Source organism: Caulobacter sp. Root343 (genome assembly GCF_001425745.1).
Taxonomy (GTDB): domain Bacteria; phylum Pseudomonadota; class Alphaproteobacteria; order Caulobacterales; family Caulobacteraceae; genus Caulobacter.
On record NZ_LMDF01000008.1, the window covers coordinates 168,225 to 225,494 of the forward strand.

The window sequence follows — 57,270 nt, forward strand, 5'->3', positions numbered from 1 at the left end:
AACGGGGCGGCGGCGCGCAGCGGGACCAGCGCCAGCGGGTTCTCCTCGGGCGCGCGCCAGGCGGCGAAGGCCAGCCTGCCGCTTGGCTTCAGGGCGCGCCGCAGATTGGCGAAGGCCGCCACCGGGTCGGGGAAGAACATCACCCCGAACCGCGAGACGATGGCGTCGAACGGCGTCGCGAACACATGGGTCTGGGCGTCGGCTAGTAGGAACTCGACGCCCTCGATACCCTCCTCACCCGCCCGCCGTCGGGCCAGTTCGACCAGGGCCCCCGAGATGTCGACCCCGACGGCGCGGCCCGTGGGTCCCGTCCGCCAGGCCGCGGCGAAGGTGGTCGCGCCCGAGCCGCAGCCGACGTCCAGCACCCGCTCGCCATTGACCGGGCCGGCGGCCTCGACCACCGCCTCGGCGATCGGCGCCATGATCTTGTCGAGCAAGGCCTGGTGCTCGACCCAGACCCGCCCCGCGCGGTCCCAATAGGCGTTCATGTCCCGGTCGGCGGTCGCGTTCATCGTCATCTCCGTCGTTGCGAGGATCACCCTCGCGGCGCATCCTGCAAGTTCAAGCGCACTTGAGGTCAAGCGGTGTTCGACGTCGACATCTCGGAACTGGCGAAACGCTCCGGCGTGCGGGCCTCGACCCTGCGCTTCTACGAGGAAAAGGGACTGATCGCCTCGATCGGCCGGCGGGGTCTCAAGCGCCTGTTCGCCCCCGAGGTCGCCGACCGCCTGTCGCTGATCGCCCTGGGCCGCGCCTCGGGCTTCTCGCTGGGCGAGATCGCGGAGATGCTGGAGGGCTCAAACCTTCATGGCCCAGACATCGACCGCGACCGCCTGCGCGCCAAGGCGGCCGAACTGGACAAGCGGATCGAACAGCTGACCCGCATGCGCGACGGTCTACGCCACGCGGCCGACTGCAAGGTCCCGGTCCTCACCGATTGCCCGCACTTCCTGCGCATCGTGAAGGTGGCGGGCGCGCGGCGGCGGCGGTATCGGGCGGAGGCGGTTTAGGGCGTCACCAGCCCTCCGGTCGCGGCCCACGATCCTCGGCCGGCGGCGGCGCGTAGCGCTCGGGTTCGCGCTGTTCCTCCCAACGCTCGCGGTCCCGCGCCTCCTGTTCCCAGGCCGCGCGTTCGGCCCGGGCTTCCCGCGCCAGTCGATCCGCCTCCCAACGGCGACGCTCGGCCTGCTCCAACTGGTCGCGCCGCGAAGCCTCGCGTTCCCACCGATCGTCATCGGCCTCGGGCGGCGGCTCCTCCGCCTCGTCCGCCTCGGCGATCTGGACGGGCGCGGCGCGCGGCCTGGACGCGGGACGATCGAACAGCGCCTCGCGCCCGTTGGCCATGGCCCGGGCGGCGTCCGACAAGCCGACATCCAGAGGACCGGCGGTCCTGATCGTCGCTTTCGGCGGCTCGACCAGGCGGATGCGCAGGCCGTCGTCGCCGGCCTTTTCCAACGGCGGCTCCGGGCTGACGAGCGCGGGCCACACGATCGTCGCCACGGCGGCCGTCACGATCCCGGCCGTGGCGACGCCAGCGGCCAAGGTCTTACTGTTCTTGGGCAGGTCCACTTGGGCGCTCCGGACAGAGGCCCCTCGATGGGTATCGGAACGGCGGGACCGAGCGCCGGTTCCGCGCCTATCGCGCCGCGATCGCGGTCATCTCGACGGCGTAGTCGGGATGGGCCAGGCGCGCTTCGACCGTGGCCCGAGCCGGCGGATTTTCGGAATCCACCCAGGCGTCCCACGCCTGGTTCATGGCGTCGAACCCGGCGATGTCGGCCAGGTAGATGGTGACGCTGACCAGCTTGGCCTTGCTGGAGCCCGCTTGGGCCAGGGTGTCGTCCAGCTGGGCCAGCACCTCGCGCGTCTGCTCCAGGACGGATCACCCCTTGGTCTCCTCGGCGACGTGACCCGCCAGGAACACCAGGCCGTTGACGACGACGGCGTCGCTCCAGCGCGCGGCCTTGCCGATGCGTTCGATCACGAGAAACTCCCTATCTCAGGCTGGCGTCGCGCAGCCGGCGACGCCGACCACCTAGGGCGTCGGGACGGTTCAGCACCTTGCGGTACTCGTCGCGACGTTCGTGGATCGAGGCGATGACCAGGCCCATCGGCACGCCGATGTCGACCAGCACGGCCTCGGACAGCTGCAGGCTGGCCTCGATGGTCTCGGGCACGGCGTCGGTGGCGCCCAGCTCGTAGAGGCGAGCGGCGTGGCGGGCGTCGCGGGCGCGAACCACGATCGGCACGTCCGGCCGGGCGCCGCGCGCGGCGGCGACCACCGCCTCAGCCCCCTCGGGCGCGTCCATGGTGATGACCACCGCCCGGGCCGTGGCCAGGCCGCAGCGCTCCAGAAGCTCCAGCCGCGAGGCGTCGCCGTAATAGATGCGACCGCCCTCGCGCCGACCCTGCTCGACGAGGCGGGCATCGCGCTCGACGGCGATCCAGGGCAGGTCGTGGCGGTTCAGCATGCCGCTGACCAGCTTGCCGACCCGCCCGTAGCCGACCACCAGCACCTGTCCGGCGGGCTCGGGGCCGACGCGGTCGGGCGCGCCGACCGGGGCCTCCGCCGTCTGGGGCGCCGCGCCCTTGCGGGCGAGATAGGCGCCCAAGGCCGCCAAGCTCGGGATCAGGAACATGGTCAGGGTCGCCGAGACCAGCACGGCCTGGCCGATCGCCGGCGCGACGACCTTGGCGCTCATGGCGTTGTCGAGCAGCACGAAGGCGAACTCGCCGCCGGCCGCCAGGATCAGGGCCGCCTCCAGCGCCGCCTTGCGGCTCAGGCCCATGATCAGCCCGCCGCCGAACACCAGGATCGCCTTGACGACCAGCAGTCCCAGGGCCGTGGTCAGGATCAAGCCCGGCTGGGCGACCAGCAGCGACAGGTCGAGGCGAATGCCCAGCGACACGAAGAACAGGCTGAGCAGCAGGCCCTTGAACGGCTCGATCTTGACCTCGACCTCGTGTCGGTACTCGGTCTCGGCCAGCAGCACGCCGGCGACGAAGGCGCCCAGCGCCATCGACAGGCCCGACAGGGCGCTGACCATGCCCGCGCCGATGATCACCAGCAGGCAGGCGGCCATGAACATCTCTTCGCTCTTGGCCTTGGCGACGGACTTCAGCATCGGCCGCAGCGCCAGACGCCCGACCAGCACGATCGCGCCCAGGCCGATCGCGGCGGGGGCCAGGGCCAGCAGGTCCTTCAGCTGGAACGACCCTTGGCCGCGTCCGAGAATAGCCAGGGTGATCAGGATCGGGGCGACGGCCAGGTCCTGGAACAGCAGCACCGAGAAGGTGGCGCGCCCGCCTTCCGAATGTAGCCTGCGCCGCTCGGCCAGCACCGGTATGGCGATGGCGGTCGAGGACAGGGTCAGGGCCGCGCCGATGGTCAGGGCTGCCACCGGGCTCTGGCCCATCAGCATGGCCCCCGCGCCCAGGGCCAGCGAGCAGCCGATCACCTGCACCGCGCCCAGCCCGAACACCAGCTTGCGCATCAGGCGCAGGCGCTCCCACGACAGTTCCAGCCCGATCATGAACAGCAGGAACACCACCCCGAACTCGGCCAGCTGGGCGATTTCCTCGGGATTGTCGACGGTGACGTAGTCGAGCCACGGGGCGTAATGGATGAACCGACCCAGGCCGAACGGGCCCAGGATCACCCCGGCCAACAGATAGCCCAGGATCGGATTGATCTTCAGACGCTTGAAGATCGGCGCGACGATGCCGGCGGTCGCCAGGAACAGGACCAGGTCCTTGTAGCTCTCTGGGGATACCTCTTGCGCCACGCGCCCTCCTTGTCCGCCAATCCTAGGTCGGCTGTCCTATCCCGGCTGTTTCAGCCGCACGCCCGCGCCCGCTTCACCGGCGCCGATCAGCGCCACGCCGCCTGCCTCGATCGCGTCGATCAGCAGACGCTCGGTGCTGTGGTGCAGGGCGTGACGCTCGGTCTCGAAGTCCTTGACCGTGCTACGCGACACGCCCGCCCGATCGGCGAGCTCGCCCTGCGACCAGTTGATCAGCCCGCGGGCGGCCCGGCATTGCGCCGGGAGAAGGATCTTTGCGTGCGGCATGAAACACACCTAGGCTTTATCGCCCATATTGGTTGAATACCGCCGAAAGAGGTGACAGTCAAGCCGAGCCATGGCCGTACAGGCCACCGCCCGGGCCGCGACGGGGCGGCCCGGGCGGCGCTCGCTATCGCGCCAAGCTCTCCAGGCGGCCGGCGTCCACCGCCCGCACCGCCTGCTTCAGGTCGTCGATATTGTTCGCCGAGCCGTCCGCCTGGACCGAGAAGCGGTCGGCGATCACCACCGAATATTTCCCGGAGTTCGAGGGGCGGTTCCATTCCTCCGAGGTCAGCCGGCCGTCGATGGTGGCGACCTTCTCGTAGCCGTCGGCCGTCTCTTTGGTGGTGTGCGCGCCCATGCCGGAGGCCAGGGCCGCCATGGCGCCCATCGCGCCCAGGTCGGTGACCTCCAGGCGGAACGAATTGCCGTCCTTCTGATACTCGCCGGTGGCCACGACGATCGAGACGTCGCCCGTGCCGCTGGAATTGGTTTCGACGCTGGACCGCGCATAGCCCGCCACGCTCTCCGGCAGCAGGGCCTTGAGCGCGTCGGGCGACACCGCCTTTCGCGGCTGTTTCGACAGGGCCTCGGCCCGCTCGCCGGCCGCCTGCAGCCGGTCCAGGTCGACCTTCTGGCCGTTGAGCTCGACGGTTCCGCCCATCTTGCCGGCGGGCGAAGCGCCGTGGAAGCCGGCCACGCGGCCGATCGCCATCGAGGTCGCGCCGACGACGATGAACATCACGATGGACACCACGATCGCGACCAGGATCGTCACGATGGCATAGCCCGGCGCCTTGTCGGCCGGAGCCTTCATCACTCGCGGCAGGCCCAGATACAGCAGCCAGCAGCCATAGAGGCCGGCCAGTAGAACGATGACCGCCAGCATTGGCAGGATCTGCAGCACGCCGACCACCCAGCCGGCGGTGCCAGAATAGGCCGCGACCTTGAAGGCCTGCACCCGGTTCTTCTCGGCCCCGAAACTGGGCGCCAGGGCGTCGATCACCGAGCCCAGCACGAAGGTCATCACCAGCGCGCCCAGATAGCCGAGCACCGCCGTGATCACCGCCACGCCCAGAGGGGGCTTGATCGAGATCCCGAGCGCCCCGTGGCCGAACAGCTGGCCGCCGATCAGGCCAGCCACCGCCGGGATCGCGGCGAGGATGCACACATAGCCCGTGAACAGCCCGCCAATCGTGGCGGGCTCCTGTTCGATCTTGTCCCATTCGGACGAGGGCGACAGCAGTATGCCCTTGACCCTCGCCACCAGACCGGTCCCCGCCGATCCACCTTCAACTACCGCCATCCCGCGTCGCGCTCCCTCTGTGAGAATCCAGCGCCCGCCCCGATGGCCTATCTACGCATGGTTCTCGCCAAGGTCGAAACACGGTTTTCCGACAAGGGCCGCGAGACGTCTCAGGAGGCCGGAAAGCCTGATCGGCGCATCAGCCGCTCGTAGGTCGAGCGCCGGATCGGACGTTCGTCGCGCAGGCGGACCCAGGTCGTCTCGCTGATGCCCAGCGTACCCTGCAGATGCTCCTTGGTGATCGCCGGCAGCAGGTCGCGTAGCCGTCGCACCCGTTCGGAATCCACGACGATCATGGTCATGGCGTGGTCGCCTCGACGAGGTCCAACCGCGCCTTCAGCGGATCGGCCACGACCTTCGGCCCCTCGGCGGAGAAGTCGAGGATCTGGTCGGACGCGGCCTCGTAGCGCGGCCAGGCCGGGCCGCCGGGCGCGGTCGGGACGCCGGACTTGGCGAAGCCGATCCAGTAGGCGTGGGCCGCCTTGGCCGCCGCCGCGTCGGCCGGGGTCAGGGCCGCGCCGTAGCGGGCGTCGACGGTGTCGAACACGAACGGGATCTCGGTGGCGTGCGGCGCGCCCCACCATTGCCCGCGCTGGCTCTCGGCGACGTACGAGAACCGGAACTGGTAGACCGGCGCGCCCTGGCCGGACATCACCCGCGCCACGGCCCGGGCCGGCTCGATGAACATGCGGTCGCCCGCCGCCTTCCAGCCATAGACCTTGAGCTCGCCGTCGCCCTTGGGGTCGTACAGGGCCTCGGCCTCGGGCCGGCGCACGCCGAACGGGGCGAAGACCTGGTCGCGGGTTCCGCCGAAGAAGAAGCCGTCGGCGCTGGTCGCGCCGACCATCACCGGCATCTTGCTCCACGCCCCGGCCTGATAGGCTTTCAGCGGCGCGTCGGTCACGATCTTGCCGTCCAGCATCGGCCCGCCGGCCCAGGTCGGCGTGCCGGCGGTGGCCATGTTCAGGCCGTCCACCACGGTTTCGGCCGGCAAGGCGCGCAGGGCGTCCAGCGCCGCCGCGTCGGTTCCCGGAACGCCGGCCTTGGCCGCGAAGGCCAGGCCCGCGGTCTCGGCCGAGCGCTGGCCGGCCGGCGCGGTCAGGGGCAGGGTCGGCAGCAGGCGCGGCCGGCCGCCGCCGGACTCGATGATCGCTTTGTGGAACAGGCCCTTGGCCTGGGGCGCTGTCAGCAGGGCGTGCAGCGACACGCCGCCGGCCGACTCGCCGAACACCGTCACATTGTCCGGATCGCCCCCGAAGGCGGCGGCGTTGTCGCGCACCCACCTCAGGGCCGCGATCTGGTCCATCAGGCCGTAATTGCCCAGCATCCCGCCGTCGGCGCTCGCCGCCGTCAGGGCGGGATGGGCGAAGAAGCCGAAGCGGCCGACCCGGTAGTTGAAGCTGACCAGCACCACGCCGTCGCGGGCGAAGCGGTCGCCAGCATAGACGGCCGGCGAGCTGCCGCCGTTCACGAAGCCGCCGCCGTAGATCCAGACCATGACCGGCCGCTTGGACTTGCCCTTGAGCGCCGCTTCCGGCGTCCAGACATTGGCGTAGAGGCAGTCCTCGGCCGGCTTGACGCCCAGGGGCGCGGCGTCGCCGGGGAACGGGTTCTGCATGCAGTCGGCGCCATAGGCCTTGGCGTCGCGCGGCGCGGTCCAGGCCGTCGGCGGCTGCGGCGCGCGCCAGCGCAGGGCCCCCAGCGGGGGCGCGGCGAACGGCACGCCCTTGAACGCGGCGACGCCCTGGACGGTCTCACCAACCACGGGGCCGAAGGTGGTGGCCACGGTCGGATCGGCGGCCACGGCCTGTCCGGCGCCCACGGTCACGGCGGCGACGAGCGAGGCGATACGGATCATCATCGAGTCTCTCCCGTTCACGGCTTCAGCGTCCGCGCCTTGACCTTGGCCGCGCCCTTCAGGGCGAGATCGGCCGAGGAGGCGCCCACGGCGACCTGATAGTCGCCGCCCGTCAAGCTCCAGCGATTGGCCTTGGCGTCGAAGGCGCCCAGCAGGCGCGGGTCGGCGGTGACGGTGACATGGCGGGTCTCGCCGGGCGCCAGCGCGACCTTCTCGAAGCCGATCAGACGCTGCAGGGCCTTGCCGGCCGCGCCGGTCAGATAGACCTGCGGCGCGTCCTTGCCGGCCCGCGCGCCGGTATTGGCCACGTCGAAGCTGACCGTCAGGGTGTCGCCGCCCGTCACCTTCAGGTTCGAATAGGCGAACCGGGTGTAGGAGAGGCCGTAGCCGAACGGAAACAGCGGCTTCTGGCCGTTCGTGGCGAAGCGGCGGTAGCCGACGTCGGCGCCTTCCGAATAGACGACGTCGAAGCGGGTCTTGTCCGGCAGGCCCAGGCCCGGCAGTTCGGCGCGGGGATATTGGTCGATGGCGACCGGGAAGGTCATCGGCAGGCGGCCCGAGGCGTCGACCTCGCCGAACAGCACGTCGGCGATCGCCTCGCCGCCCTTGGCGCCCGAATACCAGGCCTCGACCACCGCGCCGGCCTGGCCAAGCCAGGGCATCGACACTGGACCGCCGGTCTGCAGCACGACGATCGTATTGGGGTTGGCCGCCGTGACGGCGGCGATCAGGGCGTCCTGGCCGTTGGGCAGCGACAGGTCCGGAGCGTCCTCGCCCTCGCCCATCCACTGGTTGCCGAACACCACGACGATGTCGGCGGCCTTGGCGGCGGCGACGGCGGCGGACACGTAGCGGCCGTCGTCGAAGGTCACCTTGGCGCCCGGCGCGACCTTGCGGATCGCGGCCAGCGGCGAGGAGCCGTTGAAATATTGGCTGCGGAACGGCCCCATCATGCCCTCGCCGCCCAGCGGGACGACGCGCTGGGCGCCGCCCGGCGGCACCACCTGGGACGAGCCGCCGCCCGACAGCACGCCGGCGTCGACGTGGCCGCCGATCACGGCGATGGTCTTGGCGGTCTTGGCCAGCGGCAGAAGGCCCTCGCGGTTCTTCAGCAGCACGATGCCCTCGGCCGCCGCGGCGCGGGCGGTCTGCGCCCCGGCGTCGTAGTCGACGGCCCCGCCCGGCGTCACCGGCTTGTCGAACAGGCCGGCGGCGAACATCGAGCGCAGGATGCGGCGGGCGGCGTCCGACAGGCGCGCGACCGGGACCTCGCCCTTCTCGACGGCGGCCTTCAACGGCTCGCCGAACCAGATCTTGGCGTCCAGCTGCTCGCCCGACTGCTGGTCCAGGCCCTTGACGATGTAGTCGGTGGCGTGGACCGCGCCCCAGTCCGACATCACCCAGCCCTTGTAGCCCCAGTCGCGTTTGAGCACGTCGTTCAGCAGATGCGCGTTGCCGCAGCTCCAGTCGCCGTTGACCAGGTTGTAGGCGCACATGACCGAGCCAGGCTGGCCCTTCTCGACGGCGATCTCGAAGGCCAGCAGGTCGCTCTCGCGGTGGGCGGCCTCGTCGATCACCGAATTGGCGAAGTGGCGGTTGGTCTCCTGGCCGTTCAGCGAGAAGTGCTTGATCGTCGAGACGATCCCCTGGTCCTGGATGCCCTTGATCGACGCCCCGGCCAGGGTGCCGGCCAGCCAGGGATCCTCGCCCAGATATTCGAAGTTTCGGCCGTTGCGCGGGTCGCGCGCCAGGTTCACGCCGCCGGCCAACTGGACATTGAAGCCCTTGGCCCGCGCCTCGCGGCCAACCACCGCGCCGCCTTCGTAGGCCAGCTTGACGTTGAAGGTCGCCGCCAGCGCCTGACCCGACGGCAGGGCCGTCGCGCCGTCGCCCGGACGCACGCCCAGCGGGTTGGTCACGCCCAGGCTGGCGTCGCTTTCCTGCAGCGCCGGCACACCCAGGCGCGGGATGCCGGGAATGTAGCCGGCCGAGCCGATGGCGCCCTCGGGCTTCTTGATGCCGAAGATCGGCATCGACATCGGGCCGTGGACCAGGCCGATGCGCTCGTCCAGCGTCAGCTCCTTCTCCAACAGCGCCGCGCGCTGGTCCGGCGAGAGCTTGGCGTTCATCCAGGGACGATCGGCGGGCGCCTGCGCGTGACCGGCGGTGGCGAAGGCGAGGACAGCGAGGCTCGCGGCGATTTTCAGGGTTCTGGGCAAGGCGGTCGTCCTCAGCAGGCTCAGTAGGTCAGGCCGAAATGGATCGGATAGAGGGGGTCTTTGGAGTCGTGCGGCGCGTCCTCGGCCTGGGCCTCGACGGCGGTCATCGACGAGGGCAGCTCGAACGGCAGCTTGCCGCGTGGCGGAGCGGCGCCGGTCAGGGCGTCGAGGAAGGCGTCGTCGCCGGCCCCGAAGTCGCCGATCAGGGCCGAGACCTTGTCGCGGACATTGGTCAGGATCGCGGGACGGTCGAGATAGACCGCGACGATGGTCGGGACCTTGGCGGACGCGGCCTTGATCGCCTCGTAATCGGCCGCGCCGTCCTTGAACGACAGATCGCCCTCGTGTTGCATGCTGCCGAACATGAAGTTCGGATGCAGGGTCTGGAACGGCGCGGCGGTGCGGACGATCGCCAGCTCGGCCTGGGCCAGGTCCTCGACCGGGACCAGGCCGTGGGCGCGGGCGGCGTCGGGCGATAGGCCCTTCAGCCAGACCTTGCGGCCGGCGGCCTTCAGGGGCAGCAGGCCGTTCCTGTTCTCGAGCAGGGTCAGGGCCGCGCTCTGGGCGGCGCGGCCCTCGGCGGCGAAGGCCTTGGAGCCGACCACCGCCTGGGCGGCCTTCGGGTCGACATAGGGATTCTCGAACAGGCCCTGCTGGAACTTGATCGCCAGGATGCGGCGGGCGGCGGCGTCGATCCGGGCGGGCGCTATCTTGCCGGCCTTGACCGCCGCCACCAGCTCGGCCGTGTCCTCGACGCCGCCGAACTGGTCGAGGCCCGCATTGACGCCCTTGGCGTAGCGATCGACCTTGGCAAGGCTCTCGACGCCCCAGGCGGTGGAGAGGCCGGCGAAGCTGGGCTTCACCCCCGTCGGAAAGCCGTTCAGGCAGGTGTCGCCGCAGTCGTTGGTGATGGCCCAGTCCGACAGCACGATGCCCTTGAAGCCGTGCTTGCCGCGCAACAGGTCGGTCAGCAGCTGCTTGGAGAAGCCGGCGCCGACCTGTTCCAGGCCCAGGTCCTTGAGCACCGCATAGGTCGGCATGACGCCGACCACGCCGGCGGCGAACGCCTCGTCGAACGGCTTGACGTGCAGGTCGAACTGGCCGGCCGGGAACACGGCGTAGCGGCCATAGCTGTTGTGGCCGTCGAAACCCTTGGCCGAGGCGCCGTAGCCGACCCAGTGCTTGACCACGGCCGAGACGCCGCCGGGCGCCAGGCTGGTCTCGCCGCCCTGGAAGCCCTGGACATAGGCCTTGACCATCTTGCCGACCAGGTCCGGGTCTTCGCCGAACGTCCCGCTGATCCGCGACCAGCGCGGTTCGGTGGCCAGGTCGGCCATCGGCGACAGCGCCTGGTGGATGCCGACCGCGCGATATTCCTGGCGGGCGATGTCGCCGAAGCGCCGGACCAGGGCCGGGTCGCCGATCGCGGCCAGGCCCGTGGCCTCGGGCCATTGCGAGAAGCCGCCGCTGGAAACGCTGGCCCCAGCGACGAACTGGAAGTGGTGGCGCGGATCGGTGCTGACGGTGACCGGCACGCCGAGGCGGCCCTGCTCGGCGATCGCCTGCACCGCGTTGTTCTGCTCGGCCAGCCAGGCCGGATCGCCCGACAGCCGGGTGATGAAGGTGGTGACGTGGCGGTCCAGGATCAGGGGCTTGAGCTTGGTGAGGTCATAGCCCTGGCCGCGCCCGGGGACCATGCCGCCGACGGCCGGCAGGGTGCCGTGCATCATCTCGCCGGCCTTCTCCTCCAGCGTCATCCGCGAGACGAGGTCGGCGGCGCGCTGTTCGGGCGCCAGGCGCCAGTCCTCGAACGGCGACAGCCTGCCGTCGCGGTCGAGATCGCGGAACCGCAGGCCATCGACGGCGACGACCTTGCCGTCGCGGACGCCGAGTTCGGGCTGGCTGGCGGCGAGCGCCGAGGAGCCGGCCGCGACCGCGACGGCCGTCGAGAGCAGAAGACGTTGAAGACCGCGCACGCCGAACTCCTGAACGCTGAACAAGAAGCGCCCTCGGCGGCGCAGGGACCGCCGAGGGCGAGGGTCACCGGGGTAGTTAGAAGTTCACCCCCAGCCGCAGGCCGAAGGTGCGCGGCGGCGCGTAGAACTCGCCGTTGCCGTTGGTGGACAGGCCCGTGGTCGAGTTCGGCGACGAGGCGGTGCGGACGTCGTCGTTCTCGATGTTGCGGACATAGCCCTGCAGCGACCACCGGTCGTCGGCGCTGGAATAGGTCAGGCTGACGTCGCTCTTGGTGAAGCTGTCCTGCTTGTTCTGGGCGAAGCCGTGGTACTCGAGGTTCTTGCCGCTCTCGTAGTGGGTCTGGACGCGGCCGACGAGCCGAGCCCCGGATTCCATGGCCCAGGTGTGCTGGTAGCCGACGTTCAGGCTCCATTTCGGAGTCCTGGCCATCCGGCAGCCCGAGAAGTCGGTCGAGCGCGGCGCGGCCAGGGTGAAGTTGGCCTTGAAGCAGGCCGGGACCGCGGCGTTGGCGTTGTTATTGGCGAACGCGTCGCCGAGCGGCAGCACGAAGTCGGTATATTCGGCGTGCAGCCAGCCCAGGGTGGCGTCCAGGCGGTCGTTCTCGGTGACCACCAGGCTGCTCTCGAACTCGACGCCATAGACGCGGGCCTTGTCGGCGTTCAGCGTGACCGTGGCGTTCTGGCCGGCGATCACACCCACCGCCGAGACCTGGAAGTCCTTGTAGTCGTAGAGGAAGGCCGTGGCGTTCAGCTGCAGGCGGTTGGCGAAGAAGCGGTTCTTCACCCCCGCCTCGTACGAGGTGATCTTCTCCGGCTCGTAGGTGTTGGCCCCGACGCCGTCGAAATAGCCGCCGGCCTTATAGCCCGTGGCCATGTTGGCGTAGAGCATCGAGCTGTCGGTCAGGTCGAAGTCGGCGCCGATCTTCCAGTTGGTGGCGTTCCACTTGGCGTCGGCCAGGTTCTTGACCACGACCGAGGTGATGGCCCCGGCCGAGTTGGTCAGGAAGGTGCCGCCGTCGCGGGCCTTGTGGTCCTCGGTGTAGCGCAGGCCGCCGGTCACCCGGAAGCGGTCGGTGACCGCATAGGTCCCTTGGCCGAACGCGGCGATCGACTTGGCCGAAACCTCGGGCTGGATGAACGACAGGTACGAATTGGTCGCCAGGAAGACCCGGAAGTCGACGTTGTTGTCCTCGGTGAAGCGATAGAGGCCGACCACCCACTTCAGGTTCCCGGTGTCGCCGCCCAGGCGCAGTTCGTGCGACCAGGTGGTGTCCTTGCCCTTGAAGAAGTTGGGCGCGCCGGTGCTGGCGTTCTCGCCGTTACGGTCGAGGCGCGAGAAGTTGTAGCCGGTCAGATAGGTCAAGGTGCCGAAGCCGAGATCGAGGTCTGCCTGGGCGTGGGCGCCGAAGAACTTGTTGTTGCGATAGAGGTTGGTGGCGCAGTTGCAGGTCCACGGATCGCTGGTGGCCACGGCCGTGCCGTAGGTCTTGTCGCCGCCGCCGGCCCCGCCCTGGTGCAGATAGTCCGCGCCCAGGTGCAGCGTGAAGTCGTCGCTGGGCTTCCACAGCAGCTGGATGCGGGCCGACTTGTCGTCCTGGTCGTAGCGGTCGTTGCCGCCGGTGCCGGGGCCCTTGTTCAGCGCCTTGACGTAACCGTCGTGGCGCGACTGCTGGAACGCCGCGCGGACCGCGATGGTGTCGCTGACCGGCACGTTGACCATGCCCGAGGTGGTGATGGCGCCGTAATTGCCGACGTCCAGCGAGCCATTGCCCTCATAGGCGAACTTCGGCTGCTTGGTGATCACGTTGATCGCGCCCGCCGTGGCGTTCCGGCCGTACAGCGTGCCCTGCGGACCGCGCAGCACCTCGACCCGGTCGACGTCGTAGAACAGCGCCCCGACCGAGGTGGACCGGGCGATGTAGATACCGTCGATGTGGTAGGCCACCGCCGGGTCGCCGACCTCGGTGGTGTTGGTGCTGCCGATCCCCCGAAGGAAGACCACGGCCGCGCCGGAGCCGCTGGAGCTGATCTGCAGCGCCGGCACCTGGGCCGACAGGTCGACGACCGTCTTGATGCCTTGGGATTCCAGCTTGTCGCCGGTGACGGCCGAGACCGTCAGCGGCGTCTTCTGCAGATTCTCGCTACGGCGCTGGGCGGTGACGACGACTTCGTCCAGCTTCACGACATTGGCGTCCTGGGCCATGGCCATGGGCGCGTGGAAGCTCACGACCGCGAGCGCGGCCGACGCGAACAACAGACTACGCATGTCTTTCCCCTTGTCCTGCTTGGACCCCAGGCACGGCGGCGCGAGCCGGACCGTGACGACGTCCAGTCGGCGTCCGGGTGGACGCCTTGGTTGCGATTCCTCCGGGCCCCTTGTTTCGAGGCCTTCCTGACACCGTCGCCGACCGCTCGATGGCGGCTTACGACAACGTTGTCGTAATCAGACAACACGCTACGACAACGTTGTCTATGACGATTTTATTGACACCGCTGTCGGATGAAACCGATTACAGAGACGAGATATGCGTGTGAGCGACGCACGGGGGAAACATCGTTCCCACTCTTCCCGGTCGCCGAAATTCCGTTCCGATGGAAGCGCTTCCGGCCAGTCCGGATCTACTTGGCGATCAGGTCGACGGCGGGGCGGCGGAGTCCCGGTCCACCAGGTGATAGTCCAGCTGGCGGACGGCCACCCGTCCCCGGAACCGCTCGTCGCCGAAGCCCTCGATCAGCATCTCGACGGCCGCCTCGGCCATTTCGGCGGTCGGCTGATGGACGGTGGTCAGGCGCGGCCAGGCCGACTCGGCGGCCGGCGAGTCGTCGAAGCCGACCACGGAAAGGTCTCGCGGGACCGAGAGGCCGTGCTTGGCCGCGGCCGACAGCACCCCGACCGCCATCTCGTCATTGGCCGCGAAGATCGCGGTGGGCCGCTCGGGCAGGCGCAGCAGCGCCTCGGCGGCGTCGAACCCCGATAGGCTCAGGAACTGGCCCTTGGCGATCCACTCGGGGCGAGGCTCGGCGCCGCGCTCGCGCAGGGCCACGACATAGCCCTCCCGGCGGCGCGCGGCCGAGACGTGCTCGTCGGGACCGTCGATGAAGGCGATCCGGCGATGGCCCATGTCCCACAGCCGCAGGGTCTGCTCCCAAGCCGCCCGGCGGTCGTCCATGAACACGTAGGGCGAGCGCTCGAACTCCCGGTGCGGGGCGATGCGGACATAGGGCAGGCCCGCCGCCTCGATCGCGGCCAGCACCTCGGGGTCGTCGCAGGTGGGCGGGGTCAGCACCACCCCGTCGAAGCGGGCGTCGCGCAGCACGTCGGCGAAGGCCTGGACGCCGCCGACCGCCTCCGGCGGCTGCGCCTGCTCGACCACCAGGTGATAGCCGGCCCGCCGGCAGGCGCGCATCGCGCCGACCTGCACCTCGCCGACATAGTGGTAGGCGCCGACCCGCATGAAGATCACGCCGATCAGGTAGCTGCGCCGGCTGGACAGCGACCGGGCCGAGACGTTGGGGCGGTAGCCGAGCTTCTCGACCAGCTCCTGGACTCGCGCCCGGGTCAGCGCCCCGACGCCTTCCTCGCGATTGATCACCCGCGAAACGGTCTTGATCGACACCCCCGCCTGGCGGGCGATGTCGACGATCGTGACCGGGTCGCCGCGTTCATCCTGCTGCATGCAGCGACACCTAGCCGAAAGGCGATCCGCGCGCGAGACCGGTCGAACCCGATGTCCGTTCGAGAAATCGCGACCTTCGAGAAAAATGCGGGCGCGTGTCGGAAGGGCCCCGCCTCGCGCGTCCTCGGGACAACAAGAGCCGAAGGGAGATGAATGTCCCCCTTCCCCACGTCACCTTCACGCATGCCATCCTGACCGACGCCATGCCCTCGACCGGAGCCCCGCCATGAGCCCCACCATCACCGCCTTCAAAGCCTCGCCCGACCGCGGCCAGGGCTTGGCGCGCGACATGCAGGTCCGCTGGGCGCTGGAGGAAGTCGGCCAGCCGTACGACGTGCGCCTGGTCACGTTCCCCGAAATGAAGGCGCCGGCGCATATGGCGATTCATCCGTTCGGGCAGATCCCTACCTATGAGCAGGGCGATCTGGCGCTGTTCGAATCCGGCGCCATCGTGTTCCACATCGCCCAGCAAGGTCCGGGCCTGCTGCCGGACGACGCCAACGCCCGGGCGCGGGCCCTGACGTGGATGTTCGCCGCCCAGGCCACGATGCAGCCGCCGATCGTCGAGCGCGGCATGGTCTCGATCTTCGAACGCGACAAGCCCTGGTACGAGGCTCGCCTGCCGATGCTGGACCAGGCCGTCCATACCCGGCTGAGCCAGCTTTCCAACTATTTGGGCGACGCCGAATGGCTCGATGGCGAGTTCAGCGCCGGCGACCTGATGATGGTGACGGTGCTGCGCAGATTGACGCCTGCTCTGGGTCTGCTGGAGCAATATCCCAGCCTGATGGCCTATGTCGCCCGCGCCGAGGCGCGGCCCGCCTACCGGCGCGCTTTCGACGCCCAGCTGGCGGTCTTCAACGCCGCGGCCGCGGGCCAGTAACCGCCTTGGCGGCCATGGCCGCCAAGGCCAGCAGCGCCGCGGGCGCGATGGCTAGAAGCCAGACCAGGACGACGGCCGCCAACTGCAGGATGGTGACGAGCACCACCAGCGCCCTGTTCTCCGGTTTCAGGGCGTTCGGGCGTCCCGCGCGGCTAGGCATGGGCCGACATCGTCAGGCTGTGGACGGCGGCCGCGCGGATTTCGAGACCCATGACGCTCCCCGGCTTGGCGGCATGTCACCGGATCGGTGGCGACATGCCGCCCCACCCGCCTGGACGGGGTAGAGCCGGGAGGGGGCGCCGTACTGGTCGCGACGCCCCGTTCCCTTTTCGCGCCCCACCACGCGAGCCCTTCGCAAGCCGTTGCTCAGACAGCCTCCGATAAGGCCTAGTTGCCGCGCGAAGGGCGGCGGAGCAATGTCGGGCCTGTCGCAAGATATGATGACGCCGATCGGCGCGAGGTCTGCGATGCCTTGTGCGGCAAGGGGTTGGTCCGGGACGAGGAAAGCGGAATGAGCATCGAGGCCGGGTCGCCGGCGCCGCTCAAGGTGGTTCTGGTCGAGGACGACACCGCATTCCAGGAGGCGTTCCGCACCGCCCTGGCCGGCGCGGCCGACCTGGCGATGGTGGGTCTCGCGGCCACGGTCGCCGAGGCGCGCGCCCTGCTGGCCGGGCCGCCCGTCGACGTGCTGGTCGTGGACCTGGGCCTGCCCGACGGTTCGGGCGTCGACGTGATCGGCGAGGCCCACGCGCGATGGCCCGGCTGCGCGATCATGGTCGCCACCACCTTCGCCGACGAGCGTCATGTCATCGCCTCGATCGAGGCCGGGGCCAGCGGCTACCTGCTCAAGGACAGCCCCCTGCCGACCATCGCCGAGGACATTCGCGTCCTGCACGGCGGCGGCAGCCCGATCAGTCCCCGCATCGCCCGCCAGGTGCTGATGCGGTTCCGGCCCGACGAGCGGACGCCGGCCGAGGGGGATGTCGAAGGGGACGCCGAGACGGCCGGCAAGAGCGCCATCCCCAGCCTTTCCGAGCGCGAGAAGGAGACGCTGCAGCTGATCACCCGCGGCTTCTCGTTCGAGGAGATCGCCGAGCTGATGGGCGTGTCGCGCAACACGGTCCTGACCTTCGTGCGGCGCATCTACGCCAAGCTTGAGGTGCGTTCGAAGACCGAGGCCGTGTTCGAAGCGCGCGCCTATGGCCTCCTCTAGAGGCGGGGCTCCCGGGCGCTCCGTCACAGCCCGTCCCTGGTTCCCGTGGGCGGCCTGGGCTGTCGCGGCGATCGTCGTCCTTGGCCTGGCATTCGCCGTCCAGTGGCGAGCGAGCGGCGAGCGGCTCACCGCCGCGCGGCTGACCTTCATCGACACCGTGGGCTACCAGTCGCCGCCGGCGGTCAGCCCGCGCGGCGTGGACGGGAGCGGAAGGGCCGTGACGCTTCCGTACGCGCCGCAACCGGAATGGGAGCCCAGCGTCGACGCCTCGCCCCAGCGCATCGCCACCCGGGCCACCTGGTACGCCCTGGCGGTCCCGCCGTTGCCTGACGACGGCCGCCAGCTCTATGTCTATATCCCGCGCTGGAAGTCGGACGGCTCGCTGGCGATCTACGCAGATGGCCGACTGGTCCACCAGTCGCACGCCAATCTGCAATGGAACGGCTCCAACCAGCCGATCTGGTTCGCCCTGCCGCGCACCGACGCCTCGCATCCGCCCCGGACGCTGGACATCCGGTTGCAGCACGTGCGCGGCATCGGCGGCGCGTTCTCGTCGGTCTGGATCGGCAACTACCGGCAGCTGGCCCCGCGCTACTACACGCGGGAGATCTTCCAGGTCGGGTTGCCGGCCTTTTCGGTGATCGCCTTCCTGGCGACCGGGGTCTTCGCCCTGTTCGTCTGGTTCAGCCGGCGGGACGAGCCGATCTACGCGCTGTTCTTCCTGATGTCGGCGGCCTGCTTCCTGCGGATGCTGCACACCTTCGTCGGCGTCCATCCGCTGATCGTCTCCGATGCTTGGTTCGGCTGGATCACGGTCAATTCGCTGTTCTGGATGGGCGTGACGCTGCATCTGTTCATGGTCCAGCTCCATCGCACGCGCCATCCGGCGCTGACACGAGTGCTCCTGGCCAACACCCTGGCGTGGACGATCGCCACCTTGCCGGGCCTGCTGGATCCCACCCTGATCGCGGCGCCGATCTACATCAACGTCCTCGTCCTGGGGATGGTCGTGGCGCTGAACGGCCTACGCCATTCGCTCAAGGCGGGGTCGCGTTTCGCTCTGTGGCTGGCGATCTGGTCTCTCGTCACCGTGGTGATCGGCGTCTACGACCTGGCCCTGCAGCAGAACCTGGTGAACATCGAGAGCGTGTTCCTGACCAACTTCACCGGTGTCGGGCTCACGCTGCTCTGCTGGTACATCATGTTCCGCCGTTATGTGGAGGCGCTGGAGACGGCGACGCGGGCCAAGGCCGACCTGGCCCGCCGCCTGGCCCAACGCGAGGCCGAGCTGACCGCCAGCCACGCCCGGCTGCGCGAGGTCGAAGGCCGCGAGCTGCTGAACCAGGAACGCCAACGCCTGATGCAGGACATGCACGACGGCCTGGGCTCGACCCTGGTCGGCGCCCTGCGGGCCTTCGAGAGCGACCGCGCCGCCGATCTGGACGCCGTCGGCATCCTGCGCGGCTGCATCGACGATCTGAAGCTGACGATCGACTCGATGGAGCCCGTCGAGACCGACCTGCTGCTGTTGTTGGCCACCCTGCGCTTCCGCCTGCAGCCCCGGCTGGAGGCCGCCGGCGTCAAGCTGGTCTGGGACGCCGGCGAGGCGCCGCCGCTGGCCTGGCTGGACCAGCGTCACGCCCTGCACATCCTGCGGATCCTGCAGGAGGCGATCGCCAACATCCTCAAGCACGCCGGGGCCCGCGAGGTCACGGTCGCTGTGCGCCATGAGGGCGAGCGGGTGCTGGTGCGGGTGCGCGACGACGGCCGGGGCTTCGATCCGACCTTGCCATCGCGCGGGCGGGGCCTGGCCAACCAGCGCCGCCGCGCCGAAGCGATCGGCGCGATCCTGGCCTGGGAGCCGTCCAGCCGCGGCAGCAGTCTGGCCCTGGCCCTGCCGGTCGAGAAGCCGCCGAGGCCCGTCTCCTAGCGTCCGGCGTCCCTTAAGCGTCCGGGACGCTCCCGTTCTGATTGACCCGGCCGCCGCCGCGCCCTACTCACGCCGGGTCATGCGCACCCGCCTTGGACAGTTCCGAGCCCTGCTCGCCGCGATCGCGGCGATGCTGGCCGTGTGCGTCCAGGTGCTGGCCCCCAGCGCGGCCATGGCCCACGACCTGCGCGAAAGCGGCTCGGCGATCGTCATCTGCTCGGCCGACGGCGCCAAGGCCGTGCTGGTCGGCGAGGATGGCGCGATCCGCACGGCGCCAGCCAAGGGCTTCATGGGGCTGAAATGCTCCAACTGCGTCGGCGCGACCCTGGCCGTCACCCTGGACGCACCGGCGCCGGCCGTCGCGCCGGTCCAGTATGCCGAATTCATCGAGACGCCTGTCGAACGCGTGCTCGGCGTGCGTGGCCACGCCCGCGCCCCGCCGCGTCCGCCCAGCCAGGGCCCGCCCCTCTTCCTGAACGCCTGACCTTTTGCCGCCGCGCCGCGTTGATGACGCCGCGTGCCCCGTCACGTTCCAGGATCGTCCGCTTCCATGTCGCTTATCCTTCGCCGCGCCCTGCTGGGCGCCGCCGCGTTCGCCGCCGTTGCTCCCGCCGCGCACGCCAGCGCCACCCCCGCCCTCGTCAACGACGACGACGCCAAGGTTTCGTCGGTCATCGTCACGGCCCGTCCCGATCCCGAGGACCCGCCGGTCGTCGCGGCCGCGCGCAAGCGCCTGTCGGAGACCCCCGGCGGGGTGTCGGTGATCTCGCAGGAATCCTACATCAACCGCCAGGCCCTGGCCCTCGACGACATGCTGCGCGACGCCCCTGGCGTCTACGCCCAGCGCAAGTGGGGCGGCGACATCCGGATCTCGATCCGCGGCTCGGGCATCGGCAACGCCAGCCACAATCGCGGCCTGCTGCTGGCCCAGGACGGCGTGCCGCTGAACGAGGCCGACGGCTATGGCGACAGCCAGGTCGCCGACCCGCTGAACACCCGGTACGCCGAGGTCTATCGCGGCGGCAACGCCCTGCGCTTCGGCGGCGCCCTGCTGGGCGGGGCGATCAACATGATTACGCCGACTGGCAAGGACGCCGGCTTCGCGAACCAGGTCCGCCTCGACGGCGGCTCCTACGGCCTGGCCCGCGAGCACGTCGCCGTGGCGCGCCAGGTCGGTGACTGGGACGTCTTCATCGCCGCCACCAACCAGACCAGCCAGGGCTGGCGCTCGCAGAGCCAGCAGAACATTCAGTTCGGCAGCCTCAACATCGGCCGTTCGCTTGGCGAAGACCGCGAGGTCCGGTTCATCGTCAACGGCTCGAACATCAACCAGGAGATCCCTGGCTCCCTGACCCTGGCCCAGTTCGAGGCCAATCCGCGCCAGTCGGCCGCCAGCGCCCTGGCCAACGACCAAGGCCGCAACCAGCGCGGCGTGCGCGGCTCGCTAGGGACCACCTGGCGCCTGAACGACCAGCTCGTATTCCAGGGCGCGGTCTATGCGGTGTGGAAGGACCTCGATCATCCGATCTTCCAGGTCGTCGACCAGCAGAGCCGCAACTACGGCGCCTTCGGCCGGTTCGACTGGGACGGCCAGATCGGGGGCAAGCGGGCCGACGCCTTCTTCGGCGCCTGGTACCGGACCGGCGACATGGACTCCAACTTCTACGTCAACAATCGCGGGGCGCGCGGCGCGGCGACCTCGCGCACCCTGCAGAACGCCAAGGCCGTCGACGTCTTCGGCGAGGGCCGGCTGTTCGTCACCGACCAGGTGGCGGTCGTGGCCGGCGCGACCTGGGGCCAGGCCGAGCGCGACTACACGAGCTTCGCGGTCCCGGGCCAGTCGACGACCTTCGACCTGAAGGCCGGCAAGACCTACAACTGGGTCTCGCCGCGCGTCGGCCTGCTCTGGCAGGACGGGGCCGGCGACCAGCTCTTCGCCAACCTGACCCGCTCGGTCGAGCCGCCGAACTTCAGCTCCATGACCCCGACCAATACCGGCTTCACGCCCGTTCGCGCCCAGAAGGCCTGGACCGGCGAGGTCGGCGCGCGCGGCCATCGGGGCCCCTTCACCTACGACCTGACGCTCTACCGCGCCGAGCTGAAGGGCGAGATGCTGCAGTACGCGGTGACCTCGTCGGTCCCGGCCGCGACCTTCAACGCGGGCAAGACCGTCCACCAGGGGATCGAGGCGGCGCTGGACTGGTCGCCGGCCAAGCGTTGGCGCTGGCGCCAGACCTGGACCTGGTCGGACTTCCGCTTCAAGGACGACGTCCAGTTCGGCGACAACCGCCTGCCGATCGTGCCCAAGAGCTTCTACCGCTCGGAAGTCCGCTACGACGATCCGCGCGGCTGGTTCCTGGCCCCATCGATCGAATGGTCGGCGACCGACCAGTGGATCGACTACAACAACACCAGGAAGGCCCTGAGCTACGCGATCCTGAACCTGAATGCCGGCTGGAAGGTCAGCGACCAGGTCTCGGTGTTCGTCGACGCCCGGAACCTGACCGACAAGGCCTATGTCTCCAACACCCAGGCCACGATCGCCTGGGCGCCAGCCACCGCCACGCTCTGGCCCGGCGACGGGCGCTCGGTGTTCGGCGGCCTCACCGTGACCTTCTGAGGGAGAACCAGATGAAAGCCCCGCCAATCGCCGCCTGCGCCCTCGCTGCCGTCGCGGTCCTGCTCGCCGCCGCCCCCGTTCGGGCCGCCGACGCCAAGCTCGGCGCCGTGACCGTCCTCCAGCCTTGGAGCCGCCCGGCCCAGGCGGGCATGAACGGGGTGGGCTTCCTGACCATCGCCAACGCCGGCAAGACTCCGGTGACCCTGAAGGGCGCGCAGAGCCCGGCGGCCGGCAAGATCGAGATCCACCAGTCGGCCATGGCGGACGGGGTGATGACCATGCGCCGCCAGGACGCCGGCGTGGTGATCCCGCCCGGCGGCGAGGTCGCCTTCGCGCCCGGCGGCTATCACTTCATGCTGCTGGGCCTGAAGCGGGCGCAAGGGCCGGGGCAAAAAGTTCCGGTAACACTGCTCTTCGACAAGGGCCGGAAACTCCAGGTCGAGCTGACCGTCCAGCTGGCCCCGCCGCCCGCCGCGCGGGCCATGCCGGAGCACGCGCACTGACGCCGGGCTCCAAAAAATGGGGTACATGAACTTTTTTTAAGGGAGCAAATTTTTCACGCCGTTGCAGATTGCCGCCAGCTCACACCAACGGACGCGATTTCCATGAAAAGAGTTTGGTTCGGCGCAGCGGCTGTCGCCGCCCTGTCGATGTCTGCCTTCGGGGCGCAAGCCCACGAACAACATCCCTGCATCGACGACGCCTGCGTCATGCAATCTCTGCTGCCGGCCCTCGCCGAAGGCGCGGCCGCCGGCGACGTGACGTCGCTGGAATCGCCGCGCTACGGGACCTGGGGCTTCGACCTCTCGGGCATGGACACCTCGGTGAAGCCGGGCGACGACTTCTACAAGTTCGCCAACGGCGCCTGGGACGCCAAGACCACCATCCCGTCGGACCGCGTCCGCTACGGCAATTTCGACAAGCTGGCCGAGCTGTCGGAAGCCCGCACCAAGGCGATCATCGAAGGCGCCGCCGCCGACAAGGCCGCGACCGGCGAGAAGGCCAAGATCGGCGCCGCTTATCGCGCCTTCATGGACGAGGCCGCGATCGAGAAGCTGGACGCCAAGCCGATCCAGCCGTGGCTGGACGGCGTCAGGAAGGTCAAGACCAAGGACGAGTTCACCGCCCTGATGGGCAAGAGCTCGGTCACGCCCTACACCACCCTGATCGGCCTGGGCATCTCGACCGACGCCAAGAACCCCAAGGCCTATGCCGTCTACGCCTCGACCGGCGGCCTCAGCCTGCCCGACCGCGACTACTATCTGGACGCCAAGTTCGCCGACAAGAAGACGGCCTATCTGGCCTATGTCGAGAAGATGCTGACCCTGGGCGGCTGGGAAAAGCCGGCCGAGAACGCCAAGGCCATCGTCGACTTCGAGACCAAGCTGGCCGAGGCCACCTGGACCCGCGTCGAGCGCCGCAACCGCGACAAGACCTACAACCCGGCCACCCTGGCCGAGCTGCAGGCCATGACCCCGGGCTACGACTGGAACAAGTACCTGGTCGGCACCGAACTGCCGAAGATCGACCGCGTCGTCGTCACGACCAACACCTCGTTCCCGAAGTTCGCCAAGATCTACGCCGACACCCCGCTGGAGACCCTGAAGGCCTGGCAGGCGTTCAAGGTGATCGACGGCGGCGCCGGCCTGCTGTCCAAGCGCTTCGTCGACGCCAACTTCGAGTTCCGCAACAAGACCCTGTCGGGCCAGCCCGAGCAGCGCCCGCGCTGGAAGCGGGCCGTGGCCTCGGTCAACGGCACCCTGGGCGAGGCGGTCGGCAAGGAATATGTCGCCGCCTACTTCCCGCCGGAGTCCAAGGCCAAGATGGTCGCCCTGGTCGGCGACATCCGCACGGTGCTGAAGACCCGCATCGACAACCTCGACTGGATGGGCGCCGACACCAAGGTCAAGGCCCAGGAGAAGCTGGCCAAGTTCACCGTCAAGATCGGCTATCCCGACAAGTGGCGTGACTACAGCAAGCTGGAGATCAAGGAAGGCGACGCCTACGGCAACGCCATGCGCGCCGGCGCCTGGGACTACCGCTACGACGTCGAGCGCCTGAACAAGCCGGTCGACAAGACCGAGTGGGGCATGACCCCGCAGACGGTCAACGCCTACTACAACTCGGTCAACAACGAGATCGTGTTCCCGGCCGCCATCCTGCAGGCGCCGTTCTTCCACCCCGACGCCGACCCGGCCGTCAACTACGGCGGCATCGGCGGCGTGATCGGCCACGAGATCGGCCACGGCTTCGACGACCAGGGCCGCAAGTCCGACGGCGACGGCGTGCTGCGCGACTGGTGGACGGCCGAAGACGCCGCCAAGTTCAACGCCCAGGCCGCCAAGCTGGGCGCCCAGTACTCGGCGTTCGAGCCCTTCCCGGGCGTGCACGTCAACGGCGGCCTGACCATGGGCGAGAACATCGGCGACATGGGCGGCCTGGCCTTCGGCCTCGACGCCTACCACGTCTCGCTGAAGGGCAAGCCCTCGCCGGTCCTGGACGGCTTCACCGGCGACCAGCGCGTCTATCTCGGCTGGGCCCAGGTCTGGCGCCAGAAGACCCGCGACGACGCCCTGAAGCAGCAGATCGCCAGCGACCCGCACTCGCCGGCGCTCTATCGCGTCAACGGCACCATCCGCAATCAGCCGGGCTGGTACGCCGCCTTCGACATCAAGCCGGGCGACAAGCTGTACGTCGCGCCGGAAGATCGCGTGAAGATCTGGTAGCTCGCGCTATCGGATCGAAGACAGGAGGGCCGCCGGGCGACCGGCGGCCCTTTTGCTGGGCGGCGACTTTCCGGACTGGGCGGACATCGCTTCCCTGATCCCATTCAGCAGAGGTTCACCCCAGGCTTGGCCATCTGCGAGCTAACGGCCAATCCAATTGGGCTGATGGGGGAAGACGATGAACATCACGCGGCGCGGACACCTCCATGCGCTGACAGCGACGCTTGGCCTAGCTCTGGCCCGGCCAGCGCTCGCGGCGAACGACGCCTTCCCTGGAACCTGGACGGGGGTCCTCGACGTGGGAGCGCAGCTGACCTTGCGCCTCGTCATCGATCCCGACGGCGTTGGCCTGATCAGCGTCGATCAAGGCAGCGGGCGGATTCCGGGAACCGAGGTTGTCTTGGACGACCGCCGTATCCGCGTGGTCTTCAAGGCCATAGGCGCGACTTTCGAGGGCGCGTTGACGGACGAACGCCACATCGACGGCGTCTTCACGCAAGGCGGCGCTCACGAGATTCGCTTTACACGCGGCTTGGTCGCGGAGGCCGCGCCGGAGCCGGCTCGGCTTCCTCTGACGCCCGATCGGCTGGAACAAACGCGGGCGGCCGCTGGCGCGCCGGCCATCGGCGCGGCGTGGTCCAGCGTGAAAGGTTCGGCCACCCTTGTCGCGGGCCTGCGCTCCACCCAGGCCTCGATCACCGTGAAGCCCAAGGACCAGTGGCACTGGGGCTCGATCACCAAGTCGATGACCGCCACCCTGTGCGCCCGCCTGGCGGAGGCGGGCGGCATCGGTTGGGACACGACCATCGGCCAGGTGCTCGACGGACCTGACTATCAGACGCCCGCCGCTTTTCGCGACGCCACCCTTCTGCATCTTCTCAGCCATCGCGCGGGCCTCCAGCCCAACGTCATCGGCATGGAATTCAGCTCTCTTCTCCTTGGCGACCCTCGCGCGGATCGACTGAAGTTCGCCCGCGCGGCGCTGGCCCTCAAGCCGGCCGCGGCTTTGGGGGCCCGGATGATCTACAGCAACAACGGCTACGTCATCGCCGGGGCCATGCTGGAGAAGGTTACGGGACGGCCGTGGGAAGCCCTGATCCAGGCGGAGGTCTTCGCGCCTCTTGGCGTCAAGCACGCGGGACAAGGGCCGCCGGGTTCGGCCCGCCGTATCGACCAGCCTTTTGGGCACACCATGACGGCCGGCAAGCTGATCCCGGATCCGCCCGGCCAGCCAGGCAGCGACAACCCCGTGGCCATAGGTCCCGCGGGACGCGTTCACATGCCGCTGGCGGACATGCTCACCTACCTTAGGGCCCACCGCGACCGTCCCGCCCGTTTCCTGAAGCCGGAAACCTGGACCAGGCTGCACACGCCGGCTTTCGGCGACGCCTATGCGCTGGGCTGGCTCGTCCGCAAGGACGGCGGTCTCTGGCACAATGGCTCCAACACCATGTGGTACGGCGAAGTCCTGGTCGATCCGAAGACCGGCGTCGTCTGCGCCGCATGCGCCAACGACGCGTCGGCCGGTGCGAAGAAGGCGGTGGCGGAGGTGCTCATGGCAGCGAGAGCAGCGGCCTTGGGCTGAGGAGGTCGGGCCTATCTACGAGGGTTGAGGGACGAGCCCGATCTGCTGGAGGATCGACAGCATGTCGGGAAGGCCTCGCTCCTCGACGATCTTTCCGCCCGAGAGTTTGTAGAATGCCATGCTTGTGACCTGGAAGGCCTTGCCGGTCGGCGGCGCGCCCATGAATGAGCCGTCGTTCGTGCCGCTCATGCCGAAGCGGGCGGCGATCTTGTCGCCCTCGGCCACCGCTTCTTCCAGCACCCACCGCACATCCGAAAAAGCGCTCCGGAGCATCGCCAAGAGTTCTAGATAGCCATCGGGACCCGACAACGGAGCCGGCGTGCCTGGCGCGTGGAAGATGGCGTCTGTCGAAACAAGCTCCGGCGCCAGTTTCGGGTCGCCCGAATTTATGAAGTCGGTGAAGCGGCGGATGAATTCGTGGGCGGCGTCTGACGACATTTCGAACCTCTGCATGGGCGGCTCGCTCACCGGCGGCGGCGCTCATGCGTGTAATCGAAAACCAACGACCGAATAATGGTAGCATCGGGCCCACAGTAGAAACGTAGAGTTTCCAATGGATCGACTAGCGGCGATGAAGGTGTTCATCCGGGCGGTAGAGCTCAGATCGTTCAGCGCCGCGGCCCAGGCGTTGCGGACTTCGCCGCAGTTGGTCGGCAAACAGGTCGGCCAATTGGAAGCCCACCTCGGGGTGCAACTTCTTCACCGGACGACGCGTCGTCAGAGCCTGACGGATTTCGGACGCGTCTTTTATGACCGGGCCAAGGTCATCCTGGCTGACGTCGAGGCGGCGGAAAGCTTGGCCGCCGAAGCCCTGGCGACACCCACGGGTAGGCTTCGGGTCAACGCGCCGGTCAGCTTTGGCATGCATTCGCTGGCGCCCCGGTTACCTGAATTCCTCCGGGATCACCCGCAGGTGACCGTCGATCTGACGCTCGGTAACCGCGCCGTGGACCTGGTCGATGAGGGCTATGACGTACTCTTCCGTGTCGGCGAGTTGGCCGACAGCCGCCTGGTCGGGCGCGCTCTGGCGCCCTATCGGCTCGTCCTGTGCGCGGCGCCCGCCTATCTCGCCGAAGCGCCGCCGCTTCTGACGCCCCGGGACCTCCAGCAACACGAATGTCTTGGCTTCGCGCATACAGAGCTCCGGACCCATTGGACTTTTGACGGCCCGGAAGGGCGCACCGTCGTGCCGGTGACGAGTCGTCTGATGGTCGATCATGGGGAACCGCTGCTGCACGCGGCGCTCGCGGGCCTCGGCATCCTGCTGCAACCGGACGAACTCCTGCGCCCGGCTTTGGAGGACGGCAGGCTGATCGAAATCTTGCCCGACTACACCGTGCCCACGCGGCCACTACACATCCTGTACGCACCCGACCGCCGCATGACTCCCAAGCTCCGTAGCTTCATCGACTTCGCCGTTCTGGCGTTTGGCTGATCGCCCGACGACAGACTTCAGGGTTTCGCGATAGCGGCGCCGACTTCCTACCCCGCTCCTGCGCGCTCGACATTTGTCCGAGGTCGCGCGGCATCCCCCCGCTAATCGGACAGCAACGCGCTGTGCGCCGTCCAAAATCTCTCCGCCGCCCCGACGAGATTCTGCCGGCAGATCTCGGCGATCTCCCACAGATCGGCGCCGCGGGGGCCAGGGCCGATCCGAAGCACGTCGGCGGCGCTGCCCTCGAAGGCGTCGCGGGCCGCGGTGAGATCGAGGGCGCGGATGTAGAGGGTCGCGCCCGGCCAGCGTTCGATCGGCATTTCCAGGAACTTGTTCACGGTCGTGTCGCGGTGGGTGCGCTGAGAGAAGATCGCGGCCGGCAGTCCGTCCTCGTTTCGCAACTGGATGGCCGCCTCCATCGTCGAGAGGCCGTCGAGCATCGCCCTGAAGGCGTCGCCGATCGCCCTGACGAGGTCGTCGCGTTCCCTTTGCTTCTCGCGGCGAAGGGCGTCGATCTGCCGGTTGGTCATGACGATGGTGGCGACGATCGCCCCCACGGTGCCCACCGCCTGCGCCCAGGCCGCGACGTCGCTGCTCTTCATGCCCCAGATGATCGCGAGGCTGGCCGCGCAGGCGACGCCGACAAGCAGTACGACGAACGTCAGGAGGATCTCACGATGGCGCGTCATGCGGCCCAGCTTCGCACAACCGGCGGAGGCGTCCAGTCACCCGCCGTCAACGCCACCGCCTTGCCTTTCCCCCGGCCATGAAAGAGTCTGCCGGTTCGGCCGCCGCACGGTTCGCCGGGTCTTCCTGAGGTGACTGCGACTTGGCTCCCGGCGGCTTTCGCTTCGAACGGTTCACCCTCGATCTCGCCGATCGCCGGCTGACCCGCGACGGCGCCCCCGTCGCCCTGAACGCCCGCTATTTCGACGCCCTGGCGCTGTTGGTGCGCGAGCACGGCAAGCTGGTCACCAAGGATCGGTTCCTGGATGAGGTCTGGGGCGGTGTTCCGGTCACCGACGAAGCCCTGACCCAATGCGTCCGTACGCTGCGCAAGGCGCTGGACGATGACGCCGGGGCCCCGCGCTTCATTCAGACCGTTCCCAAGCACGGCTACCGGTTCATCGCGCCGATCGCCGGAGGCGACGCCGCGCCCGACGCCACGCCGCTCTCCACACCTGGGGGCTGGCGGAGCGTCCTGACCCTGGGCGCGGCCGGGACGCTGGGCGCCTGCGTGGCCGGCGCGTTGGGCGGGCTGTTCTACGGCTTCGTCGGCGCGGTCCAGCCCGGAGCCAGCGCCGTCTCGGCCCTGCTGGTGCTGCTGTGCCTGACCGTCGCCATCGCCCTGGTCGGCGGGGCCGGAGTCGCCTTCGGCATCGCCGCCGGCGAGGCCCTGCCCGGCCGTCCCTGGTGGCGCGGCCCGCTGGGCGGCGCGGTTGGCGGACTGGTGGTCGGGGCGGTCGTCAAGCTGCTGGGCCTGGACGCCTTCACCCTGCTGTTCGGCCGGGCGCCGGGCGAGATCACCGGCGGCCTCGAGGGCGCGGCCCTAGGTTGCGCGGTCGGGCTGGGCGCCTGGCTCGCCGGCCGCGCGGCCGGCGGGCTTCCACGCCAGATCGCCTTGGCCGGCCTGGCGGGCGGCGGCGGCGGCCTGGTCATCACGCTGCTGGGCGGACGCCTGCTGGGCGGCAGCCTCGACCTGCTGGCCCGCAGCTTTCCCGACTCGCGCCTGCGCCTGGGCGGCCTGTTCGGCGAGCCCGGCTTCGGACCGCTCACCCAGGCCCTGACCGGCGCGGTCGAGGGCGCCCTGTTCGCCAGCGGCCTGGTCGGGGCCATGCTGCTGGCCCGGCGCTGGGGCGAGAACCGCCGCGTCTAGCGCTACGGCAGCAGGAAGCGGCGCAGGCGGTCCAGGGTTTCGGCCGGATGCTCTTCGGGAAAGAAATGCCCGCCGCGCACCGCCTCGCCCGTCACGTGCGCGGCCCAGCGTCGCCAGATCTCCAGCGGACCGCCCTCGTCCGCGTACCAGGAGGCCAGGCCGCCCGAGGCGCTCCATAGCGCCAGCAGCGGACAGGCGATCCGGCGGCCCTGAGCGAGGTCGGCCTCGTCGTGCTCGCGGTCGATCGTCGCCGCCGCGCGGTACTCCTGGCAGATGGCGTGGACCTGGTCCGGATCGCGCAGCGCCTCGACATAGGCGGCGCGCAGGTCGTCGGGAACGGCGCTCGCGGGCGTGCCCCAGCCGGAAAGCGCGGCCTCGACCACCGCCTCCGGACATCCGCCGATCAGGCGCTCGGGCAAAGGGGCGGGCTGGGCCAGCAGCGAGAACGGCCAGAAGGCCAACGCGAACCGCGCATCGGCGCGCGCCCAGACCGCCGCCGTCGGAATGACGTCGAGGACGGCCAAGTGGCTGACGCGGTCCGGATGATCCAGCGCCATGCGGTAGGCTGCCCGCCCGCCGCGATCGTGTCCGACCACGGCGAAGCGCGGAAACCCCAGGCGCACCATGGCCTCGATCAACGGCAAGGCCATCGCGCGTTTGGGCTGGAGGGCGTCGGGATCATCGAGGGCGGGCGAACTGCGGCCATATCCGGGCAGGTCGGGGCAGACGACCGTGAAGTCGCGCGCCAGGCCCGGCGCGATCTGCCGCCACATCAGGTGGGTCTCGGGGAAGCCATGCAGCAGCAGGACGGCGGGGCCCTGGCCGCCGCGCCGCGCGAAGACCCGCCGTCCCGCGCCAAGCGCGACCTCGACGATCTCAAATCCGGCGAACATGGCTCGGCCGCCTTCCGTTGCGTCCTGTCACGGGCGTAACGACGAAGGCGCGTGAGGGTATCCAGCCGGCGTTCGAACGCGGCGGATCACGGAGATGCTGATGGCGCGTTGAAGGCGCTCTCCGTTGCTAAACAAGTTTTGACGGAAGAGTCAAAAATCTGAGCCGTAGCCCAGATACACCAAACCCGCCGCGGGGGATAATCGCGACGGGCTGGCTATTTTCTCGATCATTCGATCTAGGCGGGCGTTTCCTCCCCGAAACGCCGAAGAACGGGAGCTCTCTGTTGGGCTCGTTTCGTCCTTGCAGTGTCTAGAAACGTCAAATTCATGACGGTGTCAACGCATCAAACCCTTTTTCGCAACGGGTTCGCCAGATTTTTGACGCGAAAGGCGTAGTTTGGACGCGGAAGTCGAAGTTACCCCCGGATTCCGCGCCAATATTTGACAAGGATGTCAAAACTTACTTTTTGAGGACGTCCCCGAGCGCGTCCGCGAAACGGCCCAGCACCGCCGAGCGCGACTCGAACACATAGTCCGGGCGCGAGACGGTGACCGGCTCGACCCCGGCGGCGGCCAGGGCCGCGGCGGCGTCGAACAGGTCGCCGGTCGCCAGCAGGGCGCCGTTGGCCCGGCGCGAGCCGCCTTTGGCCACGAAGGCCGCCACCGCCGCTTGGCCCGCCGCGTCCTGCTCGGCCGGCCAGACCAGGGTCGCCAGCTTGCCCGCCCGCCCCTTGGCCTCGACCACCGACAGCAGGCGCTTGAGGCTATCCAGCTGTTCGGCCGACCAGTCGGCGATCAACGAGGCGGTCAGCTGGGCTTGGCTCTTCAGGATCACGCCGTCCGACAGGATCTTCAGGCCGTTGGCCGCCAGGGTCGCGCCGGTGGTGGTGATGTCGACGACCAGCTCCGCCGCGCCGGCGGCCGGAGCCCCCTCGGTCGCGCCGCTGCTCTCGACGATCCGGTAGTCGGCGACTCCGTGGCGGGCGAAGAAGGCCCGGGTCTGGGTGACGTACTTGGTCGCCACCCGCAGGCGGCGGCCGGTCTTGGCGAGATGGGCGTGCCCGACCTCGTCGATGTCGGCCATGGTGTCGACGTCCAGCCAGCTCTTGGGCGCGGTCACCACCAGGTCGGCGCGGCCGAAGCCCAGGGCCCGCAGCAGCATGACCCGGCTGTCCATGTCGTCGCCGCGTTCGCGCAGCAGGTCTTCGCCCGTGACGCCCAGGTGCAAGTCACCGCTGTCGAGGCCGGCGGCGATGTCGCCCGCCGATAGCAGCCGCACCGAGACGCCGGGCAGGCCGGCCAGCTCGGCCGAATAGCCCCGCGCGCCGCCGGTCATCTCCAGCTTGAAGCCGCACTCGGCCAGCCAGGCCTCGACCTGGTCCTTCAGGCGGCCCTTGGAGGGGATGGCGAAGATCATAGGTGCGGAGCTCATTCGCCGCCTCCCGCGTAGGCGCGCGCTGGTCGGACCATGCAGCCCACCGCGCCGGTGTTGGTGGAGACGCCCAGCCTCGCCGGCAAGCCGTCATAGCGCCCGCCGGCGGCCAGCGGCCGCTCAGCGCCAAGCGCCAAAGACCGCACCTCGAACAGGAAGCCGTCGTAATAGCCGAAGGCCCGGCCGAAGGCGGCGGCCAGGGTCGCCTTGTCCAGCGGCACGCCCCGCGCGGCCATGCCCGACAGGCGCGAACGCCAGCCGGCGACGGCGGCCGTCAGCGCCGCATCGTTCGGCCCCGCCAGCGCCGCGATGGCGTCCAGGGCCGCGTCCGGACGATCCGAGACGGCCAGGAAGGCGCGGACCTTTTCGGCCTGCTCCGGGTTCAGACGACCGGCCTGGGCGGCCTCGGCCTTTTCGACCAGGCGGTGGGCGATCTCGGCCGGGCGGCGGCCGCCGACGGGCTCGATGCCGGCCAGGGACCACAGCTCCTGGAGCACGGCGGAGGCCTCCGCCTCGGGCAGGCCGGCCAGCAACGTCGCGATCCGCGACTGCTCGCCGGACAGCGGAGCAGCGGCCTCGCCATCCAGCTCCGCCTTCAGCTGGCGCGGCTTGGCGAAGGCGCGCTTGAGCCGCGCGGCCAGGGGCGCGGCCAGGTCGAGGCTGTCGATGAAGGCCGCGAACAGCGACACGTCGCCCAGCACCAGCGACAGGTCCGCGCGCCCGCCGGCAGCCGACGAGGCCCAGGCCAGCGCGGCGATCTCGGCGTCGGCGGCCACGGGGTCGCCGGCCTCGAAGGCCTCGACCCCCAGCTGCAGAAACTCCTCGGCCCGGTCCGAGCCGCGCGGCGCGACGCGGAACGCCTTGCCCTCGTAGCGGTAACGGCCGCTCTCCAGCCCAGAAGCGAAGTGCTCGCGCGCCACGGCGACCGTGAAGTCGGGGCGCAGGCAAGCCTCCTCGCCGCCGTCGCCGGAGACGACGAACAGCCGCGAGCGCATGGCCTCGCCGGCCAGGTCGAGCAGCAGGCCCAGGGGCTGCAGCACCGGCGCGTCGGTCGGCGCGGCGCCGGCCGCCAGCAAGGGCGCGCGGATGGCGTCGAGCGCCTCCGCCGGAATGGAACGCTCGAGCCTCATGATCTAGCCCTCGATGATCTTGCGGACGACGCCGACGAGCTGATCGCGGGCAACGGTCTGCTGGCCCGGACGCTCGGCCTTCCAGGCGGCGTTGTCGGCCAGGCCCTGGGCGGCCATGCGGCCGGCGTCGAGGTCCTTGATCGTCACCGTGCCGGCGGCGATCTCGTCACCGCCCAGCATCACGACGGCCGGCGCGCCCCGGCGGTCGGCGTATTTCATCTGCGGCTTCATGCCCGAGGTCCCCAGATAGACCTCGGCCGCGATGCCCGCCGCGCGCAGCTGTCCGACCACGGAGAAGTACTCGCCCATGTGGGCCTGGTCGAAGGTGATCACCACCACCGGCCCGCGCGCCGCGCCGCCGGGCTCGCGTCCCGCCGCCCGCAGCGCCGCCGCCAGGCGGGTGACGCCGAACGAGAAGCCCGTGGCCGGCGTCGCCGTGCCGGTGAACCGCGCCACCAGGTCGTCATAGCGCCCGCCGCCGCCGATCGAGCCGAACGAGACCTTGTTCCCCTTCTCGTCCGTGGTGCTGAGCAGCAGCTCAGCCTCGAACACCGCGCCGGTGTAGTATTCCAGCCCCCGGACGATCGACGGGTCGATGAAGGCCTGGTCGTCGGCGATGCCCAGGCTGGTCAGGGCCGCGTCGATCCGCGACAGCTCCAGCAAGCCCTCGTCGCCCTCGGCCGAGCCGCCGATGACCTTGGCGATGTTGTCCAGCGTCGCGGCCCGACCGCCGGCCCCGGCCGCCACGAAGTCCAGCACCTGGTCGACCGCCTTGCCCTTCAGGCCCGCGCCCTTGGTGAAGTCGCCGCTCTCGTCCAGGCGGCCCTCACCGAGCAGCAGCCGCACGCCCTCGACACCAAGCCGGTCCAGCTTGTCGACGGCGCGCAGCACGGCCAGCTTCTGGCCGGCGCTGTCGGCGCCCGCCGCCGTCAGCAGCCCATTCAGCAGCTTGCGATTGTTGATCTTCAGCACCGCCGCGCCGCGCGGCAGGCCCGCCGCCTCCAGCCCCTCGACCGCCATGGCGATGATCTCGGCGTCGGCCTCCGGACGGGCCGAGCCCACCGTGTCGGCGTCGCACTGGATGAACTGGCGGAAGCGCCCCGGCCCCGGCTTCTCGTTGCGCCACACCGGCCCGAACGCGTAGCGGCGGAACGGCTTGGGCAAGGTCTCCCAGTTCTGGGCCGCGAACCGCGCCAGCGGCGCGGTCAGGTCGTAGCGCAGCGCCATCCACTGGTCGTCGTCGTCCTGCAGCGCGAACACGCCCTCATTGGGCCGGTCGCTGTCGGGCAGGAACTTGCCCAGGGCGTCGGCATATTCGAACGCCCCGGTGTCCAGGGCCTCGAAGCCGTAGCGCTCATAGACCGCCGACACCGCCTCCAGGATCGCCCGCTCGGCCCGCAGATCGCGGGCGCGCTTGTCGGCGAAGCCGCGCGGAGCGCGGGCCTCGGGGCGGAAGGTCTCTTCGGCGGGCGTGTCGTCGGCGGGGGAGGAAGTCATTCGTCGGTCCTGAATCTTCAAGGCTTCGACGGATGGCGCTTGCGCTTAAGCCCCATCCGCTAGGCGGGGCTCGGGCTGGGGGCTTGCTTTAGAGCGAGCTGACCCGGCCGATCCCGCGAGGCGAGGTCGGATGGTGGTGGTGGCCGTGATGGTGCGGCGCGCGGGTCATCGGGCGGGGGTGTAGCGGATGAGGGGTAAGAGGGGAAGGGGGTGGCGCTAAACCGACAACGCTACTCGCTCACCCCGCCCGCCTGAGGTGTGACAAAGGCTTGGGGCGTAGTAAAAACTGCAAAGCTTGAGCTCACTGGACAATGATTCCCATGCCATGGCTTCGTGAAAACGCTGAAGTACTCTCCCTCGGCTTAGCATCCACTTCGACACTTATTGCAGTAATTTTCTGGCTTATAAAAAGATCTAAAAGAATCACATCCGGCACCTCAATAAGTCAAAGTAGCGGCAACAACAGTACGAATATTGTTTCATCCGGAAACGTTCATATAGGCCGTACTCACGATGAGAAGTGATCAAACCACCGGTGATAATTCTATTGCGGTAGTGGCTTCAGGCGCGGTCTCTATACATACCGGTGTGAGCGTCGCCGACGTCAAAGAGATTTTCCGCGACATGATGCGCGACGCAATGGTCGGCATTCAGCGCGAAGCGCTCCAAGAGGCGGAACAAAGAAATGAAAAGCTAGTCGATGATCTTTTGTCTCGAGCGGAAGATCGCTTTGGAGAACAAATTGAGGAGAAACTGGCGGGCTTCAAGGACCCCGGAGCTCAATATGCCTTTAAGCAAGCACAAAATGGTTATTGCAGATATGGCGATGACGAGGCAAAAGATAACGCCATTGAACTAATACTAGACAGAATATCTAATAATTACGAAAATGATTTCAATATCATTGTTGATGACGCAATTGAGAAAGCTGCAAGGCTGAGCGAAAGGCAAGTAAAAATCCTTTGCTTGATATTCTCTATATTTAGTAATCCACCATTAACAATATCAAATTTAGAAAATTTTGATAAGTACGTTTCGTATATGGCAGAATTATCCTCCGACATACCCGCCAGAGAATCTGACATATCGATGTTAAAGATTCACGGACTGCTCATCGACCACTCCGCTACAAGGCATTGGATGAATATAGATGATATAATTAGGCAACGATATTGGGGGATATTCGCTAAAGGATTCGATCAAAACATTGTCGACTTTGACACCTCGGATAGAGATCTATTCCTTCCCTGCCTCCGCAATCCAACATTGATGCAAGCCAACAACGTTCAACTCGCCCCTTGGCGCGAACGCTTGACGGCCACAGGGCTCTCCGATGAAAAGATTCAGGAGATTATAAATATCTGCGAAAACTCCACCATGAGCATAGATGAAATTAAGAGCTTATTAGATGGGAAAAGTCAAAATTTTCAAAATTTAAGAGATGATTTCACGAAAGAAGGCTCGATAAAATATTCAAAGCTGACTACTGTTGGAACAGCAATTGCCTTTTCGAAGGTAAAGCGCACCGGTTTCTACGAGTATTTATCGATGCGCGACCTCATCGCGTGAGAAACTATTGCATCTCACGACGAGAGATTGCAGAGCTGATCGGGACTCTTCAAGCATGCCGCAGCCTTCAAAGATGTGGGCTAGCGCGGTCAGGCGGCGGCGGGAGGACCTAGCCCCAGAAATTCCGCCGCTTGCCGCGCCAGACCTGCGCGATGTTGAAGACCGTCCAGATCCACAGGACGGGCCAGATCAGCACGACCCAGTCCCTCGCCAAGACCATGGCCAGCAGGGCCCCGACCGTCCAGACGACGATGTAGAGTCCGGTGAGGCGCTGCTTCGAGGACTTGTCCATGCGCGAGGGAGCGTCGTGTATTCGCGGGGCGGTGTCCATGCGGAGCCCCTGTCCCTTCTCCCCTTGCGGGAGAAGGTGGCCTGCGCAGCAGGTCGGATGAGGGTGGAAAGGCGGCGACGCTGCTAAGGCGGTTGATGCCGGGCGCCAAGTGGACAGGGCTATCGACCCCTCATCCGGCCGCTTCGCGTCCACCTTCTCCCGCAAGGGGAGAAGGGAGGCTGAGGCGGGATCCGCTGCTTGCTGGCCCCTCATCGCCATCCGACCTCCCAGGTCGGTGCGATCCTTAAATCTCTTGGAGGCTGCAGCGTGCAGGGCTGATCAGGTCAGTCAAGGACCGCCTCCGGCGGCCGCGCGCGGCGACGCGGAGCGTCGTCCTTGAGTGACCTGATCAGCCCTGCGATCGTCTCGCCGTGAGATGTAAGGAGGGCTCCGACCTCGGGCGGTCGGATGGTGGCAGGGGGTAGGCTGGCCGAGGCGGAGACGCCCCATCCGGCCCTCTGGGCCACCTCCCCCGCAAGCGGGGGAGGATCGCGCGCCGAAATCCCTCTCTCTYWGAGAGAGGGAGGGGCCCGCCACGTAGCGGTGGGAGGGTGAGAGGTTTCACCGCCGGCCGGGAAATCCGAGACAACGGGCTTGCTCCCCAAAACCCCGACCTCCCCGGCGAAGGCCGGGGCCCAGATTCATCCGGAGAGGTTGAGGCTGATGCGCCCTCGCATCGCGCAGTCCCTGTGAAGTCCGTGGGTTCGAGCTGGGCCCCGGCGTTCGCCGGGGAGTCGGGAGGCGGGGTGCTCTGTTCGGAGAGGGTGTAACCTCTCACCCTCCCACGCTTCGCGCGGGCCCCTCCCTCTCTCTYWGAGAGAGGGATTCATCGGGACTCACGGGGATTGAGCCGCCTCTATCCCCGGCGTTCGCGAGACAGAACTCCACGAAATCAACCCCTTCCCACTTTTACGCGCCGCCGAATGATCCGCGTTCAAAACCACCCCCATACTTGTCCTCGCCCCACCGCTGGGGAGGCCGTCCAGCTGGCGACCTGACGGGCGGTGCGGGGCGGTCGAGCGGGACGCGCTCGCCGGGCCTCTTCGGAGACTCGCCTTCGCGACGGATCCAGACGCGGGTTCCCTGAAACATCGGGACGAAGCCCTGGCGGCGAAGGCTTGGCGGACGCTCCAGGCGCGGGCTGAAATCGCCCGCGCGGTCCGGAGGGGTCGCTTTCCCTTCCGCCCGCCGGGGGCCTCTCTTGGGAGCGGGTTAAGACCCCGCGCCCCGAGGGCTCATCGGATAACGATCGCGCGGAGCGCTCCGGCCCAGGCCGAAACGGTACTCCACTACAACCTTCCGGGCCTCGCCCGGACGCTTCGCCGCCTCCCCAGCCCGCCGGCTTTCCCGGCGGAAGACCGTCCCCGTGTGTCCAACCTCGACAGGAGATCCATCATGTCCAAGCCCAAGCCCCCGCACACGCCCGCCTCGCGTCCGGCCGATGCCCCCGCGCCCCGCAGCTCCGCCACGGCGGTCTTGCGGGAGATCGTCAGGACCCGGCTGGAGCTGATCGGCAGGATGGAATACCGCGAGTTGCAGTCGCTGAAGGCGCAGCTGGCCGAGCTGCCGCCCGTTCCGGAACCCCGGCCCGCGGAGCCCCCCGTCTCACCGTCGAACGACGTCTGAGCCTCGCCGCCCTATACACGAAATCTTAAGTCAAACCCGAAACCAGGTCAGGCTTATCCACAGCGCCGCTCGGTATAGGATCATGACGGCCGTGTAATCTGACCCAAAAGTAATCCACATTTCCGCCTTGTAACTTGAGATCAACGGGCGCGGCGGTCAGACCTCTCCCCACTGAGGGGAAACAGTGATGACCAAGTCCATTCTTCTGGCCACAGCGGCCATGTTCGTGCTCGCCGGCGCCGCTCACGCCCAGCAGGCGCCGGCCCCGACGGTCGAGGCCGCCCCGGCCGCCGGCCAGAGCGGCGTGCTGGTCTTCCAGCCCGACTTCTTCGCCGCCCAGCGCCCGAACACCGCCCTGGACATGGTCGACCGGGTGCCCGGCTTCGACGTCGACGACGGCTCGGGGGCCCGGGGCTTCGAGGGCGCGGTCGGCAACATCCTGATCAACGGCAGCCGCCCGGCCTCCAAGAACGACACCGGCTCCAACGTGCTGGGTCGCACCCCCGCCAACCGCGTCGAGCGCATCGAGCTGATCCGCGGCGGCGCCCCCGGCGTCGATATGCAGGGCTATGCGGTGATCGTGAACGTGATCCTGAAGAAGGGCGTCAGCCACCAGTCGATCCTGACCTGGAGCCCGGTGCTGTTCGACGGCGGCCAGGACGTCTATGGCGGCAGCTATCAGTTCACCGCCACCAACGGCGACAAGAGCTGGGGCGTGACGCTCAACGACGGCACCTCGACCAGCGACAGCAACGGCGTGGGCCGCAACGTCCGCCACGACGGGACGGGCAAGCTGATCCGCGACGAGGCCTTCATCAACGACGGCTGGGGCGGCGGGCGCTCGGTGCGCGGCAACTATTCGGGCCCGGTCGCCGGCGGCAAGCTGGAGGCCACGGCCCGCTACGGCGTCAACGACTGGAAGGAATGGCAGGAGCTGAGCTCGCCCACCGCCTTCCGCCGCAGCGCCTATGCCGAGGAGAGCCATTCGGCCGAGCTGGGCCTGACCTATACCCGGCCGCTGGCCCCGAAGTGGAACCTCGAGACCCGCGCCATCCACAGCTTCGAGAACTTCGACAACGTCTCGACCGGCGACGAGACCCTGTCGGGCGTCAAGAGCGCCCAGCAGCGGTTCGTGGCCGACGGCGACAGCTCGGAATCGATCGCCCGCGGCCTGGTCCGCTTCGAACAGTCCAAGGCCCTGACCATCGAGGCCGGCGGCGAAGTCGCCTACAACATGCTGGACGTGAAGCAGGCCTACAGCGTCGGCGGCGTGGCCGTGCCCCTGCCTAGCGCGTCGGTCAAGGTCGAGGAGCTGCGCGGCGAGGCCTTCACCAAGGCGACCTGGCGGGTCAATCCGAAGCTGACCCTGGAGGGCGGCCTGCGGGCCGAGAAGTCGACGATCAAGCAGTCGGGCGACGCCAGCAACGAGAAGAGCTTCTTCTATCTGAAGCCCCGCTTCCTGGCGACCTGGACGCCCAAGGCCAACAACCAGGTCCGCTTCCGCTTCGAGCGCGAGCTGGGCCAGCTGGACTTCGAGGACTTCGCCGCCTCGTCGGACCTGGACGACGAGACCGTCTATGGCGGCAATGTCGACCTCAAGCCCGAACAGCGCTGGATCTCGGAGATCAGCTACGAGCGCCGCTTCTGGGGCGAGGGCATCGTCTCGATCGGCTATCGCCACGACGAGATCATCGGCGTGATCGACCGCCTGCCGCTGCCCGGCGGCCTGTCGGCCACCGGCAATATCGGCGACGCGACCCTGGACCGGCTGTCGGTCAACATCATCGTGCCGACCGACAAGTTCGGCATCAAGGGCGGCCGCTTCACCTTCAAGAACGACTGGAACGAGACCCACGTCAAAGACCCGACGACGGGCAGGGACCGGCCGATCACCCGCGTACGCCCGACCCAGGCCAATATCGGCTTCCAGCAGGACCTGGTGAAGTACAAGACCCAGTGGGGGATCAACTGGCTGCCGCTGCTGGGCCAGGGCACCTATGACGTCGACCAGACCAATGTCTGGCGCGGCGCGGGCTATTACGAGGGCTTCGTCGAGTACAAGCCGACCCCGACCCTGGCGATCCGCGCCCAGCTGAACCTCTGGGACGACTTCACCATCCGCCGCACGGTCTTCGCCAACCGCACCGACCGCGCGGTCTCCTTCGTCGAGGACCGGGACATCAACCCGCGGAGCTTCGTGACGCTGCGGGTGCGCAAGACGTTTTGACCTTAGAAACTGTCATCCCGGACAAGCGCGAAGCGCGCCGATCCGGGACCGCCGGAAGCTCAGAGCCTGTGGCGGTCCCGGCTCTCCGCTTCGCTACGGCCGGGATGACAGATATTATTTGCGCAGCCGCTGGATCAGCGCCGCCGTCGACGGGTCATGCTGGCCCGTCGCGCCGCTCTCCAGCTCGGGCAGGATGCGGCCGGCCATCACCTTGCCCAGCTCGACGCCCCACTGGTCGAAGGAATTGATCCCCCAGATCACGCCCTCGACGAAGGTCTTGTGCTCATAGAGGGCGATCAGGGCGCCGAAGGTCCGGGGCGTCAGGCGCTCCAGCACCACCAGGGTCGAGGGCCGGTTGCCGGCGAAGGTGCGCTGCGGGGCCAGGGTGGCGATCTCGGCCTCGGACACGCCCTTGGCCGTGAGCTCGGCGACGACGTCGGCGGTCGAGCGGCCAACCATGAAGGCCTCGGCCTGGGCCAGCAGGTTCGACAGCAGCTTCTCGTGCATGCCGGCCGGGCCTTCGTCGGACTGGGCGACGCCGATCAGCTCCATCGGCGTGATGTCGGTCCCCTGGTGCATGCACTGGAAATAGGCGTGCTGGACGTTGGTGCCCTCGTCGCCGAAGACGACCGTGGCGGTGCCGCGCTTGGCCGGCTTGCCGTCGGGGCCGACCGACTTGCCGTTGCTCTCCATCTCCAGCTGCTGCAGGAACGAGGCCAGGCGGCGCAGGCGGTGCGAATAGGGCACGACCGAGCGGGCCCGGCGGTCCAGGCCGTTGCGGTTGAAGATCTGGGCCAGGGCGACCAGCACCGGGGCGTTCTTCTCCAGCGGCGCGGCGCGGAAGTGCTCGTCCATCGCCGCCCCGCCGTCCAGGAAGCCCTGGAACGCGTCCCAGCCGGCCGCGACGGCCACCGACAGGCTGACCGACGACCACAGCGAATAGCGGCCGCCGACCCAGTCCCAGAAGCCGAACACCCGATCGTCGGGCACGCCGAACGCGGCGGTCTTGTCCAGCGCGGTCGAGATGGCGGCCAGGTGCTGGTTCGCCCCGCTCTCGCCCAGGGCCTCGGCCAGCCAGGCGCGGGCGGCGGTGGCGTTGGCCAGGGTCTCCTGCGTCGTGAAGGTCTTGGAGACCACGATGACCAGGGTCTCTTCGGGATCCATGTCGGCCGTGGTCAGGGCGAACTCGGCGCCGTCGACATTGGCCACGAAGCGCAGGTCGATCTGCGGCTTCACCGGCCGCAGGGCGTCCCACAGCAGGCGGGGGCCAAGGTCGCTGCCGCCGATGCCGATGTGCAGGATGGCCTTGAACGGTTTGCCGGTCGCGCCCTTGATCGCGCCCGAACGGACCGCCTCGGCGAAGGCCTTCATCCGCTGACGGACGGCCTCGACCTCGGCCATTACCGGCTGGCCGCCCGCCTTGAAGTCGGCGCCCGCCGGGGCGCGTAGAGCGGTATGCAGCACCGCCCGGCCCTCGGACGAATTGATCGCCTCGCCGCCGAACATCTGGGCCCGGGCGCCTTCGACGTCGGCGGCGTGGGCCAGGTCGAGGGCGGCTTCGAGACCGGCTTCGTCCCAGGCTTGCTTCGACAGGTCCAGGTGAAGGCCGGCGACATCCAGGGTCAGCGCTTCGAGCCTTCCGGGCTCGCTCTCGAAGAACTCGACGATGCGCTTTTCGCCCGCGGCCTTGGCGGCGGCTTCCAGGCGGTTCCAGGCGGTGTCGAGATCGGCCATGCGGAGGATGTCCTTTTGGTAAATCGGCGTTTACGGAACGGGGCTTATCAAAGAGCCGCCGCCGCGTCATGGCACACCATTGACGTTTTTTGCGGGAGTAACAGATGTCCTGTGACGCCGTCGCCTTTTCCGCCATGCTCTGGATGGCTTCGTTCAGTCCAGGTCAGGCCGCCACCGCGGCCCCAGCCGTGCTGCAGCAGCCCGCCGCCCCACCCTCGGTGGCCGGAGAGCCGCTGTTCCTCGACATCGTCAAGCGCGCCAAGCAGCTGAAGGCGGAGACCGAGGCCTATCGCAAGACCCTGGCTGGCGCGGATCCGACCGGCGCGGCCAAGCCCCTGAAGGGCTTCGACGCCTTCGGGGCGCGGATCGGCGAGCTCTCGGCGCTGGACATGAAGGGTCACGTCACCCTCAAGGAGCGCGGCGCGGTCGATGACCTCAAATGCATCCTGCGCGGCATCAGCCAGGACCTGCCCGACAAGCTGACCGCCGTCGGCGCGGCCAAGACCCTGAAGGACCAGGACCTGGCCCTGCGCGACATGACCTATCTGCTGAACGACAACGTCGAAGTCATCACCGCCCCGCCGCAGCCGGCGGCCTAAGGCTAGACGCGTCGGAGGCGACCGTCGGGGGCGGTCGAAACTTCGCCATTCTTGCTTGCTCCAAGCATCTACGGCGCTCAGAAGATCGCCTGCCCTCCCCCTGCCCTTTTCGATCGATGTCCCGCACCAAGACCCTCGCCCTCCTGATCGGCCTCGGCCTGACGCTCGCGGCCTGCGCCACCGAGACCAACACCACCGTCTTCGTGCCGCTCATCGCGCCAACGCCGCCCAGCTCGCTGACGCCGCAGCCGATCATGCTGTTCAACCAGACCAAGGACGGCCGCAAGCTCTTCACCTTGGACGCCGAGTTTCCCTATTGCGACGTCGAGACCGGCAAGCTGATCGTCGTGCCGCGCTGGTACGTCACCGACTTCGCCAGCGTGCCCTGGTACGGACAGGGCTTCGTCGACCCGCAGGGCCCGACGGCGCGGGCGGCCATCGTCCATGACTGGCTCTACACGATCGGCGAGCCGGGCAAGCGCGAGGAGGCCGACGCCATCTTCCTGCGGGCCATGCTCAAGTACGGCGTGCCGCCGTTCCAGGCCAAGATCGCCTACCAGGCCGTGCGGCTGGGCGGCGAGAAGGGCTATGGCCTGCCGACCGACTGGCGGTTCATCGATCCCAAGCGCCAGGACCTGGTCCAGGCCGCGCCGTTCGCCAAGCCGCGCGCCGGCATGGTCCGCTACCTGCCCAAGTGCCAGGGCTTTGGCGCCCTGATCCAGAGCGGCTGGCGCGCCTATCCGATCAAGACCGCCCCGATCATCGCCCCGCCGCCGGTGATCGTGACCAAGACCCCGCTCGACCAGGTGAAGGCCAAGCTGCCGTTCGGTTTGGACAAGAAGAAGTAGGCTACGCCCCCGCCTTCTCGATCGCCTCGATCACCAGGCCTTCGGTCAGCAGCTGGGGCAGGATGACCGGCGCGCCGCCATTCTTCGGATAGACCACGTACAGCGGCACCCCAACCCGGCCGAACTCGGCCAAGGTCTTGGCGATGACCGGGTCGCGATTGGTCCAGTCGGCCTTCAGATAGACGGCGTTGCGGGCCTTGAAGGCGTCGGCGACCTTGGCGCCGGACAGGGCGACCTTTTCGTTGACCTGGCAGGTGACGCACCAGGCGGCGGTGAAGTCGACCAGGATCGGCCGACCTTCGGCCTGGAGCTGCTTCACCTTCTCCGGCGACCAGGCCTCGGCGGCCAGGCCCGGGCCGGCGGCCGGCGTCTCGGCGCTTGGCCCCGCCGTCGGCGGCTTGGCAGAGAGGGCGGCCGAGGCGGCCAGGGCGATGGCGGCGAACAGAGCCAGCAGGCCAATGATCGTCGAGACGGCCGAGGCCTTGCCCGACGCGCGGCGGGCCTGGGCGACGCCGTAGAGCCAAGCCCCGAAGGCGGCCAGCACGCCGGCGCCCAGCACCTGGCCCAGCGCGATCGGCCCGGCCTGCTGGGCGAACACCCAGACCAGCCACAGGGCCGCGCCGTACATCGGGAAGGCCAGGCCCTTCTTCAGCACGTCCATCCAGGCGCCGGGACGCGGCAGCAGCTTCAGCAGCCCCGGAATGAAGGCCACGGCCACGAACGGGGCGGCGAAGCCCAGGGCCAGGGCCAGGAACACCGACAGCGCCACGACGGTCGGCTGGGTCAGGGCGTAGCCCAACGCGCCGGCCATGAACGGCGCGGTGCACGGCGCGGCCACCACCACGGCCAAGGCGCCGGTGAAGAAGGCTCCGGTCGCGCCGCCCTTGGCCGAAGCGCCGCTGCCGACGTTCTGCACCGACGTTCCGATCTCGAAGACGCCGGACATGTTCAGGGCCACCAGCAGCATCAGCAGGGCCAGACCCGCGATGACCAGTGGCGACTGCAGCTGGAAGCCCCAGCCCACGGCCGCCCCGCCGGCCCGGACGGCCAGCAACAGGCCGGCCAGGGCCAGGAAGGTCGCGACGACGCCGAGCAGGAACACCAGGCCCTGCAGGCGGGTCTTGCCGGCGTCATGAGCGTGGCCGGCCAGGCTGGCGGCCTTCATCGACAGCACCGGGAACACGCACGGCATCAGGTTCAGGATCAACCCGCCGACGAAGGCGAAGGCGAGCGCGCCGATCAGGCCGCCGGCCATGCCGGTCGCCGGCGCCGTCTCGGCCGGCGGCGCGCCGAGGCCAGAAGCGGTCGCGGGCGGCTCGCCCGCCGTGGCGGTGACCTCCCAAGCCCCGGCCTTGGTGGCCAGAACGCCCGCCAGCTCGGCCGGAGCGGTTCCGCCGCCGACGAAGTCATAGCCGGGCTTCAAGGTCAGGGTCAGACCCTCGGGGCCGCGCTCGATCGTCTGGTCGGCGGCGTGCTCGATGACCTTGGGCGAATAGGGGAAGAAATAGGCCCCGGCCATGTCGGCGCCCTTCAGCGGGCCGCCGGTGACGGCCAGTTTCAAGGTCTGGCCGTCCAGCTTGAACACGGCCTGGAGGCCGGCCGGCTTGGGCGCCTTGGCCAGCACTTCGCCGACGATCGCGCCCCACTTAGGATCGGCCGCCGGCGCATCCGCCACCACGGGCAGCAGCAGGGTCAGCTTGGCGTCTTCCGGCACGCAGACCTGCTCGCAGACGAGATAGGAGACGGCGGCGTTCAGGCTGATCGTCGTCCCGACCTGAGCGTCGGCCGGGGCGGTGATCGGCACGGGGATCAGCACCTCGCCCTCGTAGGCGTAGTCCAGCAGCGGGCCCAGCCGAGCCTTCTTGGGCGTCGGCCAGACCATGTCGCCGGCGGTCCAGCCGACCGGCAGGGTCCAGGCGATCCGGGTCGCCTCGCCGGCGTCGCCGGGATTGCGCCAATAGGTGTGCCAGCCAGGAATGATCTTCTGGCGCAGGGCCACATAGACCGTGCCGCCCGGCGCGATGCCGGCCTCCTGGGCGACTAGCTCGGACTCGATGTGCCCGGAATTGACCACCGGACCGGCGACGGCCGCGCCCGCCAAGAGACTCGCCGCCAGCAGGGCTTGCAGGGCGAGAATGGCTCTCTTCAGGAACATGCGCGCGGGTCCGGGAGGAAAAACGACAGCGGACGCACACATGGCCCGCCAAGGGCGGCTCGACAATGGTGAAGCCGCGGCCGACAGTCGAATCAGGAATCACGCTCGGAGTCGCCCATGCCCGCCGCCTTTGACGACATCGAGATCGGACAGGTCGTCAACCTGGGCTCGCGGGCGGTCGACCAGAAGGCTCTGGAGGCGTTCATCGCCGCCTTCGCGCCCGGCTGGCCGGTCGAGAACGGCGCTCCGGACGGCATGGTCTACGCCATCTGGACCCGGCTCGACACCGAGTCCAGCGCCGCCTGGCCGCAGACCAAGCGCCTGGGCGTCGACGCCCTGCGCTGGATGCGAAACCCGCCCGTCGGCGAGCTGCTGCGCGGTCGCATGACCGTGATGGGCAAGGACCCGGTCGGCGAGGGCAAGGGCATGATCATCGCCCAGCACGACCTGCTCGACGAGGCCGGACGCCTGGTCTTCTCGTGCCTGACCCGCAGCATCTTCGCGCGGTAGTTTCGGCAAAGAAAAAGGCGGCGGAGCCGAAGCCCCGCCGCCCTTTGATCTTGCGATCCGCGACCGACCTTAGTTCAGGTTGGCGGCTTCCTGCTGCTTGATCATGGTCTTGTTGATCAGGCGGTCCCAGCCGAGCAGCGACACCAGGTGGGCGTAGATCTGGGCCAGGGCGCCGTTTTCCTGCAGTTCCTTCAGCTTGGCGGCGGGCAGGCCGTTCAGCTTTTCTTCCGAGACGCCGAAGTACTCGGCGACGGTGACCGGCTCGCCGGCGGGAGCGCCGGTTTCGTCCTGCGGCTGGAAAGTGGCCTTCTTCAGCTCGAACAGGTCGTTGTCCTTCAGGATCTGGACGAACGAGTCGGTGCGGCGACGCTCGACCTCGAAGTCGTCGCAGAACTTGATGCAGTTCTGGGTATATTCGGTCGGCTCGCCCTTGGCGTCGAACAGCGGGGTCTGGCCCTGCTCGGTCAGCAGGTCCGAACCGCGGTCGATGCAGACGATCAGACGGTCTTGCGTGTCATCGTTGGCCAGCACGAACGGATAGCGGCGGATATAGGCCGGGATGTAGACGTTCGGTTCGATCGAGCCGTCGGCGCCGATGAACAGGTTTTCCTGCTGGTTCAGGCCCATCACCGCCAGCGGCACCCGGTCGTCGCCGGCGAAGATCACCGGGAAGGTCAGGGCGGCCGGAGCGAATTCGGAGACCGTCAGCGGCACGGCCGTGCCGGACGCGGCGAAGCCGTAAGGCTTGTCCTTGTGGACCAGGGCCAGCTTGGCGTGCTGCTCGCGATTCAGCGGCTCCGGCGAATTGTAGAACAGAACGTTGCCGGAGATTTCGCCGGCGGACTGGGTCGTTTCCATGAAGAGCTCTACGACAAAATAAGAAACGGGCGCTCGAAACCTTCAAGACGGCCGCAAAGGCCTGGGGTTCTAGCCGATCCCGCGAGGACCGGCAATCTAGGCCGCCGCCTTGGCCGGATACGGGCCTCCGATTCATCTTCGACGGGAACCGTCGAGAGTGAGCGGCGCCGTAATGGGCGAGCACTGTCCGGGCGCGGACCGGCGCCGCGAGCGCGTTATGAAATAACATCTCCGCCCGTCGATCCGCTTTTTCTTGACGCACGATTTTCTCCGCTCTCTGTGAGCGCATGACCTCAAGGGCGCTTGCCATGACCCGTTTCGCGTTGATCGCCGCCGTCGCTTCCGGTCTGGCGCTCGCCAGTTGCTCGACGCTCGACGGACCGAACCCGTTCGCCGCCGCCAAGGTCCCCGTCGCCATGACCCCGCCATCGGCCGGCTGGGTGAAGCCGCCGCCGGGCTACCTGACGGGCAACGGCGGCCTCGACGCCACCGTGATCCTGGGCCCGCCGCCCGAACCGACCTCGCCACGCGGCAAGGCCGAGCGCGCCCAGTTCAAGGAGACCCGCAAGCTGGCCAACACGCCGGCCTGGAGCCAGGCGATCGCCGACGCGGACCTGTCGGGCAAGAACGGCATGAAGAGCTTCTCGTGCGCGGCCGGTGTCACCTTGAGCGCCGAGGCGACCCCGACCCTGGCCCACATGCTGCTGCGCATGACCGACGACGCGGCCCGGATCTACCAACCGGCCAAGGCCGTCTATCGGCGGCCGCGCCCGCCGGTCGGCAACACCGCCCCGATCTGCGTGCCGCGCGAGGCCTGGATCGAGACCGACGGCTCTTACCCTTCGGGCCACGGCCTGATCGGCTGGGCCTGGGCCTCGGTGATCGCCGAACTGGTCCCGGACCAGGCCAGCCCGATCCTGGCGCGCGGCAAGGCGTTCGGCGACAGCCGCGTCGTTTGCGGCGTCCACTTCCAGAGCGACATCGAGGCCGGCCGCTATCTGGGCTCGGCCCTGGTCACGCGGCTGCACGACGACCCGGATTTCATGAGCGACCTGGCCAAGGCCCGCGTCGAGGTGGCGGCGTCGCGAGCCGGCGGGCCGCCGGCGGGGTGCGGGCGCTAAGCCCGCGCCACGAACGTCACGTGCGCCCTTAGCGGATCGTCCTGCGCCAAACCCGGGTGGTCGAAGTCGCGCGCTGAGTCGTGGCTCATGCCGATCCGGCGCATCACCGCCTGGGAGGCCAGGTTCGTCCGCGCGGTGAAGGCGATGATCTCGGACAGCTTCAGCGCCTCGAAGCCATGGGCCAGCGCGGCCGTCGCCGCCTCGGTGGCGTAACCCTGGCCCCAAGCGTCGGGATGAAAGCGCCAGCCGATCTCCACGGCCGGCGCCATGTTCATCTCGGGCGGAACCCACCAGAGGCCAGTCATGCCGATCACCCGGCCGTCAGCCTTGCGCTCGACGACCCAGAAGCCGAAGCCGTGCTGGCGGTCGTGCGCCATGACCCGATCGACGAAGGCGTCGCTCTGGGCCCGATCACGCACGCCGCCCAGCCATGCGCCGACCCGGGAATCGCCGTTCATCACGGCGATGGCCGGCCGATCGGCGTCGACCGCCGGGCGCAGCACCAGGCGGTCGGTTTCGATCACGCAGGCCGGCCGTTGGCCAGGGCCGAATAGAACTCCGGCCGGCGGTCGCGGAAGAAGCCCCAGGCGGCGCGGTGCGTCGTCAGGAAATCGAGGTCGAACGTCGCGCTGACGATCCCCTCGTCGGCCCGGCCCAGCTCGCTGACCAGGTCGCCGCGATGGTCGGCGATGAACGATGAGCCATAGAAGGTCTGGCCGCCGTTCGGATAGCCGTCCCACGGCTCGAAGCCGATGCGGTTGGCCCCGACCACGGGGATCACGTTCGACACCGCGTGGCCCTGCATGGCCCGCCGCCACGGCAGGGCGGTGTCCAGGCTGGGATCGTGCGGCTCGCTGCCGATCGCGGTCGGATAGAACAGGGCCTCGGCGCCCATCAGCGCCATGGCGCGGGCGGCTTCGGGGTACCACTGGTCCCAGCAGATGCCGACGCCGAGACGGCCGAAGCGCGTGTCCCAGACCTTGAAGCCGGTGTCACCGGGCCGGAAATAGTATTTCTCCATATAGCCCGGGCCGTCGGGGATGTGGCTCTTGCGATAGACGCCCATCAGCGAACCGTCGGCGTCGACCATCACCAGGCTGTTGAAATAGTGCGGCCCCTCGCGCTCGAAGATCGAGATCGGCAGCACCACGCCCAGCTCGCCGGCCAGCGGCGCGATGGCCTTGACCACCGGATGCTCGCGCCACGGATGCGCCTGCGCGAACCACCGCTCTTCCTGGGCGACGCAGAAGTACGGCCCCTGGAACAGTTCCGACGGCAGCACGACCTGCGCGCCCTTGGCGGCGGCTTCCCGGATGAAGCCCTCGGTCTTCTTGATGTTGGCCTGCAGATCCAGACCGTACGAGGTCTGGATCGCGGCGACGCTGAGCGTGCGGGCCATTACGCGGGCTCCTGCTGGCTGATGCAGTGGAACGAACCGCCGCCGGTCAGGATGGCGGTGGAGGGCAGGCCGATGACCTGGCGCTCGGGGAACAGGCCCTTGATCACCTCGACGGCGAAGGCGCCCGACTCCTCGGCGTAGATCGGCACGATGACCGCCTCGTTGGCGATCAGGAAGTTCATGTGCGAGGCCGGGATCGGCTCGCCGTCCTCGTCGAGGATCTTGCCCGGCGAGGGGATCCGCACGACCTGCAGCGGCGAGCCGCGGCTGTCGGTCATGCTGGCCAGCAGCTTGGCGGTCTGGGCATAGACATCCGCGTTCGGATCATCGACGCCGAAGGCCATCGGACAGGCCACGACGCCCGGCGCGACGAAGCGGGCCAGGTTGTCGACATGGCCGTCGGTGTGGTCGTTCAGCAGGCCGTCGCCCAGCCACAGCACCTTCTTCGCCCCGAGCGCGTCGGCGAGGGCGGAGGTGGCCGAAGCCTCGTCCCAGCCGGCGTTGCGGTTGGCGTTGAGCAGGCACTGACGGGTGGTCAGGACGGTGCCGTTGCCGTCGTGGTCCAGGGCGCCGCCCTCGAGGATGAAGGCGTTGCGGACCAGCGGCGCGCCCGAGGCGGCGGCGATCTGCTCGGCGACGATGTCGTCGCCTTCCAGGCTGTACTTGCCGCCCCAGCCGTTGAACTGGAAGCCGGCGGCGGCGGCCGAACCGCCGCCCTGGCCGCCGCCCTGGGCGGCCTCGACCGCGACGAAGATCGGGCCGGTGTCGCGCAGCCAGATGTCGCCGAACTGGCCGCGGACGATCTCGACGCTGGTGTCGCCCAGCAGGGCGCGGGCGGCCGCCTCGGCCTCGTCGCCGACCACCATCAGGCGCACGCGCTCGGCGCCCGGACCGGCCAGGGCGCGGGCTAGGTCGGCGACCTCTTGCTGGGCCTGCTCCAGGTCCTCCTGCCACAACTCGGCGTGGCTGGGGAAACCCACCCACATGGCGCGGTGCGGAGCCCACTCGGCGGGAACGGTGACGGTCATTCGAAGGCCCAATGCAGCGGCGGGAAACGAAAGGGGGCGCAGATGGCCCCTCATGGAGCCGGGGTCAAGACGCCTGTGACTAGCAGACGCGGATGACAAAGAAAAAGGGCGGCCCGAAACCGGACCGCCCCCATTCCTTGGAACTCTGCTCGCCGAGCTTAGAAGGCGGCGTGCAGGGTGATGCTGGCCGTACGCGGGTAGCCAGGCTGGCCGAGGCCGGTGCCCGACGGGTTCACCGCCAGGTCGCCCAGATACTTTTCGTTGCTCAGGTTCTTGACGTTGATCTGGACGTACGAGCGCTTCATGCCGAAGCCGTCCAGCTTGTAACGCGCGTCCAGGTCCAGCAGCGCGTAGTGCGGGGCCTTTTCGGTGTTGGTCAGGTTGGTCCAACGCTCGCCGACCCATTTGGCCTGCACGCCGACGCTGAACGCTTCGGTGATGTCGTACTCGGCGCGGACGGCGCCTTGGTACTTCGGCGCTTCGTACAGTTCCTTGCCCTTGGTCAACAGCAGCGAACCCAGCGTGGTGCCGGCGATGTTCTGCTGCAGTTCCGAGTCCTGGTACGAGAACGAGGCGTAGAAGAAGAGGTAGTCTTCCGGACGGAAGCCGAACTGGGCGTCGAAGCCCTTCTTCTTCACGTCGCCGACGTTGACCGAGAAGGCGATGTTGTCCTGCTCGTTGAAGGCGCGCTCGATGCGGTTGGCGAAGTCGGTGTACCAGACCGCGGCCGAGAACAGCACCGTCGGCGACTGGTAGCGATAGCCCAGGTCGTACGAGTTGGTGATTTCCGGGTTCGGGTTCGTCAGCTTCTTGTCGTAGAGGTCGTCCGTACGCGGCGCCGAGAGGGTCTTGGCGTAGCTGAAGTAGACCGACTGGTGGTCCGCCAGGGCGTAGCTGATCGCGGCGCTCGGCAGCAGCTTGTCGTACTTGCGGGTGAACTCACGCGGACGACCGTACTGGGTCGTGCCTTGGCCCGGCAGCGTGACCAGGGTCTGGCCGGCGCCGTCGTCCGTACCCGCCACGGCGGTCGGGGCCTGGTTGGTGCAGTAGGCCGTGAAGGTGTCGGCCTGATAGCAGAAGTTGTGCAGTTCACGCTTGAAGAACGGCGCGCGCACGCCGGCGTTCACCAGCACCTTGTCGTCCATGAACTTGCCGCGGTACTCGACCGAGAACTGGTTCAGGGTGGCGACCGAGACGCGGTCACGCTTGCGCAGGATGCTGCCGTCCGCGAGCTTGATCGGGGTGCCGTAGCCGTCCTTGCCGCCGAAGACGCTGTTGGGCGTCGTGTCTTGGCTGAACGTCGTATATTCGCCGGTCTGGCGGTGATGGGCTTCGTCGTAGGTGTAGGCGGCGCGGAAGCTCTGGCTGTCCGAGAACTTCCAGATCAGCGACGAGGTGACGCCGTAGCGGCGGGTGTTCGTCGTGTTCGGCGAGTACAGCAGGACGGTGTCGAGAATGTCGCCGTCGCCGTTCAGGTCCTGGCCGCCGGTCAGGGCGCTGCCGCGGATGATGCCGCTGCCCGTGCCGTTGCCGCTTTCGTTGAACAGGCCGCGACCGCCGCCGTTGGCCAGCACGTACTGGAACGAGGGGTCGACCGTCAGGATGAAGCTCTCACCCAGGTGGAACAGCGACTGAGCGCGGATGTTGCCGTTGTTCGACGGGTTGATGTTGTACTTGTAGCAGGTGCCCGCGTTGGTATCGATCTGGGCCGTGCCGGCCACCGGGGTCGGACGGTTGCAGGTGGCGCGGCTGTAGCCGATGCCCGTACCGGCCTGGAACTGGGCCAGGCTCATACGGTTGATGAAGTTGTTGCGGTTCTGGTTGTAGGTGGCGATCAGGCTGATGAAGTCGCCGTTGTCGCCGATCGGCTGATAGATGCGGCCGTTGTACTGCTTCTTGTGGATCTTGCCCGGACCGTTGAACACGTCGTTGATCGCGTCGGCGTAGCTGACCCAGGCGGTGGTGCCCCACGGACCGATCTTGCCGGTGTCCAGCACGCCGAAGATGCGGCGGAAGTTGCCGTCGCCGGCCTGGGCTTCGATCACGCCGCCGAACTCTTCGTCGGGCTTGCGGGTCACGTAGTTGACGGTGCCGCCGGCGGCCGCGGCCGTCGGGCTGTCGACGTCGGTGGTGCCGGTGTTGACGTCGACCTTGGAGATCAGTTCCGAGTCCAGCTGCTGGTTCGGATAGATGGCGTAGTTGCCGCTGTCGTTCAGCGGAACGCCGTCCTGCAGCAGGGCGACGCGTTGCGAGTCGAAGCCGCGGATGGTGATGTCGCCGCCGGCCGAGCCGTAGGCGTCATTGTTGGTGAAGTTGACGCCCGGCAGCAGGTTCAGCGAGTCCAGGATCGTCTGGCCCGGCACCTGACGGGAGATGAACTCCTGGGTGATGGTCGAGCGCGACTTCGGAATGGTCTGCGAAACGATCGCGCCATTCTGGTTTTTCAGCGTCGAGGCGGTGACCACGACCTGTTCGACGGCTTCCGTGCCGGTCGATTGGGCCATCGCGGCGCCCGCGGCGACCAGGCTACCGACCAGCGCGGTCGTCGCCAGGGCGAAATTTCTCATGTTCATCTTGAAGGATCCCCTCATTATTCGACACGCCCACCGTATGACCGACATGGTTCTGCGCCGTTGGGGCCGTTTACAGAAAGTTTTAGAAGGTTTGGTGACGGAAACGCCACGCCCGCCCCCAAACTGTCATAAAGCCCCGCATACGCGGAAGAATTGGTCAGTTTTTTCTTACTTGGTTAATCAGGCGTCATGCAAGCCGCTCACGAATCTCGAGAATTTTCGATCGACGATCGCGCCTGGCGTGCGACGCTGTGGATGGTCGCGGGGCTGACGCTGGTCCGCCTGATCGCGCTGTTCATCACGCCGTTGGAGCTCTACCCGGACGAAGCCCAGTACTGGCTGTGGTCGCGCGAGCTGGCGTTCGGCTATTTCTCCAAGCCGCCGATGATCGCCTGGCTGATCTGGCTGACCACCCACATCGGCGGCGACGCCGAGGCCTGGGTGCGGCTTTCCGCGCCGCTGCTGCACGGGATCACCGCCCTGGTCATCCACCGCATCGCCCGCCGACTATACGGCGGCTGGACCGGCCTGGCCGCGGCGGCGATCTACAGCCTGATGCCGGGCGTGGTCCTGTCGTCGGGCCTGATCGCCACCGACGCGCCGCTGCTGTTCTTCCTGTCCCTGACGATCTGGGCCTATGTCGACCTGGCCGAGGCGGTCGCCCCGCGCCGCTACTTCGTCGCCGCCGGCATGGGCCTGGCCCTGGGCCTGGCTTTCCTGTCGAAATACGCGGCGATCTACACGCTGGGCAGCATCGCCCTGCACTACGTCATTTCCCGCGAGGCGCGGCTGCGCTGGTGCCCGGCCGCGGCGGTCCTGTTCCTGGCCGCCTTCGTCCTGACCCTGGCTCCCAACTTCGCCTGGAACGCCAGCCACCAGTTCGCGACGGTCAAGCACACGGCCTCGAACGCCAACTGGGGCGCCCACACCCTGTTCAACTTCCGTGAACTGATCGAGTTCGTCGGCTCGCAGTTCGGCGTGTTCGGCCCCCTGCCATTCGCCGTGCTGCTGGGTGGGGCGATCTGGCTGGGGGTGAGGAAGCGCATGAGCTCGCCCGACCTGCTGCTGCTGTGCTTCTGCGCCCCGCCGCTGATCATCGTGGCCGGCGAAGCCTTCGTGTCGCGCGCCAACGCCAACTGGGCTGGGGCGGCCTTCGTGTCCGGCTCGGTGCTGGCCGCCGGCTGGCTGCTGCGCTGGAACGCCCGCCGCTGGCTGATCGGCGGCCTGGCCCTCCAGGCCCTGTTCGCCCTGTTCTTCGTGGCCTGCATGGTCAATCCGAAGGCCGCCGACGCCACCGGCCTGTCGAACGGCTTCAAGCGCGTGCGCGGCTGGGACCAGACGGTGCGGGCGATCGTCGACCGCACCCGCGAGGAGCAGGCCCTGCGCGGCGGGGTCAGCGCGGTCGCGATGGACGACCGCTTCGTCTACAACGCCGCCGCCTATTACGGCCGCGACTATTTCGGCCAGCCCGGCGCCCCACCGCTGCGCATGTGGGTGCACGAGGCCCATCCGCAGAACCAGGCCGAGACCGAGGCCCCGCTGGACGCCCGGTACGGCCGCCGCGCCCTGATCGTCAGCCTGGAGGGCGGCTACCGGCCCGAGATCGAGCAGGACTTCAAGGCGACATCCGGCCTGCAGATCGCCCGCGTGCGCCTCGACAGGAAGCGCTCGCGGCGGATCGACCTGTTCGTCGCCGAGGGCTTCGCCCCCCTGCCCCGCGATCCGCTCACGGGTTTGCCGCCGGAACCGGTGCGGAAGCCATAGGGGCTGTCATCCCGGCCGTAGCGGAGCGAAGAGCCGGGACCGCGGCAGGCGCATGCGTTTCCGGCGGTTCCGGATCGGCCCTGCGGGCCGTCCGGGATGACACGCGATTTGGAGCTAAACCGCGACCTCGAACGCCGCCTCGGTCTTGGCCTTGACCTCGTCCACCGTCACCCCCGGGGCCAGCTCGATCAGCTTCACCAGGGTCTTGCCGCGGTTGATCTCGAACACGCCGAGCTCGGTGATCAGCAGATCCACGACGCCCGCGCCGGTCAGCGGCAACGAACAGCGCTTGAGCAGCTTGGGCGCGCCGGACTTCTCGCAGTGGTCCATGACCACCACCACGCGCTTGACGCCGGCGACCAGGTCCATGGCCCCGCCCATGCCCTTGACCATCTTGCCGGGCACCATCCAGTTGGCCAGGTCGCCATTCTCGGCCACCTGCATGCCGCCCAGGATCGACAGGGCGATGTGGCCGCCGCGGATCATGGCGAAGCTGTCGGCGGACGAGAAGTACGAGCTGGAGTCCAGCTCGGTGATCGTCTGCTTGCCGGCGTTGATCAGGTCGGCGTCTTCCTCGCCCTCATAGGGGAAGGGACCCATGCCCAGCATGCCGTTCTCGCTCTGCAGCGTCACGTGCATGCCCTCGGGGATGTAGTTGGCGACCAAGGTCGGGATGCCGATGCCCAGGTTCACGTAGAAGCCGTCCCGCAGCTCCTTGGCGGCGCGGGCCGCCATCTCGTCGCGCGTCCAGGCCATTACGCGGTCTCCTTCTGGCGGGTGGTCACCCGCTCGATGCGCTTCTCGAACTTGGCGCCCTTGATCAGGCGATCGACATAGATGCCGGGGGTGTGGATGGCGTCCTTGTCCAGAGCGCCGATCTCGACCAGTTCCTCGACCTCGACCACGGTGGCCTTGCCGGCCGTGGCCATCATCGGATTGAAGTTCCGGGCGGTCTTCCGGTAGATCAGGTTGCCCTCGGCGTCGGCCTTCCACGCCTTGACGATCGCGAGGTCGGCGGTCAGGCCGCGCTCCATCACGTACATCTCGCCGTCGAACTCGCGGACCTCCTTGCCCTCGGCCACCAGGGTGCCGTAGCCGGTGCGCGTGAAGAAGGCCGGGATGCCCGCCCCGCCCGCACGGATGCGCTCGGCCAGGGTGCCCTGCGGATTGAACTCCAATTCCAACTCGCCGCTGAGGTAGAGCTGTTCGAACAGCTTGTTCTCACCCACATAGGACGAGACCATCTTCTTGATCTGGCGGTTCTCCAGCAGGATTCCCAGGCCGAAGCCGTCGACGCCGCAATTGTTGGAGATGACCGTGAGGTCCTTCGTCCCCGCCTCGCGGATCGCCGCGATCAGGTTCTCAGGGATGCCGCAGAGGCCGAACCCGCCGGCCATGATGGTCATGCCGTCGAACAGCAGCCCGGAGAGGGCCTCGACGGCGTCCGTCTTCACCTTGTCGACCATGGTGTCTCCCTGTCCCGAACTTGCTAATCGGGTGTTTGGCGAACCGTGTCGCCCGACCCACGAAGAAATTCAACCCTTGATGAATTATTTTTCCCGAAGGGCCGCCTGATGACCGACGCTAGCACCGGCCCCGTGACGCCCGCCACCTCTCCCAAGACCCCGGGGGTGCTTCTCGTGCTGGCTCACCCGGCGCTTGAACGTTCGCGCGCCAATCGCGCCCTGGCCAAGGCGGCCAAGGGCCTTTCCGGCGTCACCTTCAAGGACCTGTACGAGATCTATCCGGACTTCGTGGTCGACATCGAGGCCGAGCAGGCCGCGCTGGTGGCGCACGACGTGATCGCTCTGCAGTTCCCGCTGTTCTGGTACGCGACACCCTCGCTGATGAAGGAGTGGCTGGATCTGGTCTGGCTGCACGGCTTCGCCTATGGCGAGGGCGGCGAGGCGCTGAAGGGCAAGAAGCTGTTCGTCGCCTGCACCACCGGCGGCACCGCCAAGGCTTATCACATGCACGGCTACAACCGCTTCTCCATGGACGAGTTCCTGCGACCGCTGGAGCAGACCGCGCACCTGTGCGGCATGGAATGGGAGACGCCGTTCGTGGTGCACGGCGCCTCGGTCAAGGACGACGCGGCGCTGAAGGCCGAGGCCGAGCGCTACAAGGCGCGCGTGGCTTCGCTGCTGCCGCTGCGAACGGAGGCTTAAGGGACGCATGGAGAACTTCCTCACCCAGACCCTGGTCTATCTGGGCGCGGCCGTCGTCTCGGTGCCGATCGCCAAACGGCTCGGGCTCGGCTCGGTGCTGGGCTACCTGATCGCCGGCGTCGTCATCGGCCCGTTCGCCCTGGCCCTGGTCGGCGAACAGGCCGACGTCATGAAGTTCGCCGAATTCGGCGTCGTCATCCTGCTGTTCCTGATCGGCCTGGAGGTCCAGCCCTCGACGTTGTGGGACATGCGCAAGGCGATCTTCGGGTTTGGCGGCACCCAGGTCGTCTGCACCTCCCTCGCCATCGCCGGCGCCGCCATGCTGCTGGGCCTGCCCTGGCAGACGGCCCTGGCGGTGGGGATGGTGCTGGCCATGTCGTCCACCGCCATCGTCCTGCAGACGCTCGACGAGAAGGGCCTGAGACAGGGGCCCGTCGGGC

50 protein-coding genes and 1 pseudogene (2 of these 51 running past the window's edge) are annotated in these 57,270 nt (G+C 68.4%); 22 read left to right on the forward strand and 29 right to left on the reverse strand.

Translation table 11 applies throughout. The features are described from left to right. Nucleotides 1-512, reverse strand: the 5' portion of a protein-coding gene (locus tag ASC70_RS19135) for a class I SAM-dependent methyltransferase (protein WP_056053306.1). 322 nt of this gene lie to the left of the window's left edge; only the first 512 of its 834 coding nucleotides appear in the window; it begins with the start codon at nt 510-512; the stop codon falls past the left edge of the window. A gap of 72 nt (nt 513-584) precedes the next feature. Here ASC70_RS19135 and ASC70_RS19140 point away from each other — a divergent pair, with 72 nt between their 5' ends. After that, nucleotides 585-1,010, forward strand: coding sequence for a helix-turn-helix domain-containing protein (locus ASC70_RS19140; protein WP_056053309.1), 426 nt, complete (start codon nt 585-587; stop codon nt 1,008-1,010). A gap of 4 nt (nt 1,011-1,014) precedes the next feature. On the opposite strand, the gene ASC70_RS19145 is transcribed toward ASC70_RS19140, so the two are convergent. The 11 genes from ASC70_RS19145 to ASC70_RS19195 form a co-directional block, all read right to left on the reverse strand. Continuing rightward, nucleotides 1,015-1,569: a hypothetical protein gene (locus ASC70_RS19145; protein ID WP_056053312.1), complete on the reverse strand. Its 555-nt coding sequence runs from the start codon at nt 1,567-1,569 to the stop codon at nt 1,015-1,017. 67 nt (nt 1,570-1,636) lie between these two features. Next, on the reverse strand, nt 1,637-1,876 hold the full coding sequence (locus ASC70_RS25680; RefSeq protein WP_255355047.1) for a RidA family protein: 240 nt from the start codon (nt 1,874-1,876) through the stop codon (nt 1,637-1,639). A gap of 118 nt (nt 1,877-1,994) precedes the next feature. Further along, a complete protein-coding gene (locus ASC70_RS19155; RefSeq protein WP_056053314.1) occupies nt 1,995-3,785 on the reverse strand; it encodes a cation:proton antiporter in 1,791 nt (596 codons plus the stop codon). A 36-nt stretch (nt 3,786-3,821) separates the two neighbouring features. Further along, nucleotides 3,822-4,070, reverse strand: coding sequence for a helix-turn-helix domain-containing protein (locus ASC70_RS19160; protein ID WP_047406713.1), 249 nt, complete (start codon nt 4,068-4,070; stop codon nt 3,822-3,824). A 124-nt stretch (nt 4,071-4,194) separates the two neighbouring features. Then, a complete protein-coding gene (locus ASC70_RS19165; RefSeq protein WP_056053317.1) occupies nt 4,195-5,370 on the reverse strand; it encodes a Yip1 family protein in 1,176 nt (391 codons plus the stop codon). 110 nt (nt 5,371-5,480) lie between these two features. Continuing rightward, on the reverse strand, nt 5,481-5,672 hold the full coding sequence (locus tag ASC70_RS19170; protein WP_047406724.1) for a hypothetical protein: 192 nt from the start codon (nt 5,670-5,672) through the stop codon (nt 5,481-5,483). After that, nucleotides 5,669-7,231, reverse strand: coding sequence for a carboxylesterase/lipase family protein (locus tag ASC70_RS19175; protein WP_056053322.1), 1,563 nt, complete (start codon nt 7,229-7,231; stop codon nt 5,669-5,671). The genes ASC70_RS19170 and ASC70_RS19175 overlap by 4 nt, the downstream gene beginning before the upstream one ends. Nucleotides 7,232-7,245: 14 nt before the next feature. Beyond that, nucleotides 7,246-9,447, reverse strand: coding sequence for a beta-glucosidase (locus tag ASC70_RS19180; protein ID WP_056053325.1), 2,202 nt, complete (start codon nt 9,445-9,447; stop codon nt 7,246-7,248). Between the two features lie 20 nt (nt 9,448-9,467). Next, nucleotides 9,468-11,423, reverse strand: a complete 1,956-nt coding sequence (locus ASC70_RS19185) for a glycoside hydrolase family 3 protein (RefSeq protein ID WP_056053706.1) — start codon at nt 11,421-11,423, stop codon at nt 9,468-9,470. A 76-nt stretch (nt 11,424-11,499) separates the two neighbouring features. After that, nucleotides 11,500-13,689: a TonB-dependent receptor gene (locus ASC70_RS19190; RefSeq protein WP_056053328.1), complete on the reverse strand. Its 2,190-nt coding sequence runs from the start codon at nt 13,687-13,689 to the stop codon at nt 11,500-11,502. Nucleotides 13,690-14,053: 364 nt separating this feature from the next. Next, nucleotides 14,054-15,100, reverse strand: a complete 1,047-nt coding sequence (locus ASC70_RS19195) for a LacI family DNA-binding transcriptional regulator (protein ID WP_056053330.1) — start codon at nt 15,098-15,100, stop codon at nt 14,054-14,056. 226 nt (nt 15,101-15,326) lie between these two features. Between ASC70_RS19195 and ASC70_RS19200 the strand changes: the two genes are divergently transcribed. Next, on the forward strand, nt 15,327-15,983 hold the full coding sequence (locus ASC70_RS19200) for a glutathione S-transferase family protein (RefSeq protein ID WP_056053334.1): 657 nt from the start codon (nt 15,327-15,329) through the stop codon (nt 15,981-15,983). Here the strand turns inward: ASC70_RS19200 and ASC70_RS19205 are convergent. Then, complete coding sequence (locus ASC70_RS19205) at nt 15,958-16,143, reverse strand: hypothetical protein (protein WP_056053337.1); 186 nt, start codon at nt 16,141-16,143, stop codon at nt 15,958-15,960. The two genes, ASC70_RS19200 and ASC70_RS19205, sit on opposite strands and share 26 nt — an antisense overlap. A 351-nt stretch (nt 16,144-16,494) precedes the next feature. On the opposite strand from ASC70_RS19205, the gene ASC70_RS19210 reads away from it, so the two are divergent. The 7 genes from ASC70_RS19210 to ASC70_RS19240 all read left to right on the forward strand — a co-directional run bounded on the left by ASC70_RS19210 (nt 16,495) and on the right by ASC70_RS19240 (nt 26,057). After that, nucleotides 16,495-17,196 (forward strand): response regulator transcription factor, encoded by a 702-nt coding sequence (locus tag ASC70_RS19210; RefSeq protein WP_056053340.1) that lies wholly within the window; start codon nt 16,495-16,497, stop codon nt 17,194-17,196. Further along, entirely contained in the window at nt 17,183-19,126 is a 1,944-nt protein-coding gene (locus ASC70_RS19215) for an ATP-binding protein (RefSeq protein WP_056053343.1), read from the forward strand. Before ASC70_RS19210 ends, ASC70_RS19215 begins: the two co-directional genes overlap by 14 nt. Before the next feature lie 79 nt (nt 19,127-19,205). Continuing rightward, entirely contained in the window at nt 19,206-19,610 is a 405-nt protein-coding gene (locus tag ASC70_RS19220; RefSeq protein WP_056053347.1) for a DUF2946 family protein, read from the forward strand. Between the two features lie 66 nt (nt 19,611-19,676). Further along, the gene (locus ASC70_RS19225) at nt 19,677-21,746 is read left to right on the forward strand and encodes a TonB-dependent receptor domain-containing protein (protein ID WP_082539543.1); all 2,070 of its coding nucleotides are present in this window, start codon (nt 19,677-19,679) and stop codon (nt 21,744-21,746) included. A gap of 11 nt (nt 21,747-21,757) precedes the next feature. Then, nucleotides 21,758-22,249, forward strand: a complete 492-nt coding sequence (locus ASC70_RS19230; protein ID WP_047406750.1) for a copper chaperone PCu(A)C — start codon at nt 21,758-21,760, stop codon at nt 22,247-22,249. 102 nt (nt 22,250-22,351) lie between these two features. Continuing rightward, nucleotides 22,352-24,472 (forward strand): M13 family metallopeptidase, encoded by a 2,121-nt coding sequence (locus tag ASC70_RS19235; RefSeq protein ID WP_056053354.1) that lies wholly within the window; start codon nt 22,352-22,354, stop codon nt 24,470-24,472. A 316-nt stretch (nt 24,473-24,788) separates the two neighbouring features. After that, nucleotides 24,789-26,057, forward strand: coding sequence for a serine hydrolase (locus ASC70_RS19240; RefSeq protein WP_235519455.1), 1,269 nt, complete (start codon nt 24,789-24,791; stop codon nt 26,055-26,057). A gap of 15 nt (nt 26,058-26,072) precedes the next feature. Here ASC70_RS19240 and ASC70_RS19245 read toward each other — a convergent pair whose 3' ends face one another. Then, nucleotides 26,073-26,495, reverse strand: coding sequence for an ester cyclase (locus ASC70_RS19245; protein WP_056053709.1), 423 nt, complete (start codon nt 26,493-26,495; stop codon nt 26,073-26,075). Nucleotides 26,496-26,610: 115 nt separating this feature from the next. Between ASC70_RS19245 and ASC70_RS19250 the strand changes: the two genes are divergently transcribed. Next, nucleotides 26,611-27,492, forward strand: a complete 882-nt coding sequence (locus tag ASC70_RS19250) for a LysR family transcriptional regulator (protein ID WP_056053359.1) — start codon at nt 26,611-26,613, stop codon at nt 27,490-27,492. Between the two features lie 101 nt (nt 27,493-27,593). Here ASC70_RS19250 and ASC70_RS19255 read toward each other — a convergent pair whose 3' ends face one another. Next, entirely contained in the window at nt 27,594-28,181 is a 588-nt protein-coding gene (locus ASC70_RS19255) for a hypothetical protein (protein ID WP_056053361.1), read from the reverse strand. A 140-nt stretch (nt 28,182-28,321) separates the two neighbouring features. Between ASC70_RS19255 and ASC70_RS19260 the strand changes: the two genes are divergently transcribed. Further along, complete coding sequence (locus ASC70_RS19260) at nt 28,322-29,368, forward strand: transcriptional regulator (protein ID WP_156396265.1); 1,047 nt, start codon at nt 28,322-28,324, stop codon at nt 29,366-29,368. Between the two features lie 2 nt (nt 29,369-29,370). Here ASC70_RS19260 and ASC70_RS19265 read toward each other — a convergent pair whose 3' ends face one another. From ASC70_RS19265 to hisS, 4 genes are all read right to left on the reverse strand, one after another. Then, on the reverse strand, nt 29,371-30,261 hold the full coding sequence (locus ASC70_RS19265; RefSeq protein ID WP_056053365.1) for an alpha/beta fold hydrolase: 891 nt from the start codon (nt 30,259-30,261) through the stop codon (nt 29,371-29,373). Nucleotides 30,262-30,721: 460 nt separating this feature from the next. After that, nucleotides 30,722-31,693, reverse strand: a complete 972-nt coding sequence (gene hisG, locus ASC70_RS19270) for an ATP phosphoribosyltransferase (protein WP_056053367.1) — start codon at nt 31,691-31,693, stop codon at nt 30,722-30,724. After that, nucleotides 31,690-32,823 carry an ATP phosphoribosyltransferase regulatory subunit gene (locus tag ASC70_RS19275; protein ID WP_056053370.1) on the reverse strand — a complete coding sequence of 378 codons (1,134 nt, stop codon included), beginning with the start codon at nt 32,821-32,823 and terminating at the stop codon, nt 31,690-31,692. Before ASC70_RS19275 ends, hisG begins: the two co-directional genes overlap by 4 nt. Before the next feature lie 3 nt (nt 32,824-32,826). Beyond that, nucleotides 32,827-34,320, reverse strand: a complete 1,494-nt coding sequence (gene hisS / locus ASC70_RS19280) for a histidine--tRNA ligase (protein WP_056053373.1) — start codon at nt 34,318-34,320, stop codon at nt 32,827-32,829. Between the two features lie 513 nt (nt 34,321-34,833). On the opposite strand from hisS, the gene ASC70_RS25105 reads away from it, so the two are divergent. Continuing rightward, nucleotides 34,834-35,889, forward strand: coding sequence for an LPO_1073/Vpar_1526 family protein (locus ASC70_RS25105; RefSeq protein ID WP_156396266.1), 1,056 nt, complete (start codon nt 34,834-34,836; stop codon nt 35,887-35,889). Between the two features lie 109 nt (nt 35,890-35,998). Here ASC70_RS25105 and ASC70_RS19285 read toward each other — a convergent pair whose 3' ends face one another. Beyond that, nucleotides 35,999-36,220, reverse strand: coding sequence for a hypothetical protein (locus ASC70_RS19285; protein ID WP_056053375.1), 222 nt, complete (start codon nt 36,218-36,220; stop codon nt 35,999-36,001). A gap of 1,395 nt (nt 36,221-37,615) precedes the next feature. On the opposite strand from ASC70_RS19285, the gene ASC70_RS19290 reads away from it, so the two are divergent. Beyond that, nucleotides 37,616-37,846, forward strand: coding sequence for a hypothetical protein (locus tag ASC70_RS19290; protein ID WP_052196719.1), 231 nt, complete (start codon nt 37,616-37,618; stop codon nt 37,844-37,846). 184 nt (nt 37,847-38,030) lie between these two features. Beyond that, on the forward strand, nt 38,031-40,073 hold the full coding sequence (locus tag ASC70_RS19295) for a TonB-dependent siderophore receptor (protein WP_056053378.1): 2,043 nt from the start codon (nt 38,031-38,033) through the stop codon (nt 40,071-40,073). 114 nt (nt 40,074-40,187) lie between these two features. Here the strand turns inward: ASC70_RS19295 and pgi are convergent, their stop codons facing one another. After that, nucleotides 40,188-41,807 carry a glucose-6-phosphate isomerase gene (gene pgi / locus ASC70_RS19300; protein ID WP_056053380.1) on the reverse strand — a complete coding sequence of 540 codons (1,620 nt, stop codon included), beginning with the start codon at nt 41,805-41,807 and terminating at the stop codon, nt 40,188-40,190. 104 nt (nt 41,808-41,911) lie between these two features. On the opposite strand from pgi, the gene ASC70_RS19305 reads away from it, so the two are divergent. Continuing rightward, nucleotides 41,912-42,406, forward strand: coding sequence for a hypothetical protein (locus ASC70_RS19305; RefSeq protein ID WP_056053383.1), 495 nt, complete (start codon nt 41,912-41,914; stop codon nt 42,404-42,406). Nucleotides 42,407-42,522: 116 nt separating this feature from the next. Continuing rightward, complete coding sequence (locus tag ASC70_RS19310; protein ID WP_056053384.1) at nt 42,523-43,254, forward strand: DUF1353 domain-containing protein; 732 nt, start codon at nt 42,523-42,525, stop codon at nt 43,252-43,254. A gap of 1 nt (nt 43,255) precedes the next feature. Here the strand turns inward: ASC70_RS19310 and ASC70_RS19315 are convergent, their stop codons facing one another. Then, nucleotides 43,256-45,409: a protein-disulfide reductase DsbD gene (locus tag ASC70_RS19315; RefSeq protein ID WP_056053388.1), complete on the reverse strand. Its 2,154-nt coding sequence runs from the start codon at nt 45,407-45,409 to the stop codon at nt 43,256-43,258. Between the two features lie 117 nt (nt 45,410-45,526). Here ASC70_RS19315 and ASC70_RS19320 point away from each other — a divergent pair, with 117 nt between their 5' ends. Next, nucleotides 45,527-45,919: an acyl dehydratase gene (locus tag ASC70_RS19320; protein ID WP_047406797.1), complete on the forward strand. Its 393-nt coding sequence runs from the start codon at nt 45,527-45,529 to the stop codon at nt 45,917-45,919. A 69-nt stretch (nt 45,920-45,988) separates the two neighbouring features. Here the strand turns inward: ASC70_RS19320 and ASC70_RS19325 are convergent, their stop codons facing one another. Continuing rightward, a complete protein-coding gene (locus tag ASC70_RS19325) occupies nt 45,989-46,777 on the reverse strand; it encodes a SapC family protein (RefSeq protein ID WP_047406800.1) in 789 nt (262 codons plus the stop codon). 308 nt (nt 46,778-47,085) lie between these two features. Between ASC70_RS19325 and ASC70_RS19330 the strand changes: the two genes are divergently transcribed. Beyond that, nucleotides 47,086-47,898 (forward strand): phosphatase PAP2 family protein, encoded by an 813-nt coding sequence (locus tag ASC70_RS19330; protein ID WP_056053391.1) that lies wholly within the window; start codon nt 47,086-47,088, stop codon nt 47,896-47,898. Here ASC70_RS19330 and ASC70_RS19335 read toward each other — a convergent pair. The 4 genes from ASC70_RS19335 to ASC70_RS19350 form a co-directional block, all read right to left on the reverse strand. Beyond that, entirely contained in the window at nt 47,895-48,422 is a 528-nt protein-coding gene (locus ASC70_RS19335; RefSeq protein ID WP_056053393.1) for a GNAT family N-acetyltransferase, read from the reverse strand. The genes ASC70_RS19330 and ASC70_RS19335 overlap by 4 nt on opposite strands. After that, nucleotides 48,419-49,297, reverse strand: coding sequence for an N-carbamoylputrescine amidase (gene aguB, locus ASC70_RS19340; RefSeq protein WP_056053397.1), 879 nt, complete (start codon nt 49,295-49,297; stop codon nt 48,419-48,421). Before aguB ends, ASC70_RS19335 begins: the two co-directional genes overlap by 4 nt. After that, entirely contained in the window at nt 49,297-50,325 is a 1,029-nt protein-coding gene (locus ASC70_RS19345; protein ID WP_056053399.1) for an agmatine deiminase family protein, read from the reverse strand. The genes aguB and ASC70_RS19345 overlap by 1 nt, the downstream gene beginning before the upstream one ends. Nucleotides 50,326-50,483: 158 nt before the next feature. Then, on the reverse strand, nt 50,484-52,898 hold the full coding sequence (locus ASC70_RS19350; RefSeq protein ID WP_082539542.1) for a TonB-dependent receptor: 2,415 nt from the start codon (nt 52,896-52,898) through the stop codon (nt 50,484-50,486). 189 nt (nt 52,899-53,087) lie between these two features. On the opposite strand from ASC70_RS19350, the gene ASC70_RS19355 reads away from it, so the two are divergent. Further along, nucleotides 53,088-54,662 carry a glycosyltransferase family 39 protein gene (locus ASC70_RS19355; protein ID WP_056053402.1) on the forward strand — a complete coding sequence of 525 codons (1,575 nt, stop codon included), beginning with the start codon at nt 53,088-53,090 and terminating at the stop codon, nt 54,660-54,662. 114 nt (nt 54,663-54,776) lie between these two features. On the opposite strand, the gene ASC70_RS19360 is transcribed toward ASC70_RS19355, so the two are convergent. Beyond that, the gene (locus ASC70_RS19360) at nt 54,777-55,418 is read right to left on the reverse strand and encodes a 3-oxoacid CoA-transferase subunit B (RefSeq protein WP_056053405.1); all 642 of its coding nucleotides are present in this window, start codon (nt 55,416-55,418) and stop codon (nt 54,777-54,779) included. Next, nucleotides 55,418-56,128 carry a CoA transferase subunit A gene (locus ASC70_RS19365; protein ID WP_056053407.1) on the reverse strand — a complete coding sequence of 237 codons (711 nt, stop codon included), beginning with the start codon at nt 56,126-56,128 and terminating at the stop codon, nt 55,418-55,420. Before ASC70_RS19365 ends, ASC70_RS19360 begins: the two co-directional genes overlap by 1 nt. Here ASC70_RS19365 and ASC70_RS26035 point away from each other — a divergent pair. The 3 genes and pseudogenes from ASC70_RS26035 to ASC70_RS19375 form a co-directional block, all read left to right on the forward strand. Then, nucleotides 56,031-56,237, forward strand: a pseudogene (locus ASC70_RS26035) (hypothetical protein). The gene ASC70_RS19365 and the pseudogene ASC70_RS26035 sit on opposite strands and share 98 nt — an antisense overlap. Next, the gene (locus ASC70_RS19370) at nt 56,237-56,830 is read left to right on the forward strand and encodes an NAD(P)H-dependent oxidoreductase (protein ID WP_056053411.1); all 594 of its coding nucleotides are present in this window, start codon (nt 56,237-56,239) and stop codon (nt 56,828-56,830) included. Before ASC70_RS26035 ends, ASC70_RS19370 begins: the two are co-directional and overlap by 1 nt. A gap of 7 nt (nt 56,831-56,837) precedes the next feature. Next, nucleotides 56,838-57,270, forward strand: the beginning of a protein-coding gene (locus ASC70_RS19375; RefSeq protein WP_056053414.1) for a monovalent cation:proton antiporter-2 (CPA2) family protein. Its footprint extends 1,472 nt past the window's final position; the window shows 433 of its 1,905 coding nt (coding positions 1-433); the start codon lies at nt 56,838-56,840; the stop codon falls past the right edge of the window.

Coding starts and splice junctions, on each gene's coding strand:
- ASC70_RS19290 (WP_052196719.1), top strand. CDS start 37,616: ATGTCCAAGCCCAAGCCCCCGCACACGCCCGCCTCGCGTCCGGCCGAT.
- ASC70_RS19360 (WP_056053405.1), bottom strand. CDS start 55,418: ATGGCCTGGACGCGCGACGAGATGGCGGCCCGCGCCGCCAAGGAGCTG.
- ASC70_RS19195 (WP_056053330.1), bottom strand. CDS start 15,100: ATGCAGCAGGATGAACGCGGCGACCCGGTCACGATCGTCGACATCGCC.
- ASC70_RS19175 (WP_056053322.1), bottom strand. CDS start 7,231: ATGATGATCCGTATCGCCTCGCTCGTCGCCGCCGTGACCGTGGGCGCC.
- ASC70_RS19250 (WP_056053359.1), top strand. CDS start 26,611: ATGGATCGACTAGCGGCGATGAAGGTGTTCATCCGGGCGGTAGAGCTC.
- hisG (WP_056053367.1), bottom strand. CDS start 31,693: ATGAGCTCCGCACCTATGATCTTCGCCATCCCCTCCAAGGGCCGCCTG.
- ASC70_RS19320 (WP_047406797.1), top strand. CDS start 45,527: ATGCCCGCCGCCTTTGACGACATCGAGATCGGACAGGTCGTCAACCTG.
- ASC70_RS19220 (WP_056053347.1), top strand. CDS start 19,206: ATGCGCACCCGCCTTGGACAGTTCCGAGCCCTGCTCGCCGCGATCGCG.
- ASC70_RS19205 (WP_056053337.1), bottom strand. CDS start 16,143: ATGCCTAGCCGCGCGGGACGCCCGAACGCCCTGAAACCGGAGAACAGG.
- ASC70_RS19315 (WP_056053388.1), bottom strand. CDS start 45,409: ATGTTCCTGAAGAGAGCCATTCTCGCCCTGCAAGCCCTGCTGGCGGCG.
- ASC70_RS19245 (WP_056053709.1), bottom strand. CDS start 26,495: ATGTCGTCAGACGCCGCCCACGAATTCATCCGCCGCTTCACCGACTTC.
- ASC70_RS19305 (WP_056053383.1), top strand. CDS start 41,912: ATGTCCTGTGACGCCGTCGCCTTTTCCGCCATGCTCTGGATGGCTTCG.
- pgi (WP_056053380.1), bottom strand. CDS start 41,807: ATGGCCGATCTCGACACCGCCTGGAACCGCCTGGAAGCCGCCGCCAAG.
- ASC70_RS19200 (WP_056053334.1), top strand. CDS start 15,327: ATGAGCCCCACCATCACCGCCTTCAAAGCCTCGCCCGACCGCGGCCAG.
- ASC70_RS19370 (WP_056053411.1), top strand. CDS start 56,237: ATGACCGACGCTAGCACCGGCCCCGTGACGCCCGCCACCTCTCCCAAG.
- ASC70_RS19345 (WP_056053399.1), bottom strand. CDS start 50,325: ATGACCGTCACCGTTCCCGCCGAGTGGGCTCCGCACCGCGCCATGTGG.
- aguB (WP_056053397.1), bottom strand. CDS start 49,297: ATGGCCCGCACGCTCAGCGTCGCCGCGATCCAGACCTCGTACGGTCTG.
- ASC70_RS19365 (WP_056053407.1), bottom strand. CDS start 56,128: ATGGTCGACAAGGTGAAGACGGACGCCGTCGAGGCCCTCTCCGGGCTG.
- ASC70_RS25105 (WP_156396266.1), top strand. CDS start 34,834: ATGAGAAGTGATCAAACCACCGGTGATAATTCTATTGCGGTAGTGGCT.
- ASC70_RS19330 (WP_056053391.1), top strand. CDS start 47,086: ATGACCCGTTTCGCGTTGATCGCCGCCGTCGCTTCCGGTCTGGCGCTC.
- ASC70_RS19235 (WP_056053354.1), top strand. CDS start 22,352: ATGAAAAGAGTTTGGTTCGGCGCAGCGGCTGTCGCCGCCCTGTCGATG.
- ASC70_RS19225 (WP_082539543.1), top strand. CDS start 19,677: ATGTCGCTTATCCTTCGCCGCGCCCTGCTGGGCGCCGCCGCGTTCGCC.
- ASC70_RS19310 (WP_056053384.1), top strand. CDS start 42,523: ATGTCCCGCACCAAGACCCTCGCCCTCCTGATCGGCCTCGGCCTGACG.
- ASC70_RS19325 (WP_047406800.1), bottom strand. CDS start 46,777: ATGGAAACGACCCAGTCCGCCGGCGAAATCTCCGGCAACGTTCTGTTC.
- ASC70_RS19275 (WP_056053370.1), bottom strand. CDS start 32,823: ATGAGGCTCGAGCGTTCCATTCCGGCGGAGGCGCTCGACGCCATCCGC.
- ASC70_RS19190 (WP_056053328.1), bottom strand. CDS start 13,689: ATGCGTAGTCTGTTGTTCGCGTCGGCCGCGCTCGCGGTCGTGAGCTTC.
- ASC70_RS19215 (WP_056053343.1), top strand. CDS start 17,183: ATGGCCTCCTCTAGAGGCGGGGCTCCCGGGCGCTCCGTCACAGCCCGT.
- ASC70_RS19165 (WP_056053317.1), bottom strand. CDS start 5,370: ATGGCGGTAGTTGAAGGTGGATCGGCGGGGACCGGTCTGGTGGCGAGG.
- ASC70_RS19230 (WP_047406750.1), top strand. CDS start 21,758: ATGAAAGCCCCGCCAATCGCCGCCTGCGCCCTCGCTGCCGTCGCGGTC.
- ASC70_RS19285 (WP_056053375.1), bottom strand. CDS start 36,220: ATGGACACCGCCCCGCGAATACACGACGCTCCCTCGCGCATGGACAAG.
- ASC70_RS19355 (WP_056053402.1), top strand. CDS start 53,088: ATGCAAGCCGCTCACGAATCTCGAGAATTTTCGATCGACGATCGCGCC.
- ASC70_RS19160 (WP_047406713.1), bottom strand. CDS start 4,070: ATGCCGCACGCAAAGATCCTTCTCCCGGCGCAATGCCGGGCCGCCCGC.
- ASC70_RS19350 (WP_082539542.1), bottom strand. CDS start 52,898: ATGAACATGAGAAATTTCGCCCTGGCGACGACCGCGCTGGTCGGTAGC.
- ASC70_RS19265 (WP_056053365.1), bottom strand. CDS start 30,261: ATGTTCGCCGGATTTGAGATCGTCGAGGTCGCGCTTGGCGCGGGACGG.
- ASC70_RS19255 (WP_056053361.1), bottom strand. CDS start 28,181: ATGACGCGCCATCGTGAGATCCTCCTGACGTTCGTCGTACTGCTTGTC.
- hisS (WP_056053373.1), bottom strand. CDS start 34,320: ATGACTTCCTCCCCCGCCGACGACACGCCCGCCGAAGAGACCTTCCGC.
- ASC70_RS19170 (WP_047406724.1), bottom strand. CDS start 5,672: ATGACCATGATCGTCGTGGATTCCGAACGGGTGCGACGGCTACGCGAC.
- ASC70_RS19210 (WP_056053340.1), top strand. CDS start 16,495: ATGAGCATCGAGGCCGGGTCGCCGGCGCCGCTCAAGGTGGTTCTGGTC.